Origin of the sequence: Pseudomonas arcuscaelestis (genome assembly GCF_016881005.1) — a bacterium.
Lineage (GTDB): Bacteria > Pseudomonadota > Gammaproteobacteria > Pseudomonadales > Pseudomonadaceae > Aquipseudomonas > Aquipseudomonas arcuscaelestis.
The window spans coordinates 115,343-173,013 of record NZ_JACOPV010000004.1 but is presented as its reverse complement, the minus strand read 5'-3'; the positions used below and the strand labels follow the sequence as shown (position 1 = coordinate 173,013).

General features: G+C 54.0%; 52 protein-coding genes, 2 pseudogenes and 1 riboswitch (1 of these 55 cut by a window edge). Of the genes and pseudogenes, 19 read left to right on the top strand and 35 right to left on the bottom strand.

Annotated features, from left to right (window positions below):
- From H8F21_RS07140 to H8F21_RS07115, 6 genes are all read left to right on the top strand, one after another.
- Positions 1-1,643 carry the 3' end of an NACHT domain-containing protein gene (locus H8F21_RS07140; protein ID WP_169918563.1) on the top strand. The gene continues 2,848 nt to the left of window position 1, outside the view, so only the last 1,643 of its 4,491 coding nucleotides appear in the window; the start codon falls outside the window, past its left edge; it ends in the stop codon at positions 1,641-1,643.
- A gap of 116 nt (positions 1,644-1,759) precedes the next feature.
- Complete coding sequence (locus tag H8F21_RS07135; RefSeq protein ID WP_105753681.1) at positions 1,760-3,316, top strand: DUF5677 domain-containing protein; 1,557 nt, start codon at positions 1,760-1,762, stop codon at positions 3,314-3,316.
- A gap of 399 nt (positions 3,317-3,715) precedes the next feature.
- Entirely contained in the window at positions 3,716-4,627 is a 912-nt protein-coding gene (locus H8F21_RS07130) for a site-specific integrase (protein WP_105753680.1), read from the top strand.
- 442 nt (positions 4,628-5,069) lie between these two features.
- A complete protein-coding gene (locus H8F21_RS07125) occupies positions 5,070-5,891 on the top strand; it encodes a hypothetical protein (protein ID WP_105753679.1) in 822 nt (273 codons plus the stop codon).
- Positions 5,892-6,073: 182 nt separating this feature from the next.
- Positions 6,074-7,846, top strand: a complete 1,773-nt coding sequence (locus H8F21_RS07120; protein ID WP_106117502.1) for an ATP-dependent nuclease — start codon at positions 6,074-6,076, stop codon at positions 7,844-7,846.
- A 357-nt stretch (positions 7,847-8,203) separates the two neighbouring features.
- Positions 8,204-8,956 carry an SIR2 family NAD-dependent protein deacylase gene (locus H8F21_RS07115; RefSeq protein WP_106117501.1) on the top strand — a complete coding sequence of 251 codons (753 nt, stop codon included), beginning with the start codon at positions 8,204-8,206 and terminating at the stop codon, positions 8,954-8,956.
- A 259-nt stretch (positions 8,957-9,215) separates the two neighbouring features.
- Here H8F21_RS07115 and H8F21_RS07110 read toward each other — a convergent pair whose 3' ends face one another.
- From H8F21_RS07110 to H8F21_RS07090, 5 genes are all read right to left on the bottom strand, one after another.
- Positions 9,216-9,989, bottom strand: a complete 774-nt coding sequence (locus tag H8F21_RS07110; RefSeq protein WP_169918566.1) for an HNH endonuclease — start codon at positions 9,987-9,989, stop codon at positions 9,216-9,218.
- Between the two features lie 60 nt (positions 9,990-10,049).
- A complete protein-coding gene (locus H8F21_RS07105; RefSeq protein WP_197898210.1) occupies positions 10,050-11,048 on the bottom strand; it encodes a DUF4238 domain-containing protein in 999 nt (332 codons plus the stop codon).
- Between the two features lie 67 nt (positions 11,049-11,115).
- On the bottom strand, positions 11,116-12,657 hold the full coding sequence (locus tag H8F21_RS07100) for an LA2681 family HEPN domain-containing protein (RefSeq protein ID WP_203584171.1): 1,542 nt from the start codon (positions 12,655-12,657) through the stop codon (positions 11,116-11,118).
- A gap of 46 nt (positions 12,658-12,703) precedes the next feature.
- Positions 12,704-13,876 carry a DUF3800 domain-containing protein gene (locus H8F21_RS07095; RefSeq protein ID WP_106115703.1) on the bottom strand — a complete coding sequence of 391 codons (1,173 nt, stop codon included), beginning with the start codon at positions 13,874-13,876 and terminating at the stop codon, positions 12,704-12,706.
- Between the two features lie 61 nt (positions 13,877-13,937).
- On the bottom strand, positions 13,938-14,306 hold the full coding sequence (locus H8F21_RS07090; RefSeq protein WP_096143194.1) for a hypothetical protein: 369 nt from the start codon (positions 14,304-14,306) through the stop codon (positions 13,938-13,940).
- A 284-nt stretch (positions 14,307-14,590) separates the two neighbouring features.
- Here H8F21_RS07090 and H8F21_RS07085 point away from each other — a divergent pair, with 284 nt between their 5' ends.
- Complete coding sequence (locus tag H8F21_RS07085) at positions 14,591-15,868, top strand: DUF2254 domain-containing protein (protein ID WP_096143193.1); 1,278 nt, start codon at positions 14,591-14,593, stop codon at positions 15,866-15,868.
- A 2-nt stretch (positions 15,869-15,870) separates the two neighbouring features.
- Here H8F21_RS07085 and H8F21_RS07080 read toward each other — a convergent pair whose 3' ends face one another.
- Both H8F21_RS07080 and H8F21_RS07075 read right to left on the bottom strand, forming a co-directional pair.
- A complete protein-coding gene (locus H8F21_RS07080) occupies positions 15,871-17,193 on the bottom strand; it encodes a chloride channel protein (protein ID WP_096143192.1) in 1,323 nt (440 codons plus the stop codon).
- 134 nt (positions 17,194-17,327) lie between these two features.
- Positions 17,328-18,782, bottom strand: a complete 1,455-nt coding sequence (locus H8F21_RS07075; protein ID WP_096143191.1) for a TrkH family potassium uptake protein — start codon at positions 18,780-18,782, stop codon at positions 17,328-17,330.
- Positions 18,783-19,121: 339 nt separating this feature from the next.
- Between H8F21_RS07075 and H8F21_RS07070 the strand changes: the two genes are divergently transcribed.
- Complete coding sequence (locus tag H8F21_RS07070; RefSeq protein ID WP_106115702.1) at positions 19,122-20,789, top strand: BCCT family transporter; 1,668 nt, start codon at positions 19,122-19,124, stop codon at positions 20,787-20,789.
- A gap of 115 nt (positions 20,790-20,904) precedes the next feature.
- Here H8F21_RS07070 and H8F21_RS07065 read toward each other — a convergent pair whose 3' ends face one another.
- Both H8F21_RS07065 and H8F21_RS07060 read right to left on the bottom strand, forming a co-directional pair.
- Positions 20,905-21,624: a 3'-5' exonuclease gene (locus H8F21_RS07065; protein WP_096143189.1), complete on the bottom strand. Its 720-nt coding sequence runs from the start codon at positions 21,622-21,624 to the stop codon at positions 20,905-20,907.
- Positions 21,621-23,501, bottom strand: coding sequence for a DUF294 nucleotidyltransferase-like domain-containing protein (locus H8F21_RS07060; RefSeq protein WP_096143188.1), 1,881 nt, complete (start codon positions 23,499-23,501; stop codon positions 21,621-21,623). Before H8F21_RS07060 ends, H8F21_RS07065 begins: the two co-directional genes overlap by 4 nt.
- A gap of 940 nt (positions 23,502-24,441) precedes the next feature.
- Here H8F21_RS07060 and H8F21_RS07055 point away from each other — a divergent pair.
- From H8F21_RS07055 to H8F21_RS07045, 3 genes are all read left to right on the top strand, one after another.
- Entirely contained in the window at positions 24,442-25,929 is a 1,488-nt protein-coding gene (locus tag H8F21_RS07055) for a SulP family inorganic anion transporter (protein WP_096143187.1), read from the top strand.
- An 11-nt stretch (positions 25,930-25,940) separates the two neighbouring features.
- Positions 25,941-26,792, top strand: a complete 852-nt coding sequence (locus tag H8F21_RS07050) for a universal stress protein (protein ID WP_106115701.1) — start codon at positions 25,941-25,943, stop codon at positions 26,790-26,792.
- A 92-nt stretch (positions 26,793-26,884) separates the two neighbouring features.
- Positions 26,885-27,418: an NUDIX hydrolase gene (locus H8F21_RS07045; RefSeq protein ID WP_106115700.1), complete on the top strand. Its 534-nt coding sequence runs from the start codon at positions 26,885-26,887 to the stop codon at positions 27,416-27,418.
- Positions 27,419-27,530: 112 nt separating this feature from the next.
- Here H8F21_RS07045 and nhaA read toward each other — a convergent pair whose 3' ends face one another.
- The 5 genes from nhaA to H8F21_RS07020 all read right to left on the bottom strand — a co-directional run bounded on the left by nhaA (position 27,531) and on the right by H8F21_RS07020 (position 30,995).
- Positions 27,531-28,733 carry a Na+/H+ antiporter NhaA gene (gene nhaA, locus H8F21_RS07040; protein WP_106115699.1) on the bottom strand — a complete coding sequence of 401 codons (1,203 nt, stop codon included), beginning with the start codon at positions 28,731-28,733 and terminating at the stop codon, positions 27,531-27,533.
- Between the two features lie 310 nt (positions 28,734-29,043).
- Positions 29,044-29,574, bottom strand: coding sequence for an inorganic diphosphatase (gene ppa / locus H8F21_RS07035; RefSeq protein ID WP_096143185.1), 531 nt, complete (start codon positions 29,572-29,574; stop codon positions 29,044-29,046).
- Between the two features lie 2 nt (positions 29,575-29,576).
- A complete protein-coding gene (locus H8F21_RS07030) occupies positions 29,577-29,930 on the bottom strand; it encodes a DUF190 domain-containing protein (protein WP_096143184.1) in 354 nt (117 codons plus the stop codon).
- Between the two features lie 10 nt (positions 29,931-29,940).
- Positions 29,941-30,324, bottom strand: coding sequence for a fluoride efflux transporter CrcB (gene crcB, locus H8F21_RS07025; protein ID WP_096143183.1), 384 nt, complete (start codon positions 30,322-30,324; stop codon positions 29,941-29,943).
- 138 nt (positions 30,325-30,462) lie between these two features.
- Positions 30,463-30,524, bottom strand: a riboswitch (Fluoride riboswitch).
- Positions 30,525-30,659: 135 nt separating this feature from the next.
- Positions 30,660-30,995 (bottom strand): hypothetical protein, encoded by a 336-nt coding sequence (locus H8F21_RS07020; RefSeq protein ID WP_096143182.1) that lies wholly within the window; start codon positions 30,993-30,995, stop codon positions 30,660-30,662.
- A 466-nt stretch (positions 30,996-31,461) separates the two neighbouring features.
- Here H8F21_RS07020 and H8F21_RS07015 point away from each other — a divergent pair, with 466 nt between their 5' ends.
- Positions 31,462-31,941 (top strand): 3'-5' exonuclease family protein, encoded by a 480-nt coding sequence (locus tag H8F21_RS07015; RefSeq protein ID WP_106115698.1) that lies wholly within the window; start codon positions 31,462-31,464, stop codon positions 31,939-31,941.
- A 1,133-nt stretch (positions 31,942-33,074) separates the two neighbouring features.
- Here the strand turns inward: H8F21_RS07015 and H8F21_RS07010 are convergent.
- Genes H8F21_RS07010 through H8F21_RS07000 form a run of 3 tightly spaced genes read right to left on the bottom strand, consistent with a single transcriptional unit; the run spans position 33,075 to position 34,375 of the window.
- Positions 33,075-33,464, bottom strand: a complete 390-nt coding sequence (locus H8F21_RS07010) for a hypothetical protein (protein ID WP_105753638.1) — start codon at positions 33,462-33,464, stop codon at positions 33,075-33,077.
- Between the two features lie 2 nt (positions 33,465-33,466).
- Positions 33,467-33,937, bottom strand: a complete 471-nt coding sequence (locus tag H8F21_RS07005; RefSeq protein ID WP_105753637.1) for a hypothetical protein — start codon at positions 33,935-33,937, stop codon at positions 33,467-33,469.
- Between the two features lie 42 nt (positions 33,938-33,979).
- Positions 33,980-34,375 (bottom strand): DUF6957 family protein, encoded by a 396-nt coding sequence (locus tag H8F21_RS07000; RefSeq protein ID WP_106115697.1) that lies wholly within the window; start codon positions 34,373-34,375, stop codon positions 33,980-33,982.
- Between the two features lie 159 nt (positions 34,376-34,534).
- Between H8F21_RS07000 and H8F21_RS06995 the strand changes: the two genes are divergently transcribed.
- Entirely contained in the window at positions 34,535-34,990 is a 456-nt protein-coding gene (locus tag H8F21_RS06995; RefSeq protein ID WP_106115712.1) for a helix-turn-helix transcriptional regulator, read from the top strand.
- A gap of 57 nt (positions 34,991-35,047) precedes the next feature.
- Here H8F21_RS06995 and H8F21_RS06990 read toward each other — a convergent pair whose 3' ends face one another.
- Both H8F21_RS06990 and H8F21_RS06985 read right to left on the bottom strand, forming a co-directional pair.
- A complete protein-coding gene (locus H8F21_RS06990) occupies positions 35,048-36,046 on the bottom strand; it encodes a DUF6602 domain-containing protein (protein WP_178110585.1) in 999 nt (332 codons plus the stop codon).
- Positions 35,976-36,767, bottom strand: coding sequence for a DUF4238 domain-containing protein (locus H8F21_RS06985; RefSeq protein WP_106115696.1), 792 nt, complete (start codon positions 36,765-36,767; stop codon positions 35,976-35,978). The genes H8F21_RS06990 and H8F21_RS06985 overlap by 71 nt, the downstream gene beginning before the upstream one ends.
- A gap of 317 nt (positions 36,768-37,084) precedes the next feature.
- Between H8F21_RS06985 and H8F21_RS06980 the strand changes: the two genes are divergently transcribed.
- Positions 37,085-37,711, top strand: coding sequence for a hypothetical protein (locus H8F21_RS06980; RefSeq protein WP_232251859.1), 627 nt, complete (start codon positions 37,085-37,087; stop codon positions 37,709-37,711).
- A gap of 84 nt (positions 37,712-37,795) precedes the next feature.
- Here the strand turns inward: H8F21_RS06980 and H8F21_RS06975 are convergent.
- Together H8F21_RS06975 and H8F21_RS06970 are read right to left on the bottom strand one after the other, a co-directional pair.
- Positions 37,796-37,930 (bottom strand): annotated as a pseudogene (locus tag H8F21_RS06975) (histidine phosphatase family protein); the annotation flags it as partial.
- Positions 37,931-38,011: 81 nt separating this feature from the next.
- Positions 38,012-38,479, bottom strand: a complete 468-nt coding sequence (locus H8F21_RS06970) for a helix-turn-helix domain-containing protein (RefSeq protein WP_106115695.1) — start codon at positions 38,477-38,479, stop codon at positions 38,012-38,014.
- A 330-nt stretch (positions 38,480-38,809) separates the two neighbouring features.
- Between H8F21_RS06970 and H8F21_RS06965 the strand changes: the two genes are divergently transcribed.
- From H8F21_RS06965 to H8F21_RS29525, 3 genes are all read left to right on the top strand, one after another.
- On the top strand, positions 38,810-39,418 hold the full coding sequence (locus tag H8F21_RS06965; protein ID WP_146118199.1) for a hypothetical protein: 609 nt from the start codon (positions 38,810-38,812) through the stop codon (positions 39,416-39,418).
- A gap of 246 nt (positions 39,419-39,664) precedes the next feature.
- Positions 39,665-40,072: a hypothetical protein gene (locus H8F21_RS06960; protein ID WP_106115694.1), complete on the top strand. Its 408-nt coding sequence runs from the start codon at positions 39,665-39,667 to the stop codon at positions 40,070-40,072.
- 13 nt (positions 40,073-40,085) lie between these two features.
- Complete coding sequence (locus tag H8F21_RS29525) at positions 40,086-40,292, top strand: hypothetical protein (protein ID WP_106115693.1); 207 nt, start codon at positions 40,086-40,088, stop codon at positions 40,290-40,292.
- Positions 40,293-40,307: 15 nt separating this feature from the next.
- On the opposite strand, the gene H8F21_RS06955 is transcribed toward H8F21_RS29525, so the two are convergent.
- The 10 genes and pseudogenes from H8F21_RS06955 to H8F21_RS06910 form a co-directional block, all read right to left on the bottom strand.
- On the bottom strand, positions 40,308-40,742 hold the full coding sequence (locus H8F21_RS06955) for a hypothetical protein (protein WP_106115692.1): 435 nt from the start codon (positions 40,740-40,742) through the stop codon (positions 40,308-40,310).
- Positions 40,742-41,338 (bottom strand): hypothetical protein, encoded by a 597-nt coding sequence (locus tag H8F21_RS06950; RefSeq protein WP_232251858.1) that lies wholly within the window; start codon positions 41,336-41,338, stop codon positions 40,742-40,744. The genes H8F21_RS06955 and H8F21_RS06950 overlap by 1 nt, the downstream gene beginning before the upstream one ends.
- Positions 41,339-41,543: 205 nt before the next feature.
- Positions 41,544-42,377, bottom strand: coding sequence for a thymidylate synthase (locus tag H8F21_RS06945; RefSeq protein WP_106115691.1), 834 nt, complete (start codon positions 42,375-42,377; stop codon positions 41,544-41,546).
- Positions 42,374-42,886 carry a hypothetical protein gene (locus H8F21_RS06940; RefSeq protein WP_105753629.1) on the bottom strand — a complete coding sequence of 171 codons (513 nt, stop codon included), beginning with the start codon at positions 42,884-42,886 and terminating at the stop codon, positions 42,374-42,376. Before H8F21_RS06940 ends, H8F21_RS06945 begins: the two co-directional genes overlap by 4 nt.
- Position 42,887: 1 nt before the next feature.
- On the bottom strand, positions 42,888-44,981 hold the full coding sequence (locus H8F21_RS06935; protein ID WP_169918538.1) for a tyrosine-type recombinase/integrase: 2,094 nt from the start codon (positions 44,979-44,981) through the stop codon (positions 42,888-42,890).
- Positions 44,981-47,356: a tyrosine-type recombinase/integrase gene (locus H8F21_RS06930; protein WP_105753627.1), complete on the bottom strand. Its 2,376-nt coding sequence runs from the start codon at positions 47,354-47,356 to the stop codon at positions 44,981-44,983. The genes H8F21_RS06935 and H8F21_RS06930 overlap by 1 nt, the downstream gene beginning before the upstream one ends.
- Complete coding sequence (locus H8F21_RS06925) at positions 47,353-48,585, bottom strand: tyrosine-type recombinase/integrase (RefSeq protein WP_279923731.1); 1,233 nt, start codon at positions 48,583-48,585, stop codon at positions 47,353-47,355. The genes H8F21_RS06930 and H8F21_RS06925 overlap by 4 nt, the downstream gene beginning before the upstream one ends.
- 132 nt (positions 48,586-48,717) lie before the next feature.
- Positions 48,718-49,377: pseudogene (gene thyA, locus H8F21_RS06920) on the bottom strand (thymidylate synthase); the annotation flags it as partial.
- Positions 49,378-49,424: 47 nt separating this feature from the next.
- Entirely contained in the window at positions 49,425-50,234 is an 810-nt protein-coding gene (gene lgt, locus H8F21_RS06915; RefSeq protein ID WP_203480992.1) for a prolipoprotein diacylglyceryl transferase, read from the bottom strand.
- A gap of 14 nt (positions 50,235-50,248) precedes the next feature.
- Positions 50,249-51,031, bottom strand: coding sequence for a sulfite exporter TauE/SafE family protein (locus H8F21_RS06910; protein WP_203480994.1), 783 nt, complete (start codon positions 51,029-51,031; stop codon positions 50,249-50,251).
- Between the two features lie 129 nt (positions 51,032-51,160).
- On the opposite strand from H8F21_RS06910, the gene H8F21_RS06905 reads away from it, so the two are divergent.
- Positions 51,161-51,907: an NRDE family protein gene (locus H8F21_RS06905; protein ID WP_203481003.1), complete on the top strand. Its 747-nt coding sequence runs from the start codon at positions 51,161-51,163 to the stop codon at positions 51,905-51,907.
- Between the two features lie 32 nt (positions 51,908-51,939).
- Here the strand turns inward: H8F21_RS06905 and ptsP are convergent, their stop codons facing one another.
- On the bottom strand, positions 51,940-54,219 hold the full coding sequence (ptsP, locus tag H8F21_RS06900; protein ID WP_203481005.1) for a phosphoenolpyruvate--protein phosphotransferase: 2,280 nt from the start codon (positions 54,217-54,219) through the stop codon (positions 51,940-51,942).
- A gap of 22 nt (positions 54,220-54,241) precedes the next feature.
- On the bottom strand, positions 54,242-54,721 hold the full coding sequence (locus tag H8F21_RS06895) for an RNA pyrophosphohydrolase (protein WP_010222140.1): 480 nt from the start codon (positions 54,719-54,721) through the stop codon (positions 54,242-54,244).
- A gap of 140 nt (positions 54,722-54,861) precedes the next feature.
- Here H8F21_RS06895 and H8F21_RS06890 point away from each other — a divergent pair, with 140 nt between their 5' ends.
- Positions 54,862-55,518: a histidinol-phosphatase gene (locus H8F21_RS06890; protein ID WP_203481007.1), complete on the top strand. Its 657-nt coding sequence runs from the start codon at positions 54,862-54,864 to the stop codon at positions 55,516-55,518.
- A gap of 87 nt (positions 55,519-55,605) precedes the next feature.
- Here H8F21_RS06890 and H8F21_RS06885 read toward each other — a convergent pair whose 3' ends face one another.
- Positions 55,606-56,034: a DUF2269 domain-containing protein gene (locus H8F21_RS06885; RefSeq protein WP_203481009.1), complete on the bottom strand. Its 429-nt coding sequence runs from the start codon at positions 56,032-56,034 to the stop codon at positions 55,606-55,608.
- 38 nt (positions 56,035-56,072) lie between these two features.
- The gene (gene ilvA, locus H8F21_RS06880) at positions 56,073-57,587 is read right to left on the bottom strand and encodes a threonine ammonia-lyase, biosynthetic (protein ID WP_203481011.1); all 1,515 of its coding nucleotides are present in this window, start codon (positions 57,585-57,587) and stop codon (positions 56,073-56,075) included.
- Positions 57,588-57,671: the final 84 nt, after the last annotated feature.

Here is a 57,671-nt window from a genome sequence, read left to right as displayed (position 1 = left end):
AGGCCCGTCCACCCTATAACTCGAGAAGCATTCGGCTTTCCGTTACAGAAGATGCGCTCGAGAAGGCTGCCAAGCATGCTGGCGACTCTCAGATACAGAGCTCATGCGCCCAGTGGGGTGGCGACTTTGGCTGCTATGAAATACGACCTCGCGTAACTTCGTTCCTGAATATCTCGCTGAGCACGCCTGAGCCCCTGACCCCCTCTGAAAGATCTGAAATTTTTGAGCAAGAAGTCATCGACCATTGCCCTGAACGCGTCGAACTCCTTGAGATGATGCATGCCTTCACGCCGACCCGTTTCCGCGATCTTCTTCAGCGCCGGCAGGGCACAACTGCACCTGATTACTCTGAAAGCTTTAAGGCGTGCGAGACACTCCTTCTAAGAATGCTGAGCACAGGTGAAAAGGCAAGGTATCGCAAGGAATATAAGCCGCGATTCAATGCCCCCGAGGAGCGGCCTGACCAGCTACCGCATATCGATGTGACTGCAGCCCAGCGCTGGGTCGCAAAGCGTGCCTATGGCCTCGGCTGGACGAAGGATTTGTTCCCCGAAGATCGGAGCAGGCGTCATGATTACAGTCGGGACAGACCGTTGGTTGAGCGTATTGGTAAGAAATACCAGTGGCTGGCTTTGGATGAGCTTCTCTGCAGCCTTGCGGATAACAAATGGATGTCCGAACGCGCCCTCCATGGATCGCGTCAGTATGCTGGGCCTCTCGATGTAGGTTTCCATAGAGACATAGATCCGACAATCCTACTAGCCTCCGAAGAGGCGCCTAGCCCGGAAGATTCCATTCCCAGATCCGAAATCACCATGCGACAGACCTCAGAACAGGAACTCGGGAAGTGGCCTTTCGAAGAGGATCCGGCTTTGGGTATGGCAAGCCTTGTCAGCAGGACGGATGCGAAGGGCCGGGCCTGGATAGTCCTACATGAGCATCGGTCGGTATCAGAGCGGTACAAAGATAAGTCCAGCCGCGAGCATGGGCTTAGAAAACAGGAGTGGCGCTTTTTACTGCCAGTAATCGTAAAGCGTGAGGATGAACAGAGACTCATAAAATACATCCGTATGGAAAAAGAGGTTCGAGTAGACAACTGGTCAACCCGAAATGCGACGGACGATGGCTATCTGCTGGAAGCCCCTTGGCGTTCGACGTGGGATCAAGAGCAGTGGTCAACCATGGACTTTCACAATATTGGTGAGGTTGAGATTGCCTACCCGTGTTTCCGTTACCACTGGGAGTCTCATCTAGATGCGTCTCTGAACGACGGCGCTCACGCTCTGATACCTGCACCATGGCTCGCAAAACGACTAGGGCTGACGCCGCATCAGTCCAACTCAAACATATACGCTGACAGCTCTGGCAGAACACTTTTCGTCAGCGGGCAGAGTCCTGACGACGGCTCTCATGCTTTTATAGATCAGGGTCTGTTTGACTCCTTTCTCGAGGAAGACGGTCTGTCCTGTGTATGGATTTTTGTCACAGAACGGGGCGCTTGGCCAGGCGGTGGAAACAGCCATGCCTCCTGGCGTCGATCTGAAGGGGTCGTTTGGTTTAGCAAGCGCGCTCCACAGCTGCAACATTGGAAAAGGGATGTGGACAAGGGAGAGCCAGGAGAGGCATCCGACCTGGATTCCTGAATTAGGGGCAGCCGGAGTGGTCACCAGGTCGAGGTTCAGCATTAGTTAGCTGGGCTAGCCTCGACTTGATGGCTGATGACGGTTCGAACAGTGCGTAGCCAAACAGGAAGTAGCTCATGTCTAACAGGAAGAAAAAGCCAAATCGCTCCGGGAAAGTTACGTCGTCACTGGCAGATCACAAAAGGGTTGGCAAAGCGCTCATACCCCCCATTATGCAGATCACAGGGATGAGCTTCTCGTCATGGGCGAACAATCGCCTACCGGAGATGCTTTGGGCCTGCCTGGTCATTACCGTAATTCCCCGTGAAGAGGCAATCGAGGTTTTTCGGGACATCGCTTCCATCGGCATTCGCTATCGACGTGATGATGACCGCGAACAGGAGCCAAAAGAAGCACTGGGCTGGACGCTTCGCCACTCTGATTTACCGAACCAGCCGAGAGAACTCTTCAACGCCCTCGTGAGCCGGGTGCTCCACTGCCATTCAGGCTTGCAAGCGTTGCGTCCGTTACTGCTCCTCGAAAACCTTCCAGGTCGAGACTGGTGGAAAGCAGCACTCGCTGCTGAAGCAACCGAGGACGACTGGCAGACCCTTGGCCAGGCGGTACTGAAAACCTTTGACCACCAGTCCCAAGAAGCAACGGATGTGCGCTGGTTAAGCGTACTGTTCAAGCTAGGGCTAGGGGAAATCTTCGTCATGGAGGAGATGAGGGAGCGGATTCAGGAAATTATCGAATATCCACACCGGGGAGATATGAGATCAGTCCGACCCTCCATTAGATCCATGGAAATGGCTGTAATCAGCCTTAAACCGGATCAAGAACCTAGCCTCTGGCCCGAATTATTTTGGGCTTACACACTGGAACATACCCACTGCCTCCCAGCTCCGTTGGAGGCCAGAGGTGAATCTGCCCATGACCCCAAAATCTTGGGCAAGACGATCAATGATGTCCGTGAAGGTTTACTGGCTCACTGGTTCACGAGCTTGAGCACCACTGGCCTGAATCAGAAACATGATGGCGTTTTCGGGTTCGGGTTCTTCGCTCTCGCCTGCTTAGCCGAAATAAGCATGGGGCCGTTGAGCTCAGCCATTACCGGAAGGCTACTGCTTCGATCTCTCACTGAGTGCAGGATCTCGCTGGCTTACCTAGTACGCTGTGGGAACGACGAGATGTGGAAAAAATTCCGTTCCTATGGCGCCGGCCAAGCCAAGCTGGCACTGCTCAAGCACGAGGAGATGGCCGGTCAGAAGGCTCGGTTTGTGACCCAACAGGCTTTGGAAACCTTGGCGAACGAAGACTACTTCCAAGAGTACGTGGAGATCGATCTGGGCCATTGGGCCGGTAAAGATCTTCGCAGGCTAGCAGAGGAGTCAGGCACGAAGGATGACTACGACAGGTACTACGGTTGGGCCTCGGGCTTCGTCCATGGACAATGGGGTGCAATAAGGGACAGTAACTTCACTCACTGTCTGAACCCTCTGCACCGGTTCCATCGCATCCCACTGCCATACCACCGGATGCTAGAACCTACCATTGCTGATGCGTTGCATTTAATAAATGCCATTCTTGCCGACGTGAACACTGCGTACCCTGGATTTGATACGCGCTTCGAGATCGAGGACGCACCGAGGGATGATGAGAACAATGCGGCGGCTCCTAAAGAGCCTGCATAGGCTGAGGTTTGGGGATAAACGGGATTCATCTGCTGGTTAATAATGATCCCGAATCGGGATATTAAGCCTCTAAAACTGGCTTAGTGTCCCTTTTCGGGCACATTACACGACCCTTCAATCTCGAGCCGTGTTTGGTCATTGTTTGAACAGCTTATCCAGTGTCACGAACGCAGCGCCTGTCTCTGCCGCTGCTCTTACTTGCCGCCCATAGCCCAATCTTTCGGAACCATCGTAGACGCTCCGCAGATTGCCATGCTAATTTCTATGCCCCTGATCTCCCTGGATCAAACGGTCGGCTCGTGAAGGCTCCAGTGCCACAGGTTGCAACACCACTTTTTCGCACGCATTTCGACGATAGTCAGCGGGCAGCCGACACCCTGACGCTACCGGAGAACTGCTATGCGCGTCCCAGTCTATCCAGACGACCTGATCCGAAATCGTGGCTTCAAAAGCCTGTCCAAGCAGTTGCAGCAGCACTGGTGTGGCCCAGCCCCAATCTCACTTGCAGATGCTCAAAAAGCGCTCGCGCAGGGACTAGGTTATCTGAGCTTCCACGATCTCAGCGAGACGTCAAAAGTCTGCCCGCCAGATGAGCCTGTGCCGCATGAAGCCGATGTCAGGAAGGCAATTGGTTCAGCCATCAAAGCTACCCTGCAGGCAGAAACATCGCCGCCTGTGGATCGACAGAAGCTGGAACGGCTCGTGAACGATCTCTCCCTGAAAAAACTCCTAGCCTTTAAACGTGTGCAGGTTTCTCCCGCTGCTGGTCATGGCCTACTACCAAAACTGGTTATCCAGACTCAGCAAGGGTTGATCAAAGAACATGTTCAGACCTTGGAAAAGATCCTTGCCGAATCGGGCGACTTGAGAGATCGGGCGCTGTTTGCATGCATGCTGGGTGGGCTGCGGGCAAACGAGTTCCTATCGGCGAGGATGCAACAGGGTGCTGCGGTGTATAGCGTGAAGAGCCGTGATACCAAGCATGTACTCGATGCGATTCCTGATAGGTACAGGTCGATACTTAAGGAGTACATCAAGGTCTCAAGGCTGTCAGACGGAGATTATCTTTTCCGTGCGGGTAATGCCTCTGGGCGTCCGCTGTCGGTTATAACTCTGAGAAAGATCTGTTTCTCCTGGACTCGCAAAGGGAATATTGATGCGAGCTTGCTCACACCTTATGGCATCCGCAAAACCACGGACAATTACGCCGACTTTTTGCGCGAAATGGGCGTGAGGATGGGCCACCACTCAGTGAATACGTCCTTGGCATATGGAGTCGGTTTGCCGAAAACCAGTAGCACTGTTCACTAGGCCTAACCTTGGGAATGGTTTCGCGACTAATTTGCGAGGCCATTGAGTATTCCTGTTTTGGGCGAGCCCCCTGTTGGGGTACGGCTGTCGTGAACCCAATCTTGGCTTCGCCAATGTTGGGCCCTCCGGGCGTCCATCCTCAGGACTTTGGCCCATCCTATGCCGGCGCGCTCCGCTTACGGTCACGACCGATACCTGAGCAACGCTCCAAGCCACTTCCTGCGAAACCAGCCCGACGATGCCCTTCCCGCTGGCTATTGCGAAGTGAATTTTCCTGACCTATGATCGGGTCAGGCGGTGATGGTCGCCTGGCGCCTGTTTCGCGAAGCAATAGCCCATCGTTTGACATCTTCCAGCATTACATCGGCATGTCCCTAACCAGACGCTGCCCGGTGAACAGGCAATCGGACACCTAAGCGTCGTAGATTTAGGAACCTTTGCCATGTCTGATTTTTCCCCGCTAAACATCTTCAAATCCCAAGCTAAAAAGCTTGCTCATGATCAGGGCCTGAAGCTTTCTGTCGCTCAAGAAACCCTTATTCAAAAAGCAGGCTTCGCTGATTACCATGAGTTTTCTGTAGTCGCCCAACGGAACCCCAAGGATGCGCGTCTGATGGTGGCTGTTTTTGGGATCAAAGACTTTCACCAAGCGATCCATGAAGACGACGTCTACGCCCATCTGGATCTAGAACTGGAGGATCAGCTCTCCGGCGCGATTGCGGACACCAATGCGAGTGGATTCACTATTGATACTCTTGAAATTGAAAACGCTGACTACAGCGACGCAACCGGGAAGCTTACTTTAGAAGTCTCCCTGACCTACCAGGGGCAGCAAGATCAGGAGAGGATGTATCACGGTGCAGCCTTCTATCTCAAAGCCACGGTCGAATTGCTACGCCGTGATGGTATATGGCTACTTGCTGACGAGGGCGTGGTCATCTCCAGCAGTGAGTCTGATGCTGATCGCGACCGTAGATCTGAATGGGAGCACTGGGCCCAAGTTGAAGAAGCTGAACGCGGCAACCGCAAAACCATGGCCCAGGCCCTGGCGAATGAGCTGGAGATTTCTATCGACGACGCAGAGCTTCTAGCCGATTCGGAGGTCACGGCCAACGAATCGGATGAGGGCCTCGTATACAGTTACTGGATCAATTTTGAACCCGTAGCCGAGGGTAAAGTGAGAGCAGACCTCCTAGCGCGATTCGGTTCTCTTGAGTACGAGCTTGGCCCGAACTTCTTCGACGATATTGAGCACGAATTCTGAGGTTGACCAGGTGATGGCCGGCGCAAACGCTGGCCATTCAAAACGCTCTCTGCTTTATCCAGCCAGTACAAAACAAGCTGCGCATGTCGACAAGAACCATGGTGCTCGTGGGGGACAGTGCGCATCGCCACTTTCCAGCTACGCTGAGGCTCCATGCCCACCGTAGATAGGGAATTCCGGCCATGCACTCCTTGAGCAAAATACACATCAAGAACTTCCGCTCGTGCAAGCAAGTGTTTTTGCCTCTGGGTGATTTCACCCCACTGGTCGGTCAGAACAACGCGGGGAAATCCACCATCCTCGACGCGATCAGATTGGTGTTAGCACCAAAGGCATTTGCGAAAACAGACGCTAATGACCCCAGCCAGCCAATCATCATCAGCGCCTGCGTGTCAGGGATTACAGAAGAGCTGATTGCACAAATCCCTGAAGCCAAACATCAAGCCGCGATTACCCCCTACTGCATCAACGGTGACCTTTGGATAAGGATTTCTGCGTCAGGCTCGACAAAACCGACCACGGAAGTTTGGGAAAATGCGGATCTAAATGATCAGGGACTACCTGCTTCCTGGCGCTCATACCCGACTGGCCTACCTCAAGCCATTTCTGCACTGTTGCCTGAAGCGTTGCATATCCGTGCCATGGACGACGTCCAGGAAGATTTAGGTAAAGGGAAGGCTGGAAGCACAATCCGAGGACTACTGGATGAGATCATGGCTCCCATCCTCACGGCTCACCAGGAGGTTCAGGATGCCCTGACAGCGGTGAGGAATATTCTAGGCTCTGACGGAGAAAACCGATCTCCTCTACTGGCTGAGTTCGATACCAGTGCCACCAATGCCCTCTCAAGCTTCTTCCCCGGCCTACTGTTAAATCTCGACGTACCCTCAATCGATGTGAAGGAATTTTTCAAGAGCGGTGATTTGAATGTGACCGATGAGATATCTGGTCAAACTAGACGATTCGACACCTTAGGCAGCGGTGCACAGCGTGCAATACAAATGGCCTTGATCCGACTTTTGGCCGACATCCGCAAAACCCGCGATCAAGACCTCTCTCGCCGCCTCCTCCTGATCGACGAGCCCGAGATTTTTCTTCACCCACAAGGTGTCAGAGGCCTTAGGGAAGCACTCCATGTGCTTTCGAAATCTGGCTACCAAGTCGTATTCACTACCCATTCGCCATTGATGGTGAGCAGAGATAACGCGCCTGAAACGGTGATCGTGCGCCGATCAAGGGAGAATGGATCCGAGGTTCGGATTCCGATGGGTACGGCGGTTACTCAAGCTATAGCAGAGGCTCAAGCCCAATCTCGAACGCTTTTTGAGCTCGGAAATATTGCGGAGATCTATTTCGCTGAAAAGGTAATTTTGTGCGAAGGCAAAACCGATCAGAGACTGCTACCCCTCATATACGAAAAGCTCTATGGCGTCAGCCCAGAGCTCGAACGGATATGTTTCGTTGCCCTCGGGAGCTGCACCGCTATCCCTAAAGGCTTTTCTGTACTGACGGCAATGGGCATCAAGTGTGGCGTGATCGCTGACTTAGATTTTGCATTCACCCACGCTAGGGGCCCCTGGCTCCCGAAGGAATGCGAAGAGATGGATAACGTCAAATCTGCACTTCAAGTAGTCAGCCGAACCGAAGGTTTCCAGCTTGGAGGGAATGGAATGCCTCAGAAATCCCAGAACGGAACCGCAGCGGACTGTTGGGCTGCCTTCGCAAGGCATACTGAAGGTCAACCGCTCGCAAACGCCGCTCATGAGGCTATGAAAGCAAGATTTTCAACTTGGGTCTGGCCAATGGGATGTATTGAGGATGCCTTGAACATTGTGGAAAAGGGGGAAGCCGCCATTATCGCCCAGGAAGATAATATTCGAAGCTGGCAGCCGGAGACGATAGATCAAGAATATCCCGTTTTCCGAAGCACCCTTGATTGGATGCGAGCTATCTGACCGCTTACCTCATCGTAATGCTTCCGCTCGGGAGCATTACTCCAGCTAGTGCGTCAAACCTGCTAGCTCGCTGCGACCGTCTGTAGCTGTCCTATCTCCGCAGTGAAGCTCTGGCTCATCAGGTATCGACGCTTCGACCAGACCAGCGCGGCAGGAACACTAGCTACCTTGAGAATTCCATTACGCGGACTTGATGCGCCAAATGAGCGAGAGGATGGGGCACCACTCAGCAAACATGTCGTTGGCATACGCAATCGGACTGCCGACAACCAGGATCCCTTAGCTTTTGACCAATGGATGAGAATCCAGCGACCATAACACCGGCACCCAAATGAGATCCTGCCCTAAGGAATGCTTATGATCACCAGTTCCCTCGCTGAGCGATTGCGTAAGACTCAGCATGTCGTTGTCTTCACTGGGGCGGGTGCTTCAGCAGAGAGCGGCATCCCGACGTTCAGAGATGCGCTGACGGGGCTCTGGGAGCGCTTTGATCCTGCACAACTTGCGACTCCTGAAGCCTTTCGTGCAGACCCGAGCCTGTGTTGGGGATGGTACGAGTGGCGTAGGAACAGGGTCATCCAGGCGCAGCCAAACGGGGCACATCGTGCCATCGCTGAGCTTTCCAAGCATGTGCCCAAGCTGACTGTGATCACCCAGAACGTTGATGATCTTCATGAGCGGGCCGGCAGTCAGGATGTGATTCATTTGCATGGCAGCCTGCACTCTCCTCGGTGCATCGATTGTGGGCTGGCGTTCACATTGCCTCTCACGTCTGACGTGCTGCCGGAGGATGGACGTCGGATTGAGCCGCCGCGATGCTGTGTCTGCAACGGGTATGTTCGACCTGGCGTTGTTTGGTTCGGGGAGATGCTGCCTGAGGACGCATGGAGCGTAGGTCTCGCAGCTGCAGAGGGTTGCGATGTTTTCCTTTCGATTGGTACGTCCGGGTTTGTTTACCCTGCAGCTGAGCTACCACTACGTGCTTTAGGCCACGGGGCGACTGTTGTTCACATCAACCCTGTGCGGTTCGATATCAGCAGTCAGGAGCATTTTCTTCAGGGCCCTGCTTCGGTGATGATGCAGAGCCTACTTCGCGAGGCATTCGGCTGATTTCCTACCTCGTAGTTTGATCGCGGTTCACATTGCTTCTGCATTGAACCTGGCCCTCCGGGCGTCCATCCTCAAGCTTCGGTTCGTCCTGAGTCGGCGCGCTCAGCTTGCGCTTCGGGCCCGGCTGTGGAACTCCGCTCAGCCCTTTAAGTCATGGTGGAGTTTTCGTCCAAATCTATCTTATGAGAGCAGGGTCACAACCTAGTACGTGCGCCAGTAACTCATATGATATGGCTGAATTAGCCATCTCTAAATAGATTCAGTATAACTCACATTCCCAAGGGATATAAATGAAGCCTCCAACTTGACTGCTGCTATTGCCCTTTTTCTTGTTGCAGGACTCGCATAAGGTCTGGAGGTTCGTAGGATCGGTGGTTCCACCTTTACTGATAGGTACAATATGGTCGATTTGAGGCTTAAGGGAAGTATCAAAGACACCTGTAAGGCTATTTGAGCACTCCGCGCATCGGCCATTCTCTCTATAAAACAAGGCATCTCTAAGCCATGCTGGCCAAGAGCTGGAGCGCTTAAGCCTGCCCTGCGCATGCACATATAGGGGATATTGAGAAGGATTTATATCAGCAATAGCATCAGAAATCCGCTCCCCAAAACAACGCATCAATTTTTTGTCGTTAAATAGTATGCAAAATACTTCATGCGTAATTCTTTTCAAGGGTTCCTGCAATAACTCAAAGAGGTAGTCCTTTTGCTTTGAGATGTCGGAGTATTCCTCATCTGAGAAAGGGATTTTAAAGTGCTGTAGCAGTCTCGAGGACTCCAGCACAAACTCTTCGTCAGCCTTCCTGCGAAGGTAATTCCACTCTTCCCATAAACAGTTCTGAGCGAATCGATGAAGCAAAGTCCATTTGTATGGCTTGAAAGCGATTCTAAAAAAATCCTCGTCAATCGCTAGTGCATCCTCGAATGAGAGAAGGTCATGTCCGTAGCGCTCTTCAAAGGTTCCTAGTATACGGTGCCGTATAGCGTCCGCTGAGTTCAATGCCTCTGCAGAGTGGGGTGGTGAATATGCCAATGCTCTTGCCTTATCAGAGGTCGCATTTGGTTTTTTTTACTATACGGATAGATCGCGATTTCAGGCTGATTCATCTTCGTGAGGTATCCACTTTGGCTTGGCTACTCGTGACCCGAAGACGAACCTACCTATTGAGACTGTCTGGGCGCCGAATTCCAGTGAGGAGTGGTCGAACACTGGCGACAGCGCACTATGCTCTTGAATCATTTCCTCCTGTCCTGGCTTTTGGGCAATGACAGCTCCATAGCCGAAGCGACAGGTTTGGGTGTTTACAGAATGTACCCATTCAACGTCTGGTATTTCACCATGCATAAGCCCCTCCGCGCAGTAGCGCTCTCGGTATTCTTTAGCCCCAAACAACATCATGTGGGGACTGATGGGAAACTGGATCGCTATCGGCCCATCAGGGGAAATGGCATAGGGATTCTGGCTTTCGATTGGGATTGATGGGTCGTACCAAGCAACTGGATTGTCACTTGTGAGAAACGGCACGTCTGATGTGTTATGGATAATGGCCAGGCCAACCGTATCGAAAAGCTCCCCGATCTTCTTGATAAGGCCAGGCATCGCATGAATGCTTTGATGAGGGTCGATGGATACCTCGACCTTGTCGAGGATGTCTTCAAAACCTAGGGGTGGCGGTGAGAGCTTTCCATTCCTCACCAGCGCTTTCATCGTGTCCTTAACGGTTGCCGCAAATGCGGCCTCAAACGCATCTCGCGCCGCAGGCACACGAGCTCGCTGAAGCGCAACAAATTGGATGAAGGGCTCAATGTCATCGTTTATGGACTCTTTCCGAGCCAGCCTTTCAACGAGAACTGGCCATGCGGACTCTACCTCACAGAAGATGTCCTCGAGGGCGTTATTGTCATGACCGCCTTCGGGTAGCGGTTGCGAATAGTAATAGCGCTCAAACTGCGTTGTATCTGGCCTGGCAGGGAGCGCCCGTCCAGGGTTGTCTTTACGGTAAACGAGAACTTGGCCACCCTGATTCGCGAACGCTTTGAGATACGCTTTGGGAACGAAGTGATGGCGTTTTTTTTGCTGAGTAGAGTTCACTGCTCACCTAGATATCAATAAAGAATACGACGCTGACTGAATGCTCCAACTGCTCCATAGCAAGGGATCAGGGTTCCTCATCTTCACCACGAATCCAATTGTGATCAGGAACGATCAGTGTGCCAATAAGGCCATCAGCTTGCTTTCTCAGGAATTCCTCATGCTGAGAAATTGCCAGTGCAAGCATCTGGATTGCAGACCTCGCGACTCGCAGGGCATCCAGAGCCTCGTCGACAAAATCTGAGTGGTTGAGATGCTCAATTTCCGGAGCCTGCCTCGCTAGTGCGGGATCACCAAGGTCATGGAGCACCAGGAATCGATGTGTACCCGAATTTCGCAGATTTTTCTGTGAGCGGAGAATTCCGTCTACGCCGTTATAGTCTTCTGCCAGCTCGGCCAATCCGTACATTGCGTATACGCCTGCCCGAATCAGCACCTCAACTTTCTCTACAAGCCGAGTACCTGTTTTCTTGTCTTCGGGATCCCGCCACAGCCTCCCGAAGCTCACTTTTTTTGGAGCTAACCCAAGCTCGAAATAGGAGTTCGCTGTTACGGCTACCTTGTCGAGCAGGTCAAGGGCTGTCCGGTGCGCCAGTATAAGTGCCGAGGTTTCAGGGCCGTATAGAGCATAGTCAAGAGTGTCTGCAAACTGTCCTGTCTTAGGCCAAACGCTTTCGTCTCTTGCACGCCATGCTAATTCTCGGGCGAGCAAAAAATCGCTCTTCAACATATTGAACATAGCAAACAGTGGCGGTGGGCTAACTCCCTTTTCTGGCTCACGCTCGAGAATACCTGGGAGCGTGAGCCAATCGAGCTTACCCAAAGATGGATCGACGAGTTCGACAGCTGGAGCAAGGGTGAGACGCTCCTCCTCCACCCATCTGATGAATGGATCGGTGTGCTCAGACCGAGATGGCGGATCGCTTAGCTCACTGGCGAGCGCTTCAACCTTGGCCACTACGTTCGCCCCGGCGTATTGGAGGATTCGCTCCTTATTTCGAAGCGCCTGCCTGGCTAGCATCACGGCTTCCATGTGGGTTAGCTCTGAGCAGCCTCCACGTTTAAAAAGCCACATTAGATCCAATGCCGCGCAAAAGGCGGCGACGCCGTTCGTTGGATCAACCTTCAATGCGGAAAGGCGTGCGTCATGAGCCTCAGAAAGCCGGTAGGTTTTTGCGAACAGATTAGCGATGTTAGTCCAAGCCTGGGTGCGTAACTCCAAATCGGCATTTACATCCTGTACCACCCTCCAGTAGTGCCTTCGAGCTTCGGCTCTGTATGCGCGAGTCTGCTCCTGATGATCTACCCACTCCGAATCAGCGCTGCCACAATTTGCTGCTTCCACGAGCCCATTTGCCAAGTTGTAGGTGATATCTACTGTTGGGTACAGGTCGTGAAGCTCGCGGTATAGCTCGACTCCTTCATCGATTGCATCCCGGCGCCCAAGCGAAGCGCCGGCATTAACCAGTGTGGCCGCACGCAAGGACATCCAATTAACGCGATCAGGCCTATCTAGATCGATTTCACGTGCGTGTTGCACTGCAAGTGCGGGATCAGCATCCACCAAGGAACAGAGGTTGGATGACAGCTTTGAGAGCTCGCTCAACATGTGGTGCCTCCTTTGAAGGTGAACAGATCAGCGATGGTGGCATGTCTTAATCATCCGCAAATGCTTCAAGGGCAGTGAGCAGCTTGGCCAGCTCAGTCAGGTTGCCTGCAGTGACGATGTCGTATTCCCCCCGACTACTCAGCCGATAAATCTCGCGTGCCTTCTTAACGCGCTCCAGTAGAGGGACGACGATGCCTGACGCTCGCTCAAGGAAGTCATTAATGTCCGCTCGTGTTTGGGGAATTTTGTAACCCTTGACCGCGCTAGAGATGATCACCCCTGCATCGCGAAGCTTGGCAACGCCACTTGAGCGAATTCTCTGGCCGCTGACCTCGCCGAGCCCGCTGTCTTTTAGCTGGGCCATGATTTCCGTAGTCAACACGTAGTCCTTGGTGACGAATTCGCTCTGAAATCTCAAGAAACGCAAGATGCTTAGCTGCAGGCGCTCATCTTCATCAGGGTGCTCACCAACCCGCTCGCTAAAACGGTCTGCTTGGCGGAGAGCTTCCTGGTGTACTTGGTAGTCTGCATATCCCGATTCATTCGTCGGCGGAGGCAGGAGAGACTGGTACTTGGATGGCCACTCGAGCATTCCGAGAGTCAGACTGCGCAGGATCTTCTTGTAGGCGAGAACTGCTTCTTCCGATGCTTTTTCTTCGTAGATCTGAGCCACTGAGCCGGCAAAAAAATCTGCAACCTGAACAAGGACATTGTCCTTACTGGACATCGTCAAGAAAGCATCCTCATCGCCAAACAGGTCGTCAACGAACCGTTCTACAACGTAGCTTCTGAGACTCTCCTGAAATTCCTGCCCACCATGCTCATCTACAACCATCCGGAGATCAGGGTAGGCGCTGAACAGGCGCTCATAAAGCAGTCCGTTCACGTACTTAATGAAGGAGGTTTTGATACGAAGGCCACCATCCTTGTGGATTCGTGACTTATCAACGACGGTGAAATAGAGCTTGAATGGAAGCTCGGCCAGCTCGTTCAAGATCCGGGCACGGCGATCTGAATCTTTGGGCTTCAGATTGCTGGATTTGATCTCGCCTGTTTGAAAATGACGCTCGCGGAGTGCTTCAGCTAGGGCATAAGCAGCTTCGAGGTCTTTCTCTGCCACCAGAATGGAACACACGATGAAGAAACTCGAGCTTCCTCCCTTTGACGTGTCAAGGTCGGAATTCCCGGACTCATCCACGAAGGCATATGTTCTGACCATGAGCTTGCTCCATCAACAACGTACTGAGCGCGGTGGGTCGCCCAATGGCAAGGTGGCGAACTTAGTTCGTCGCAGTGGTAGTGCCTGGAGCGGGGCCTTCACTGAACGTGTAATTGATTACCACGTCATTGCGGATCAAGACGTCGAGGGTTTTCTGAGTGCCCGTAGTCGTTACCTTCATGGTGACCACGTAGCTTTGGGCGTGGGCTGAGCCATTGGTGTAGGTGTAGATCCACTTCTCGTCAGTCTCGCTGACAGCACTCTTGGCGTAGGGCTCACCAAACAGGGACTTCAACTCAGTAGTCGTCGTTTTGCCTTTGGTGATGCTCGCAACACTGGCCGACGGAAAGTCTCGTCCTGCGGTGTAGTGGGACGTAGCGCAACCGCCAAGTGCGACACACATCCCCATTACTGCGATGAGCTTTTTCATACCCTTCCTTGATCGTAGAAAGCTCGTAATCTAGCTCGCAGCCAGGCTAAAAGCCATCACGAGCTGAGTCATCTGCTTTCGTGCTCTCAGGAATTAGAGCTGCCAGCTAGCCGCTGCCAACCGACCTTGATTACATCTCCCCTTGTGGTGTACCTAAAACTGCCTGAAACCTTGCTAAGGCCAGAAGATATAGTTGATAGCTGGGGCGCGAACTACCATCGACATTACGAATAAACTTCTGCGCCGCCCGGCGTTCAATTGACGTAGTAACTGAAGGATTGCACATGATTGCTCGTTGGCGCTGGATAACGAATCAACTCACCAAACGGCTGTGGTTCAGAGCCTCCCTATTCTCCCTTCTAGGGGTGGCCACGGCTCTGCTCGCTGTTGTATTCAAAGACTTCATTCCGGAGTCATTGCCAGCGCGCATCGGCGCAGATGCCGTAGACAAAATTCTGGGGATCATTGCCTCCAGCATGCTGGCCGTCACAACCTTCTCGTTGAGCACAATGGTCACCGCTTATGGGGCCGCGAGCAGCGGAGTGACACCGCGCGCCACCACCTTGGTAATGGAAGACACTACGACCCAAAATGCCCTTGCCACGTTTATAGGTTCATTCCTATTTAGCCTGGTAGGGATCATCGCGTTGAGCACGGGGGCTTATGGCACGCAAGGTCGGGTGTTGCTGTTCGCAGTGACGATAATTGTGGTGATCTTGATCGTTTACACCCTCTTGCGCTGGATCGATCACCTCTCAAAACTCGGACGGGTGGGAGAAACCATCGACCGCGTCGAGAAGGCTGCGATAACGGCAATCACTCAACGAGTTCAGTGGCCATACTTAGGCGGTTCAGCTTACCCGACCAATCTTTCGCTACCTCCTGGCGCAATCACGGTCAAAAGTGAGCTAACAGGCTATGTGCAACATATTGATGTGAGCGCACTTGGAGCCATCGCGCAGGACGATCAAATACAGATTTATCTGGAGGTGCTTCCGGGGACATTTGTGCACGAAGGAATGCCACTGCTCCACATTGTGAGCTTGGGCAACACGAGGGGCGGTGATACCGATACTACAAGAGAGAAGGTTCTAGCGACCCTAACCTTCGGCGTCCGTCGAACCTTTGAAAATGATCCACGCTTCGGACTTTGTGTGCTCTCGGAAATCGCTTCTCGCGCCTTATCGCCTGCGGTGAACGACCCAGGGACAGCCATTGATGTCATTGGCCGGGGAGTGAGAACTTTAACTTGCTGGAGCAAGCCTAACGTATCGAGCTCGCATACAGACCAAGGCTGTAAACAGATCTTTCTCCGAGGGTTGACGGTTGATGATCTGTTCGATGATTTCTTTGCTCCGATCAGTAGGGACGGCGCAGCTTTGCTGGAAGTTAACGTGCGTCTGTTGAAAGCCCTCATCAGTCTCGCTGAAATAAACCCAGCGATCTTTAAAGATGCCTGCTACAGGCACGTGGATCTTCTGATCACTCGTGCAGAGACCACCTTAGCGCTGCAGCATGAGAAGGATCAACTGAGCTCACTGGCTAGAACGATCACGCGGTAGGCTTATTGAGTTGGATTCTTCGGCTTAGTGGCCGCTTCTGCGTTTTCGAGAAAGCCTCGCGCCAATTGCTGATACAACTCAGGCCCCATTCTTGAGCTGACAGCCTTGGCGATCAAAGCTACCGCCATGAGACTGATCACCATACTGTGGCTATCAATCATCTCCATCACAATGATTGCGGAGGTGATTGGCGACTGAGTAACGGCAGCCAGAAAACCAACCATGCAGAGTGCAATAGTGGGCTGAGCGGCCAAGTGAAATAGCTCTGCGGTATTGGCACCGACTGCGGCTCCTACAGCGAGCGAGGGCGCGAAAATACCTCCTGGAATACCAGAGAAGTAGGTCACTACGGTCGCAAGGAAGCGGGTAACAGGGGCGTGCCATGGCAGGACTACATCAGATACGATGACCTGAGAGGTAATGCCGTACCCACTACCGAACGACATTCCACCACTCAGCCAACCCAATATAGCGACGACAAATCCACAAATGCCGGCAAACCACACTGGGTGCAGTCGCCGCCATTGCCAGATGATCAAGTGTGGATGCCGCTGCGGCCATAACAACATTCGGCTGAACAAACCACCCAATAGCCCACATCCAATCCCTATGACTAATGCCGGGACGACTATGTCGTGGTTGATGTCCTGAATGCCGAAGTGACCGAAATAGTTGTAGTTTCCCTGCAAGGCAATGGCAACCATCCCAGATAGGATGATGGTACTAAGAAGAACGCCGCTGGTACGGGTTTCCAGCTTGCGTCCCAGCTCTTCTACCGCGAATGCTATCCCTGCCAGGGGCGTATTGAATGCTGCCGCAATACCCGCTGCACCTCCCGCCAGAATAAGATCCTCGCTGCGTACGATTCGCGCATTGGGCAAGAAACGGTGAAAGAAGTGCATGATGGATGCCGCAACCTGAACTGAGGGCCCCTCACGCCCCGCCGAAAAACCGCCGGTCAGTGCTAGAGTTCCAAGGCTTATCTTGGCAAAAGCAATGCGCAGTGAAACCAGTCTGTTAATGGGCTTACCTTGACGTGCAAGTCGTGTTGCTGCGATTACCTGAGGAATTCCGCTGCCTTGGGCGCCCACGAAAAAGCGCGTTGTCAGCCAGACTACGAGCATGCCGATCAGTGGGGTGTAAATAAAAGGTAGCCACGCTCGCTCAGCGGTCTGTTGAGCAAACTGCGCCAGTGCCATGTCTGCCAGCCTTGCGAAAGCCACCACCAGTAGGCCGGCAATGGTTGCCGCAATCCATAACGTGACCCTGGTGCGCCAGCGCATTGACGCGAAGCCTCGGCGTAACAGCATTATCGGTTTGATCACCCGAAGGGCTTCCTTGAAGTCGCCATATTGACCGCAAGACTAACCAAATAAGCAGCTCGTTCCAAACAGCTTTGGCGGAGCCGCTCGACAGGCTTTTTTTACGCCCATGGGTATTCACCTATTCATTGATAGGACTAATACCTCCAAAAAACCGGTGTTACGAGTACCAGGACGGTGAGTATCTCCAGCCGCCCCAGCAGCATGCCAATGGTAAGCAACCATTTTGCAGCGTCAGGTAATGACGAGAAATTACCAGCAGGCCCGATGATTGTGCCTAAGCCTGGCCCCACGTTGCACACTGCAGTAGCAGCTCCGCTCAATGCTGTCGTCCAATCTAGCCCGATCAGAGAGAGTCCTAGGGCGATCACTGCAATCGTGATTGTGAAGAAAAATGAGAAAGTCAAAAGCGACCGTATGATTTCTTCGTCAACTGGATGGCCGTTGTACTTTTTTCGAATCACTGCACGAGGGTGGATCAACTGCTTCAGGCTACTCACTAATAGAGCACCAGCAACCTGGAAACGGAAAATTTTAAGGCCTCCAGCTGTTGAGCCTGAACACCCACCGACGAAGGTCAGATAGAAAAAAAGCAAGACCGCGAAGCTGCCCCACAAGGTGTAATCGCCTACAGCAACTCCTGTGGTTGTGACGACCGAGGTCACATTGACGGCCACGATACGAAAGGCATCCCACCATCCGTAGTCGCTGTGAAAACACAGCCATGTCCCCACCGCTAGCCAAGTAACAATCAGGAAACCAATAAACCCGCGTACCTGGTGATCCTTGAGCAGCGCACGTCGATTGCCGCGCAATGTCGCGACATAGAGGGTAAACGGCAGGCTGCCCAGAATCATGATGACCACGGCTATCCAGTGAATCGCTGGCTGCGTCCAATGCCCAAGCGAGGCGTCCGAAGTAGAGAATCCACCAGTAGAGATCAACGACATGGCGTGGTTGACCGCTTCAAACGCCGTCATCCCAGCGATCCAAAGTGCTAATGCCCCGGCGCCAGTCAGCCCCAAATAAAGAAAGAGAATGTACTTGGCTGCCACATGTGAACGCGGCGTTACTTTCTCCGACCAGTCTGAAGACTCTGTCTGGAAGAGGCGCATGCCACCCACTCGCAGCAGTGGAAGGATCGCCACTGCCATGCCGATGAAGCCGATACCACCTAGCCAGTGCAGCATCGAGCGCCAGATCAACAATCCAGGTGAAGCGGTATCCAAACCACTCAAGACAGTTGAGCCCGTGGTTGTAATGCCGGACATCGTTTCAAAAAAAGCGTCGGTGTAACTGATGTTGCTGATGAACACCATCGGCAGCGCCGCGAAGGTACACACCACAACCCAACTACCGGTCGTCAGCAGGTACATATCCCTAGGACGAAGCTGGGCATGATCTGGGGGGCCTCGCACTATCAACAGGAGGCCACTGATGAAGGTAATCAAGCTCGACCAGAGGAAGGCCGACAGGTCATCGCTACGCTCATAGGCAACCAGCGTGATCATGGGTATAGCCATGCTCACAGCCAGCGTGATTAAAAAGATACCTAAGATGAAGCCGACAAGCCTGAGTACAGCGGAGGACATGAGGTTAGCCTGCCAAAATCACCGCCGCGAAGTATCCGATGGCTAAGATTCAATGCGTGTAAATTTTGCGTAAAAAAATCGCGACCTCACTGAAAAGGGACGGCAGTATGCCGCCAGAATCACAAGGGCATATCGGCTTTTTATTAACATAACCGTATGCGCATCCTTTGATTGTCAGGGCAAAACGGAGCCCTGCTTTCGTGGCGCTGATTCAAGCGGCGTTCACCAGAAGTTTGGAAAGCTTGTTAGGATAGGATTCTTATATCTCGTTTTTACCATAGGAACAGCGGGGCTAACGGCCATTGCACGTTATAGCGTGCCACAACCAAGGAGGCTCTCATGGGCCGATCACCTGGCGATGATCTACCGGAAAAACCTCATCAAACCAGTGAGGATGGCATTCCTGCTCCTAGCGGAGCTGCCAATCTAATCGACACCGACTATGTCATCGGGCAAGACAATATCAAGGGCGAGTATTCGTTCTCCCTCGATATTCACGGCAAAGTCTTCATCATCTCATCCGCCACGATCTTGCTATTCGTGATTATGACGCTCGCACTTCAGAATGAGGTTGAGCCGCTGTTTAGCGCTATTCGAAATTGGTTAACTGGCAATCTCGCCTGGCTGTTCATGAGCATCGCGAACATATTTGTGGTGCTCTGCATCGCGCTAATTTTCTCCCCGCTGGGAAAGGTTCGCTTGGGAGGTAGAGATGCCAAACCAGACCATAGCTATGTGGGCTGGTTCTCCATGCTTTTCGCTGCGGGAATGGGCATCGGCTTGATGTTCTACGGCGTGGCCGAACCCATGTCGCATTATCAGGCATCCATGGGCGGTGTGACCCTCGATGCAAGTGGTGCGCGCACTGACTGGGCACCGTTAGGGGGAGCAGCGGGCGATGCTAAGGCATCCGCCGACTTGGCAATGGCTGCCACTATCTTCCACTGGGGGCTCCATCCTTGGGCGATATACGCAATTGTTGCTTTATCCCTAGCGCTGTTCTCTTACAACAAAGGCTTACCACTCTCTATACGGTCGATCTTCTATCCATTGCTAGGCGAGCGCGTCTGGGGATGGCCAGGACACATGATCGATATCTTGGCGGTGTTTGCCACCTTATTTGGACTGGCGACCTCCTTAGGGATAGGAGCAGAGCAGGCAGCAGCAGGGATTGAATACCTCTTCGGTATTAAGTCCACGAATCTAAGCAAGGTAGTGCTAATCGTTGGTATCACCTTAATCGCGCTCTGGTCGGTACTCGCTGGCTTGGACAAGGGCGTCAAGATGCTTTCTCAGATCAATATGGGCCTCGCATTGCTACTGCTGGTGTTCATCATTGTTGTTGGGCCCACCTTGGCGATCTTCACTGGGTTCTTTAAAAATCTGGTGACGTATGCTGAGTACCTTCCGGCACTTTCCAACCCTTTTGGACGCACTGACGCTGAATTCACTCAAGGCTGGACTGCATTTTACTGGGCATGGTGGATTAGCTGGTCTCCCTTTGTGGGGATGTTCATTGCCCGCGTCAGCCGTGGCCGAACGGTCAGAGAGTTCCTGATCTCGGTCTTGCTGGTTCCAACCGTGGTATCGGTATTGTGGATGACGACTTTTGGCGGGACTGCCATTGACCAGGCCACCGTACAAAACTTGGTTGGCGTCAAGGATGCTGTGTTGGAGCTGAAGCTGTTCGCGATGCTGGGAGAACTACCCCTCAAGGAAATTACTTCGTTCCTGGGCATTGTTCTCGTCATTGTGTTTTTTATCACCTCCTCGGACTCTGGTTCCCTGGTCATTGATACGATTACAGCAGGGGGCAAGGTCGATGCGCCTGTTCCGCAGCGTGTATTTTGGGCTGTCATAGAGGGAGTGATTGCCATTGCGCTACTGCTAGGCGGCGGTCTTGTGGCACTGCAGGCCATGGCGGTATCTACGGGCCTGCCTTTCGCACTCGTATTGGCGCTGGGTTGCGTATCCCTTGTTAAAGGACTGATGTCCGAGCCCCGCTAGCGGCTATACGGAAAGCGACTGCTGGAACCATGGAGATCTTCTGACAGATTGTTGAGGCTCCTGAGGAGCCTCCTATCCGAGGCATGTCGAGCGACCGCGCTCAGAGCGCAGAGCATCAGTCCCATAGCGCACCAATTGGTGTCTCAGGTGAATAGTGGGTAGCTATCTGCGCTTGTAGCAGCTCAGCGGTAGCGAGGGCATCGGTTAACGCATGATGCCCTTGATAGGCTGGAAGGTTATAGCGTGCGCGGCTGTCGGCCAAACGTATGGATGTTTGCGGGCGGCGCATGAGCCTAGCAATCCAACTTTGCTTTTGCCGATGCATCCTGGCCTCCAATTGCATAGTGTCCACAACTGGAAAACTCAGGCCTTCTCCGAGGTGCCTATGCAGTGCTGCATCAAGAAACTCACGCTCGATATTGCGGTAATGGACGACAATCACTTTGCCAGCCATCGCCTGCAGAAGTGGCTCCAGAACTTCAGGGAGCGAGGGAGCATTCAAAATCTCCGCGTGGGTAATGTGATGGAAGGTGACTGACTTTTCACTCAGTTCTGATGATGGGTTTAGCACCCAATACGCGGCGTTGCTGCAATAGATGCGCTTTAAGGTGAACGGCACCAAACCAATGCTGACAATACTGTCATCTTGGGCATTGAGCCCGGTTGTCTCCATATCCATCGCAAGAAATTGCACGCTTTCAATCAGGGTGTGTGGTGAGACGACGCCGGCCTGATAAAACGTACCCAAGCAAGAATTAGCCGCCTTCTGCTCCAATTCCCGAAACATGGCTGGCCAGTTCGGCGGGTAATCCGGTTCCACCTTAAACCCATTCATTTTGAGGTACGGCCCTTCGGCGGGTAGCGGAAGCGCAAAAAATTCTGGCCGTTACTCAAGACCTGGAAGGCCTCTTTGAGATTGTGTCGCTCGCTATTAGAGAAGCGTTCAGGCTCGACATAATTATTGGGCGTTTCTCCCTGCTCGAGCGCCTCTACCTGATGCCGGATCCGCACCATGGAGAGGAACTCCAGCGCATAGCGCAGGTGCTTAAGTGCTTCGGGCGGCATGATATTAGCGCTAGTGATTGCATCGATACGATCAAACGAGTTCTGCGCGGTACTGCCGCAAGCTAGCGAATGGATGCGAATGAGGTCAGTGAGCGGTGCGGTACCGCGACCTTTGAGATTGATGATTCTCTTCTGTTGCCCATCTGTCTCGACGACAAAGGTACGAAAGAATCCCAGGGGGGGTGTCCGGTTGAGCGCAATCCTTGCCATGGCGTTGAGAAATCCGGGATGTAGACTGGATTTTTGAGCACACAGGACTTTGAGTTCTTGCACCAGCGAGAGCTGACCAAATACTCCATCCAGATCGAAAAAGATGCAGCTGTTGAGTAAGGTTGTCGGGTTTGGCTTCTCGATCCACTGATCAAAATAGCTGCGCCAAACCTTCAAAGGCTGGCGCCATTGATCGTTCGTCGCCATGACGCCGCCCTTACAGTAGCTGTACCCACACGCGGCGAGGCCATCGCACACAAACGATGCAAGGCTACGGAAATATGCGTCATGCGAGGAGGGATCGAATCGATCATCAAGCACCAAGGCGTTATCTTGATCGCTTATCAGCAGTTGCTCATCGCGCGCCATGGAGCCCAGTACCATGAAGCAATAAGGTACTGGTGGAGGGCCAAGTTTTTTTTCCGCAAGCTCCAGCAGGCGTTGCGTGAAAGCCCTGCCGATTCCAGAGATAGCGCTGCCGATCATGTGCGCGGTCGCGCCATCTCGCACCATGCGGATGTACGTTCCTCGTAGGTCTCGTAAGAGCGACTTTAAGCCGTCAACTGACGTCTGGTTAGATATTCTGTTGACCAAGTACAAGCTACTATGGGACTCGTACCGAATAATATCTGACAGGTTAATTACGCCAATTGGGCGGCCCTGGTTGAGAACCGGCAGGTGATGGATATTGCGGCGTAGCATGACAAGCATGGCCTCAAAGCCTGAATCATCAGCATTTATGGTCACTGGTTCTGTAGTCATAACGGCGCTGATGGGCGTTTCGCCGGCATTCCTTCCGGCAGCGACGACCCGCGTGCGAAGATCTCTGTCGGTCACAATGCCCTGGGTGTCTCCTGCCTGCAGTCCCGCTGGCGACATGACCACGACACAAGCAACGCGTTGTTCTGTCATTAGCCTTGCAGCCTCGAGAACGGTGGTATCCGACGTAACCCACACTAACGAGCGTGACAGCAAGGCTCGGCATTTGAGCTGGATCAGTTCGCTCGACCGCCCTTGTGCCTCGACGGCAGACTTCAGCCTGGAGTGCCCTTCAGCTTCAACGAAATCCGCAAAGGCGTCATGCTGTGCGCATAGATCGGCAAAGACGTCGGCGGGGATGTAGTAAATCAGGCTGTCTTCAAGTGCTCTCGCAGGAAAGCGGACTTTGTTGCTGCGTAAAAGCCCTGCTTGGCCAAAGATATCGCCTTCGACAAGCCGGTTATAGAGTTCACCGTTGCGTCGATAAATCTCCACTGCTCCGCTGCGCACATAGTGCAAATCATGGATCACTGCACCCGCTTCCAGGATGTCGCTGCCAGCCTTGAAGTAACGCACATCAACTCGCCGTGCCATTGCATCTACCGTATCTCTTGGCAACTGATCAAACGGGGCGAATCGATAAAGATGGTCGCTGATCTCCTGCATCTCGGCTTGCATGGAACCTCGGTATGCTTGAAGGAAAAGATCGCCAAAAGGCGTACGTTGAAAGTTGCTAATCGCCCTAAAAGCCTATCAGATGCTTCCTATCGGATTATAAGATTTAGATATTCAAGTCGAGTGGGTGGTTAGCGATTGTTGCAAAACAAGCCTTTTAAAAGCTCTCGACGACGATGGGCTCACCCTCATCCAGCAGTAACATCACTTTGCTTTCTACCATATGGCACTTCGACCTCAGTGTTCTTGGTAGAGCGGACGCGAGCTTCAAAATAATGCCACAATGACATTAATAACGATGTTAAATCCGCACCACCTAATGGGCATGCCGATCTATGACTGACGCCGAGGAATGTCGTTTCCAATCCCATAAGCTGTTGCTGGAACTCGATGCAGCTACAACTATGTTAATGATGCTTGTCTCGGCGCGTCAGTCAGAAGGCTCAGAGTGGCTCCTCGCCGTCCGTCGCCATAAACTGGCTTACGAGGCGTGGGTAGAATTTCTTAGCGCGCCAGCGACTGATCCAATGTCGCTTTTGGATCGGAGGACGGCAGGAGGCCTGGGGACGTTGGCTGACAGCCAGTGCTGACACTCAAAAACGTGCTCTCTGACGAGCTTTGTCTTCAGACTCAACATATGAAAAGCGGAGAGGCGGGTCGCAATCGACACCAGTTCCCCTGTATGCTGTCTACGTTTCATACACCCTGAGCTACAGGAACATCCGCATGACTGTACTCCAAACGATCTACTGGCAGCCTACTCCGCCTTAGCGCTACGCCCCCTCGCAACACCCTGCTTCCGCTAGCCTCGCTCGCGGGTGCGCACTGCTGTACGCCTGGTTCTACACCTTAAGCACACAGCAAAAAATCCTCAAAATTTGAATTTGCATCGGTTCGCTCGCCATTCCTTTGGCGTGCGCGATGCTTTGCCTTGGATATTTATATGCTGCAAAAACTTAGACAAACGTGGTTTTCCAATGTCCGTGGCGACGTGCTTGCGGGGCTGGTGGTCGCACTCGCGCTGATCCCGGAAGCCATCGCCTTTTCCATCATCGCCGGCGTTGACCCAAAGGTCGGGCTTTACGCCTCCTTCTGTATCTGTACTGTTATCGCCTTTGTCGGTGGTCGTCCCGGCATGATCTCGGCTGCCACCGGCGCCATGGCACTGCTCATGGTCACTTTGGTTAAAGAGCACGGACTTCAGTATCTGCTTGCAGCCACATTGCTCTGTGGGGTACTCCAAATCCTCGCTGGCTACCTGAAGCTGGGATCACTGATGCGCTTTGTTTCACGCTCGGTAGTCACCGGTTTCGTAAACGCATTGGCGATCCTGATTTTCATGGCGCAGTTGCCGGAACTTACGAATGTCACCTGGCACGTCTATGCCATGACGGCAGTGGGCCTTGGGATCATCTACCTGTTCCCATACGTACCGAAGATCGGCAAGCTGATTCCGTCACCGTTGGTGTGCATCCTCACACTGACTGCCATCGCCATTTACCTCGGCTTGGATATCCGCACTGTAGGCGACATGGGCCAACTGCCTGACACGCTCCCGATCTTCCTCTGGCCTGAAGTTCCGCTGAATTTTGAAACCCTGCGGATCATTTTCCCGTACTCGGCTGCCTTGGCCGTAGTGGGTCTACTCGAGTCAATGATGACCGCGACCATCGTCGACGATCTGACCGATACCACCAGCAATAAAAACCGCGAGTGCAAAGGCCAGGGTGTGGCCAACATCGCTGCCGGCATGCTTGGCGGCATGGCAGGTTGCGCCATGATCGGCCAGTCGATCATCAACGTGAAATCTGGTGGCCGCACCCGTCTCTCGACATTGTGTGCCGGCGTTTTCCTGCTGCTGATGGTGGTATTTCTTGGCGAATGGCTCTCCAAAATCCCTATGGCGGCACTCGTGGCTGTGATGATCATGGTGTCCATCGGCACCTTTAGCTGGGATTCTTTGCGTAATCTGAAAGAGCATCCGCTGTCGACCAACCTCGTGATGGTGGCGACCGTCGTGGTCGTCGTAGCCACTCACAACCTAGCCTATGGCGTACTGGTAGGTGTGTTGCTGGCTTCGCTGTTCTTTGCCAATAAAGTTGGGCACTACCTAGATATCAAGAGCACTCTGGAAGAGACGGAATCGCATCGGACTTACCACGTCGTGGGCCAAGTGTTCTTTAGCTCTGCGGACAAGTTCACTGAAGTTTTTGACTTCAAGGAAGCTCTCAACAAAGTCACCATCGATCTCACACAGGCGCATTTCTGGGATATCACCGCCGTCGCAGCACTGGATAAGGTCGTGATCAAGTTCCGCCGTGAAGGCGCGGAGGTTGAAGTGCTCGGTCTCAATGAAGCCAGCGCAACAATCGTTGACCGCTTCGGCGTGCATGACAAACCCGGTGCCATCGACAAGCTCATGAGCCACTAAGGAGAACGACAATGACCCACGTAATGGCATGCATTGATAACTCACAATCCTCATTGGCGGTCTGCGATTACGCAGCATGGGCCTCGCAGCGACTCAGCGCCCCCCTGACCTTGCTTCATGTGCTGGATAAGGAGAAATATCCTGCATCCGCTGACCTCAGCGGCAATATCGGTCTCGGTAGCAGAGAACATCTACTGGAAGAGTTGGCCACGCTGGATGCGCAGCGTGCGAAACTGGCCTTGGAGCATGGTCAGCACATGCTTGAAAAAGCTCGCGAGCGAACAATCATCTCTGGCGCCATGTCACCTGATCTGAAGCAGCGCCATGGACATCTAGTCGAGAGCCTGAGCGATCTCCAAAACGATATTCGATTACTGGTGATCGGAAGAGTCGGAGAGGACAGCACGCGCAGTGCCCAAAGTCTTGGCAGCCAGATTGAAGCGGTAGTCCGAACTATCCACCGCCCCATCCTGATTACAACCAGCCATTTCAGGAAACCTGAAACGATCATGGTGGCATTCGACGGTAGCGCTACAGGCCACAAGACCGTGCAGATGCTTGCTTCAAGCCCGCTGTGCGAAGGCCTGCCGATTCATATCGTCATGGTTGGTACGGACTCTGAAGAAAACCAGAATGAGTTGGAGAAAGCACGAATCACACTTTCCTCTTCTGGCCTGCTAGTGCATGTCGAGATCCGCCCAGGCGAAGTGGAGTCGGCACTTCATGCATATCAGGCAGAGCACGGCATTGACCTCCTGGTTATGGGGGCGTACGGGCACTCACGCATCAGGCAGTTTCTGGTGGGCAGCACGACCACGACGATGCTGCGAACATCCACTTTACCCGTATTGCTGCTTCGCTGAGCCGGTTCCACTGGCCACAGTATTTCCAGAGCTGCGGAAATACCGTGGCCACCCAGGACGATGACTAACTGATCTTGCCGTAACGAGACCACATGCAACTCATAACTGAAATTGTTCACCCCGATCTGAAATCCAAACAGGGCAGAGTATTCCGTCGACATGCAGCACGCGGCATCGTGATGCGGAATGAACAGATCCTGTTGCTGTTCACCGAGCGCTATAACGACTTCAGCTTTCCTGGAGGCGGCCTTGATGGTGACGAGGACATTGTCACAGGCTTGAAGCGTGAGCTTGAGGAAGAGACTGGTGCCCGTGAAATACAGGTGCTCCAGCACTACGGTTACATCGAGGAGTACCGGCCCTACTGGAAGCCGCAGTACGATCTGATGCACATGACCTCGCATTTTTATCAATGCGAAGTAGCGCCCCAGCTAGAGCCCGTAAGAATGGAAAACCACGAAATCGCTAATGGAATGCGGCCCGTCTGGATCAACCTGTATGAGGCAATATCGCACAACGAAGCCGTGATGCAGCGTCAGGAGTTATCGATGGGGCAGTCAATTCAGCGCGAAACGTTCATGCTGAAAAAAGTCGCGTCCGAGTTGATGCCGCCAATCAGCCTTTGAGGGGATATTTCAGCAACTTGTGGCGTAAAGCACGATGACCTCGCTTCGCGAGACGATGTTCCGGCCACAGGATTTCTGTCAGGGAGAAACTCCGTGGCCGGCTCGCTTACGCTTATTTAGAAACCGTGGCGGCGACAATGGCGGGCGCAGCGCTGCGTCGCAAAATCAGGACTCCACCGATTGCAGCCAGGGTCGAACCAATCAACACGCCGACTTTTACCTCATCGATCAGGTGAGCTGATCCAGCAAACGCCAGGTTTCCGATGAACAGGCTCATGGTGAAGCCGATGCCACACAAGAGCGCAACGCCGTAAAGCTGTGCCCAATTGCTGCCTTCCGGCAGTTTGGCCAAGCCCATACGAATGGCCAGAGCAGCCAATAGGAAGATGCCAATCTGCTTGCCCACCAACAAGCCGAGCGCAACACCCAGCGGAACCGGATCGACTAGGTTTTCCATCGAAATACCGGCCAATGAAACACCCGCATTGGCGAAGCCAAAAATCGGCACCACAGCGAACGCTACCCACATATGCAGCTTTTCTTCTAGGAACAGCAGTGGAGACCGGGCTTCCTCTTCAGGCTTACCCATTGGAACGCACAGCGCTACAGCGACACCCGCAAGGGTGGCGTGCACTCCCGATTGCAGCACGAAGAACCACAGCACACCACCTACCAGCAGATACGGGAACAATCGTCTGACGCCCAATCGATTCATTGCGATCAGAATGGCCAAGGTTGCAAGCGATGCCAGCAACATCGGCATGGAAAGACCAGAGGTGTAGAAAAAGGCAATGATGACTACAGCACCCAGGTCGTCAATGATCGCCAAGGCGGCGAGGAAGACCTTCAGCGACGTAGGGACTCGCCTCCCCAGCAACGACAAGACGCCCAAGGCGAATGCGATGTCGGTAGCGGCTGGGATAGCCCACCCCTTCAAAGTCTCAGAATTACCCCAGTTGATTGCGATGTAGATCAGCGCAGGCACAACCATGCCACCTAAAGCACCAAACCCCGGCAGGGCGCGCTGGCCCCAAGTAGAAAGCCCACCTGCCAGAACCTCTCTTTTGATCTCTAGGCCGACCATCAGGAAGAAGATGGCCATGAGGCCATCATTGACCCAATGCTCCACAGACATGCCCAACCAGACACTGTGCAAGGCGGCAAAATAACCTTGCGAGAGAGGCGAGTTCGCCACGATTAGGGCCGCGAGTGCTGCGCCCATCAGTACAAGACCGCCAGCGGATTCCGACGATAGGAAGCGAGCCAGAATCGCGGCTGCTCTAGGGGTTTCTGCGGGAGCTCTACTATGAGTCATCAGTGTCCTTGCGCTTTGATCCAAAGCGATTATTTTAACATCCGAGGTTTACCAGCGCGGCAGGGCACATAGCCTGTAACGATTTACACCGAGCCTTAATCAGCCTTCAGTGTGTTCCCAGGCACGGGCTCGCTCATGAAACGTAGGAGCGCGCTCCAAGCACATAGCCTCACTAGGCGAGCGAGCATCGATCCTTCTTTACAGGCGTGTGGCTCCTCGGATATTTGATGATTGGAGCAACTTAGGCCCAGCATAAATGCACGCACCTCAGCGCGATCCTATGACAGTGGCATTTGAATCTGGAGTAAGCCTATTTGGGGATATACGCAGCTACCGACTTGCGAATCTCTTCCCGCGCTTCATCGGCGCTGCCCCAGCGGCCCATCTTCACCCACTTACCCGGTTCCAATGCTTTGTAGTTTTCGAAGAAGTGCTGGATCTGGGCGAGGAGTAACGCAGGGAGGTCTGAGCACTCCTTTACGTCGATGTACATGGAGCTGAGTTTTTCATGAGGCACTGCGATCACCTTGGCATCGGCTCCGGCTTCGTCAGTCATGTACATCACACCAACCGGGCGACTGCGGATGACAACTCCAGGTGAGACGGGATATGGACAAACCACCAGGACGTCCAGCGGATCGCCATCGTCGCTCAGCGTGTTCGGGATAAACCCGTAGTTGGCCGGATAGAACATCGGTGTACTGAGGAAGCGGTCAACGAAAATTTGTCCGCTCGACTTGTCCACCTCGTACTTGATCGGCGAGTGGTTTGCAGGAATCTCGATAACGGTGAAAAAGTCATCGGGGATGGCGTTGCCAGCTGGGATGTCCGCGTAGCTCATGTTCATAGCTCCGAAGTTGTGGAGGGTGTTGAGCTGGAGGGCGTTTTTCCAAGGGTGCCCATCTCGACTGGCGTCTTCGTGAAAAATACCGATATTTCCTCAGAGTCCAATCGTTTGAACAATCGTTCTGCCTCATCTTCCGTGATGGCCAAGCGAATCTCCGTGGGTTGATCCGCCAGCTCAAAAAAGTGCGATGAATGCAGTTTTCCTGTGTGCCCAAACCCTTCGATTCCGGTGCAGAGCGTGGCGCCTCGCAACCCCATTTCTTTAGCCACGTCGACGATCCATTCGCCTAGCATCTTTCCCTGATAACGACGGTTTTGTTGGGTGAAGAAAACGACCATATAGCCTTTCATTTCTATCTCCTCAGCGAGTACCAATCATTTGGTAGGACAGAAGCCCGGCAGCGGTCATCGCTAACGAGCCTAAGACATGCAACGAAATTGAGCCGAGCGCCCAAACCAGTCTACCCTCCTGAATCAAGGCAACCGTTTCGGCTGAAAATGTAGAGAAGGTGGTAAGCCCACCACAGAAACCCGTGATGATAAGGAGACGCCACTCTGGACTGAGGGTGGGAGAAGCGGCCAAGAAGGCGATGGCCAGGCCGATGATGTAGCCCCCAACCATGTTCGCGACCACAGTACCTGGCGGGATCGTCGGGAAAAGAGCATTCAGCTTCATGCCCAACAGCCAGCGCAACCAGGCTCCAAGTGAAGCGCCAACGGCAATGACGAATAATGACTTCAGCACGCAGAGTCCTCCTCATCAGATCTGAGTGGACTAACTGGCAAGCAGCTCGCGCTGAAGGAAAAGGGAAACTCGAAGAATAAGATCATAGCCTGTCCTTAATTGGAGGACAGGGAGACACACCTACGCACCCTGTCCAGGGTTCACGTAGGCATCATCAGCTCTAAGGCGGTTAAAGGAGGAATGCCATCTCCTGTTCTGATCCTATAGCATCAGCGCCAATGGCATCAAGAGCAGCTACACGCGAGCGATCTGAAGGCCCCTTCGGCCAGGCAAGCTGGTTGATCAATGATCCAGGCAGGGGTCGCCCCTTCGCCCAACCAGATTAGTTGGCGCGTCTACATCGATTTAACCGATACCACTTCCACATACTTGTACTTTTTCCTAGCAGCCTTCACAGCCTCCTGCTCAGCAAGCAACGAGCTCAACGTGTCGGCCTCGTGGATAAACTCATGCATCTTCCCCTCGAATTCGTTTCCAACCCGAAGCGTGACCTTCAGCCTAGGCGTAAATGCTTTTGCCACTTTCTTCTTCGCTGCTGGAGCGACCAGCGGTTTGGCGAGCACAACTTCTTCCACGGGCTCCGGCACTAGCGGCGTAGAAACTTGCTCCTCTGGCTGAGGTGTGCCGAAAAGGGCATGACGCATTTCTTCTTCAGTTAAATCAGAGCTCATAGAACATCTCAAAAGGACGCATTTCGCTGGGCAAGTTTTAATAGGATTGTTGCTGACTGGTATTCGTGGAGCCTGTGCGGACGTCAAATCCCCAGTTCGATTTCAAGACAAGAGCCTCTCAAGGCTTGCGAAAGCTTCACCTTTGGCAGCAGTGTAATGAGCCCATCAACTAAGTTGCTAGCGTGACGAGCGTACAGCGTGACTGTGCCTGCATCAGGCGTTCGACCTGGCACGATGGCACCTACCCGCTGCTGGGCAATTTTCAGTATGCTCAAGACTTCCTGACTCACCTCATTGGTGGACAGGTGTTCAACCAATGGTCTGGGTGGAGGGGCGGCGCGGCTCCACATTTCTATGACCGCTTGGAGGAGTCCGTCTGAGCCAAGATGCTCGAGGGCCATTTCCCATAGCTGCCCCTCCTGCGCCATATCCAAGCGAGCCCTAGTCATTACGGAGTTCTAACAAGGTGAGGGTCTTTCTTGATTGTGAGTTTACCAAGCTCTCAGCGGCTGCGAAGCTGATATCACTCGCACTGGTGGCTGAGGATGGGCGCGAATTCTACGTGGAATTGCTCGATGCTTGGAAAGAAGAAGACTGCAGTGATTTCGTAAAGGAAATCGTGCTTCCGCAGCTGTGGGGTGGGAGCTACGCATTGCCCATTGTTGAAGCCAGGATGTCGCTGCTCAGGTTTCTGACGTCGTTCAAAAAGGAGGTCGAGATCGTCACTGATGCCCCTCAGTACGATTGGGAGCTTTTTTGCGACCTGGTATATGAGGGCGGACGATGGCCCAGAATCGTTCGTAATTTCCCTACTGACGCAACGACCCTTTCTCCGACTAGCGAGGGTGAAGAGCTGCCTCACCACGCGTTGCTCGACGCTAGGATTATCGCCGGCATGTTTGCATCCGTGAGCCGAGGGAATCCCGATGGAGCTTGGGCGGGTTAGACGGAGCTATGCCTCTTGCTGATTCGCTGGACTTTTTTGATCTCTGATCACAACAGATCTCGTACAGACCACAAAAAAGTAAGCTTAAAAACTCGGCTTTGTTGGCAAAAACGAGCCGGGGCCTGCGGCCCCAAATTGACGAGCAGGTTACAAGGTGCGGAGGGGCACCCCTAAGCGATGGTATCTGCTTGGGAGTGAGCTAAAAAAGCTATCAGATCGAAAGGATCAAATGAAAAAAGCGACCAGCAAACCAGCCTGATTTCCAAAGTGAAAAACAGGTAGGCACAGGCAACGCTGCTTTTCTTTTGAGTTCAAAATATACATCTCCGATTTTGAAAAACGGATTCAAGGGCGAGCATTTTATATGGTCGCAAAACCGACACAAATGTCGCCTGAATATAAATATTCCACATACTCAACCGGTGCAGCCGACCAGCCAGAGCAATCAGTGCGCGGAGCTCCCGACTTGGGCTGGAGTGTCTGCCCTCCCTGGAGCGTGGCATCCAGTTAAGGCACTTATATATGATTGGGACGCAAGCCAGTCAGCCTGCAGTCTTCGAGCCACCGCTGCCGTCATGAGTCGCGCACAGTGTGCTTACCCATGCACCGCCGAGCTGCTTTCCAGGCGCTCCGCAGTATGAGCAGGTTTTCGTCGAAAGTTGGATCGCTACGTCTACTGCGCCCCTGCAGTAGGCATCGCCCCCGTCATAGAAAAAATGCAGCTCTCCAAATTTGGATTTGATCTGCGCGACGGTTAAAGGGGTGACCTCTGGATGTCGCCTCAGGTAGACCTGAAGAATATCGCAGAGAGCAATTAGGAGGTTCCTCCACCCATGATCGCAATAAATCTCGTCAACTGCTGGGTCTACATATGCGAGTAGCGCTCTCGAAACTCCTCAATGTCGATCTCAGGCAGGGACTCGGTGTGCTGATCCATAGTGTCCGGACTCATCAGTGGTTGAAAGCCGCCGGATGAGCTTAGCAATGAAGATCGCAAGCCGAGCGCGCCAGCTTTAGATGGGCGAGAGGCCTGAGGGTGAAAGCCCGCCAGGGCCAAAATCCGGCTCGTCCAGGGCTTGGTTCACGACACCCTTCCCCGAAGGCGGGGCAAGCCCAAAACAAGGATCAAGATGCTACTGGAGGCGATCAGGCGTTGGCATATATCTGTCGCCCGCAATACGCATGAACTCTCGCAGGCTACGCCGTCCAACATCACGCCTGAACGTCGCAATGACGTACTTGGAGTTGACAGTGGTGAGTACCCAGAACCTACCTTCCTTCTTCACAGATTGAATATCCGACGTCCGGATCAGACGGCCATCCGCAAGTCGCTGATGTGGCCCAGGGCAAAGGTGACCAAAGACGACGCCGACTGCACTGCACGAGTGGATATGTACGTTCACGAGATAAGCGGTGATCAGGCCTTCGTAGTCTTGGTTCACAGCCCTAGCAATGCGAAGAAGGTCAAAGTCTGAGTAGCGCTTCACGTGCAAATCGACCGCGACGGTGTTGATCTCTGACATGGTTACACAGTCCCAAATACGGAAGGTTCTTGGGTGGTTGCAACACTGCGGCGATACAGCTCCTTCAACCCAACGAGGGAGTCAATATCGAGGTCACGCTGGTGAGTATTGACGTACACATCACCACTCTCGACCTGCAGAACGCAGATCGGCACTTCCACCTGATTGAACCCCATGGACAAGGAGGTCAGCTTTTCCATTTTCCAGCTCGAACCTTTGTTCATCCAGGCTGGGGTGACGACCTGGACTTCCTTAATGACCATGCTTTCGTCTTGGGAGATCAGTAGCTCCACGAGGCGAGGCTCATCGCTGACCATCTCCTCATAAGCCATGAATCTTTCATCGTGCCGGCGCTTGAGACTGACGTGATACCAATGCGTTGCGAGAGATCGTGACACGGCGTGAAAATGAGCGAGACCGTCCCCAAACATTCCCACCGGGCCAGCCTGGTCTTGCATGCTAATCCTGAACATCATGTATCTCGTTTGAAGCAGGCCCGCTCAGCGCACCTGCAATTAACATAAGCCGAATATTGTCTTCAGCGAGGCCTTCATCTCGCGTCCCTGACCCACCAGCACATAGATCGTGTTTCGCGTCTCGAACAGGCAAACACCATCGAATGATTTGCATAGGGTCGAGCGCACCCACCCTCCAGGTGGGAACCGTCCGTGCCCGTCGTAGATGACGCAATGCGAGTACATGAACATCGGCTCAAGGCCTGTTGCACGAACTCGGGCAAGCGACTCAGCAGGTTCGTCCACGTGGAGGATGAGCCAATCTTCGACTGTGCAGTACGCCTTGCGGGGAAAGCGCTCAGCCACTAATGCCTCTATCTCGGCAGGCGACAGCGACGTGCCAGCTGAGGAAGCCTGGCCATCCTGCAGCAGTTCGTGCTCAGGATAATTTCCCATAAATTGATGATCCTCATGGCGATGAGAAGAATTCAGAGCGAGTCACGGGGGGTAGCCCCCCCATGGCAAATCGAGAATTCCCACGACAATGACTATATACATTTGAGTGGGAACGATCAAACCCGGCATACCGTCTTCTTTTTGAAGAGGACTGCCTGGATGTCTTTGCGCAAGGCATACGCAGCAACGTTGCAGTGGCTAAGAATTAGGCGGGGCTTATCGCAAGCAGACCTCCAAACCCAAACCGATCAGGGTCACATCAGCCGCTTGGAGGCATCGACGGTGTCAGCCAGCGTCGACCTTAGCGCCGATCTAGCTCAGGCACTGGGTGTAACACCACTGTCGTTTCTCACGCTTGTGGCTGCCGCCCATGATGGCAAGACTGCACGCGCGGCCTTGAAGGACACGCTCGCAGAATTGGAAAAGCTGGGGGTTTTAGACGAGGTGCTTCCTGACGAACCTCAAAAGCTCACTCCACCCAGAAAGATTACTGCGGAAGAAAAGCTCAAGGCGATTCGCGAGCTGAGAGCGGCGGGGCTTACCCAAATGGAGGTTTCCCGGAAGCTGGGGTTGCCGACAAGCACCGTTGGGCGACTGTGGCACGTAGATGGTTAGCCACAAGATTAGCGCCTGCTACGTGGCTTAGGCTGAGGGTATTTACGCTCGGCTTGGTCACATCGGAAACAGGTCGATGGCTGAGATACTGGTCAAAGCCCGGTGAGGATGATACTGCTCTCTCGGCGTCAGCTTCTTCGATGTGTGCGCTTGAAGATGGGCTTCAACGACACCGTTGACCGACAGGAAAAATAGCTCTAGAGCGCTGATCGCAGTTCCTTGCTGATCCAGGTAGAAATACGACATGTACCCTGCGCCGTCCCTATCGTGAATGACGTATTCCTTCCTCAGTTGGTACGAGGAGTCAAGACCGATGATTTCATCCGGCAACACCTGATAAGTGTCATGGTCGAATTCTTTGTGATGTCCTGGATGCGGATAGGAATGGAACCATGCGTTGATCCTACCCAATGTAGGCGCGTTGAACATGAAAAGGTAGGTGCGAAACTTCCAGCTGAAAGCCTCGAATGATTGGAAATATCTGATCACATCGTTAAACCCTTTCTTGTTGATTGAGGTTTTCACCTCGATCACCGCAAGCACGGCCTCAGTGGGGACGACGACCAACTGGCCCGCTCGGTAAAAAGGCGCGAATCGGTGCGAATCGTAAATGATGATGTCGCACTGCTTTGACAGCCAACCATCGGGGCTGATGATGAAGCCCTCCTCAACACTTACCCCGCGAGGTAGGTGCTCCTGGAGGAATTCTCGCAGCACCGCTTCAGCCAAGGCGCCGGTCGTGGGGTTGTGTTTGGTGATGTAGACCTTTGCTTGCTGAATCTTGCTGTGGAGCTGCTGGGTCAAATGATCGAAGTATTTGCTCAAAACGGAAAACATCCTGTGGTCGCGCTGGAAGCGTCTGGAATACCAATCATGAAACGACACTCCGGCGCGGCTCAGTACGTCCTGAAACTCGCTCAGGGGGCAATCCGAAGCAGGAATATCGATGTGCCTTGCGTCTGTATGCGATCCCGCCGTGGCTAACCTATCCGAATGCAGCACCAACAGGGCACCGGGAAAGATCACGAGCAAAGAAATAGTCTGTACTGGCTTCAATAGCAGCTTCGTTGATCCACGCCACCTCCCCAATGGACAGCAGCTCAACGGCGGCAACAGGCTTAGTAGGCCCGTACCACAGGCATGCCGTAGGACTGAGGGGCAACATTGACATACGCTTAGCATTGTCCGGCACGATGAACTCCCCCTCCATGGCACGCAGGATATTCCAGTTTGAGTCTCCCATAGCCTTCGCTGCTTGGGCTACATGCAGCCTGATACTCGGACTAGCCAAGAATCTGCCGGCTATCTTGAAGTCGCCTTGGATGGTGCTGATGCCTTCTTTTTCCAGCTGCTCTTGCTCATCCTTGGTGTACACACGTGACAGTCCGAGAAAATTCTCCATGTAAATGGACTGATCCTCAACCCTGTCCTGCTTGTGAATTGCGCGAATATTCCACAGACAATAGAACTCATTGATGACTGTTAAGTCGGCCTCTTTGAACGACACTAGGTCATCATCAAGAATCCGACCAGCAAGAGCCTGAAAGTCGTCTTCGACCTTTTTCATGAAACCCGATTCCGCCTGCTGATCCCAAGCCCTTTCAGCACAGAAAATCTCATTAGACGGCTTCGCCTGGATGACCCTGTCTAGGGATTTGAGGAACAGCTCAACGTTGCCTTTCTGCCCAGCGAAACGGGCAATGCTTGTTTTGGGGAATGTGTGCTGCTTGACAGTAAGGCGATGGGGATTGCCCTTCTGAGTAGGTTCGTAGGTCACGACGTCATCCTCATGTCTTTATGCAGGCTTTAGCCGCGAGCACTCATGGCGGGGCATTATGACAACGGTATGAAGTAAACTCCCAGATAAAACCCGACCAGCGGCATCTCCAATCACTTGGATTCAGCTGCCTCCCAGACTACACCGGTTTCGACGACAGTTAGGTCGTGAGCAGGACGAAGCCGCGATTGGACGCTCGAGCGGGCCCTCGGCAGGATTGCTGCGTATCGGTAGGCAAAAGCAATTTATTGGTTGCCGGTAGCCAACGCGGATTCGTAAAGTTCTAAACCATGGACTGGCCAACGTGAGGAGATGATATGGATGACGAATCGCTACCGATGCTCGACCCGCAGCTAGAGGACATCCAGTGGCCGGCAGACTTCTCCGGCCAGAAGCTGTTTATCCAGGGTGAGGATTGGCAGTACAACGCGATGCTGAACTGGTCTCACTTTCGCGCCGACCTCTATGCTTTTGCATACAAAGATGCCGCTGACGGTCTCGTAGAGGCTATGGCAAATCGTCAGGTGCCTTTGGATAGCGGCATTTACCCTTTGCTCTTTCTATACCGCCACTCCCTGGAGCTGCAGTTCAAGCTGATGCTAAAGAGTGCTCGCGCTCTGACAGGCAAAGAGCCCAAGAACTACGACAAGCATCCGTTGATGCCTCTGTGGTCGGAATTGCGTCATCTGCTCAAGGACTTGGGTCTAGAGCGCTCAGACGCCAACGCTACTGCTGTTCACGAGTTCATTCGTCAGTTGGACGACGTTGACCCAGACTCGATGGCATTTCGGTACGCGACGACCAACAGTGGTAAAGACCACCTCCCGGATGTTACCCACATCAATATCCGCCACTTGCGTGAGGTACTCAACAGTGTGTTCGTTTGGCTAAACGGTACGTACAGCTGGATTGGAGAGATGGAGCAAGGTCAACCTGGCGACTAATCACGCGAGGCGTGATGCCCGGACGGATAAGCTCTGCCTGCTACGCGTCGATTTACCTCCACTTGAGGTTCCTCAGGGACTGACGTAGGTGAAGGAACGTGCCACAAGGTGCGCTTGTTCATCTCCCTTCGGCGTTAGAGGAGTGGTCGCGTGATCCAGACTAGCTTCACCAGCGTTTGCGGCACTTTCTGCGTGACGGATCAGCCTGACGTGCTTCATCAACTAGATGCCTGCCCAGTGTCTACCCTCGCCTAAGAATACACCGCAGCCTCGAGAAGGGATCGCTGATGTTCTGCAGACTTATGTATTCCAATATTTTTGGACTGTGCTTCTGGCAATGCCTAGCTTTTCAGCGATTGTTTTCCTGTCGAAACCTTGCGCTTTCAAGGCTCGAATGTAATCCGCATTAAGCGGCTGCTTAGGCTTACCCTGGGAGCGCTTGATGAGCTTTCCATCACTGAATTGCTCCTCTACCAACTGCCACCCTCCGGACATCTCGAATTCCCTGATTTGCAAGGCAGTACGTTGCAAAACCTCCGAAGGGAGTTCCTCACCTTGGGCCGCTATGGCTAGGGTGACCATGGTCAGCAGATCGAGACCGAGGTGGTCAGCGATTTCATCGAGCTTCTCCAGCGTCGGATTCGCTCGTGCCTGCTCTAGCATACCGACATACGTCCTATGGGTTGCCCCTGCCAGTTCGTCGTAGTTCAGCCCCTGGTGGGCTCGAGCTCCGCGCAATGCCCCTGCCAGCGCTTCTTTCAGATGCATGAGTCGGATCCTCAAAAGCGAGGATAGAGCCATGCGATGTGCATTCCGATAAACAGAGCATACTGATATTATCGTGGCGCACAACCAAATTGCATGTCTCTGCTCGGGCACTGCTAGGTCGGGTTTGCCTGATGGGGGTGGAGCACAGGAGGGCTTTAGTGTTTGTGGGCGCGGAGACAGAACGACGCCTCTGTTCACATCGAAGACTAAGGAGCGGAAGCGATAGGCGAGTTGGATGAACTAAGACTCGGAGCTGTGTTTCCTGAGTGTTTCAGCACCGACAGCAAAAGCCCGATGTGATTTAGGCGACTCTGAGTGCCCTGCGCATTCATGTTGCCTGCAGTAATGCACGGAGTAATTTTTCTAATAGGAGATTTAGAAAATATGTTTGTAGATTGTCTAAAAATGTCTGGGAACCTTGAAGATATTCGTGTCTTCAAGCAAAACAGTGACGATATTGAAGTTATTATGAAGATTGACGGCGTCGTAATTCCTAACATAATCGTCCCTATTTCCCTTTTCGAGGAGATTGAGAAAGGACGGCACTGGGAGTTTTATGGCATCTTCAAAAAGTCAAAGGATAAAGTGAAGAACAAAGGGATAATTTACGCGATTAAGCCAGCTGGCGGCAGTATCAAGTCCGTAACAAAACTCCGCTTCACTGTGCCGGGAATGATGGCCTTCGGTGCAATCCTCGCTTATGCACTTACTTATATTCTCACCTGGGCTGTAGCCATCATGCCGATGGCCGCTAAAGCCGATAATATTCCCGAAGCATTCGGACATATACACGACTTGGCTTTGCTCGTTGCGATGCTTCCTGTCCTGTTCTTCTTGAGTTGCGCCGTGAATTTCATACGTAAAACTGGGAATCTCGAAGCGTGGCCTGCTACTGCGCCAAGTGTCGTCATTGAGCGATTCAGTAAACTCCATAAATAATGCAGCATGTGGCGCATAGGTGCCCCTTGTATGTGCTTCAAGGACGCGTTGGTTTGCCCTCCACCCCATCTGCAGCGCCAGTAGTGGGTGCGAGCGGAGCGCGCAAGCCGGCACGGCTGAAGGCGTGAGGATGAAAGCCCGTAGGGCCGAAACGTGGCTTGCCACGGTTCGGTTCACGACAGCCCTCCGCCAGCGGCGGCACGCCACTACCGCAGCCCAGCTTCAACCGACCTGAAAGAGACTGAAATGACCCACGATGAACTCCGAAAGCTTGAGCGCACTAGGCGGAGAGCGCTATGGGAGATTGCCAGATTCCTTCCAGGTGACCCCGAGGCAGCTGACGCCTTAGCCATCCTTGATGACCTCGACGACCAGCAGCGAAGCGGCACGCCTACAATGGGTGAGTCACTCGAACTCAATGAAGTTCGTGCCTCTGTCCCGGTGCAGCATCACAACTGCGGCATCGATATCGTCTTGGAAATAACCATTCCTCAGCCATGGAGGGAGCGTTTCCAGCAGGCGAGCATCGGTTCGACACGGGTGGTCGAAGGGCCTTACGCCACGGACTGGGATAAATTCCTGGCTAGGTGGGAAGCAGAGATGCGGCACCTGGAGCAGCATAGAGCCGTGAGAAACAAACCTGTAATAGATTGAGGGGGCTACAGGCATGGCACAAGACGACGATGACACTGTGTATTGCGACATTCAGATGCCGGTGGCCCAGGGACGGGAGCTGCTGGAGCTAGTGAGCGCATTGCGAAAGTCTAAAGCGCATCCAAGTCTCGATAGAGTCTTCGAACACATGCAGTACGAGCTCAGCACCTCAATCGATATCGTCGAAAACCCACCTACGTGGGGGCCTTATTGCCAGTGAGCCGAACTACGCCGCTTACAACCCCAGATCAGCCTCAACCTTTATACCGCGAAGCTTTCTAGGAAGTGCATTCGGGGGGCACCATTCAAGTGCTTTTGAGATGCACAGATGCCAGATCTCAACCTGGACATAAAGGACATCATCAGCCGTGTCCAGAGGCATCAACCCACGTGGCTTCAGCACCTGCTTAAGAACGTTGATGACGCCCCGAGGGTAACGACCGCGCCCTTGAGCATCTGAAACTGCCGCGTACCGGAAGCGACCGGCATCACGATAGCCGTCAGCGACGATTTTCAGCCGTTTTCGTAGTTCCTTTTTGCTCAGCCTAGGCGCGACTGTCCACCAGATGAGTTCCACCTCTTCTAGATCCATTCCCTCTGGCGGGATGTCACCGTAATCTTCGTACTGCTCAAGCGGAACCGGACGAGCCTTTCTGTTTTGTAGGGACATCAAAGCGCTGCGTCCCAGGCATCCATCGCCTCACCCACAGTCGCGTACCAGTGGAACTCTGTGTTCTGGAAGGCGCTAGCGACTTGCCTGTTTATATTGCCGTCAACCCAAGGCGGAAGACTTTCAGTCCCCCCAGAGAACAGGCTAGTTGCCGCGACAACGAATCGACTTGTGCTCACGCACTTCAGGCACGTGTAGCGTACAGCTGCACCGCTGGGTAACCGACGCCAGGCAACCACCTCAATACAGTCCAGGACGCCCTGTCGAGGCTCTACAAACGGATCCGACTCCTGTGCCACCTCGAAGTCGGTGATTACCTTCAACGGCGCGTTAGGAGCTCCTGGCTTGTGAACCAGATGTTTCAGCTCTTCGCGTGCTGTGATTATCTGTTCGCGAAACTCTTGAGGGTCGATGGACATGCCGCCTTCGGGCGTCACCTTGAGGGTTTTGAGGCTGTTCGCAGCAGCGATGAAGTCACGCTCTCGCGTTTTCTCCGACTCCGAACGGCGGTCGGGATTGATAAGGTTCCAGAGTCCTGTGAGGAGCTTCAAGGCATTATCCTCGGGAGAGGTTGCGGCTGTAGTTACTGCGATCATACGGCAACCTCCGAATGGACTTCACTCGCCACCACAAAAGTCAGGCTTTACAGCCAGCCATATTGAGGAACCGTAGGTCGGCGAGGCTCTCCATCAGAGTTGATCCGGGATCAGCCTCCAGGCATCGAGCACCGGGGATATCTCATCGAGCGGGCGTAAAAAAACCGGCCATGAGGCCGGTCATTTCACTGGGTGTCGCTGAAGATCAGACTGATACAGGTGCAGAGATATGCGGGTGCGGATCGTAGCCCACCACCTCGAAGTCTTCGAACTTGTAGTCGTAGATGGATGCTGGCTTACGAAGCAACTTCAGCTCAGGCAACTGACGTGGCGCACGTGCGATCTGAGTCTTCACTTGCTCCATGTGGTTGGAATAGATATGGACATCGCTGAGCGAAATTACGATCTCACCAACGTCGAGGTCGCACTGTTGGGCGAGCATGTGCGTCAGGCACGCCAGGGATGCCGTGTTGTATGGGAGCCCCAAGAAGCTATCTGACGACCGAATGAACAGGTGCGCTGACAGCTTATTATCCACGACATAGAATTGATAAAGCAGGTGGCACGGAGGCAGCGCCATCTTGCCTTGACGGGCATTTTCCTGAGGGCTCACCTTCTCGTCCGGCAGGTATTCCACGTTCCAACCATGGAACAGGATTCGCCGACTATTCGGGTTGGTCTTCAGGGCATTAACGACGTAGTCGATCTGATTGATCGTCCCGCCATCCTTGGTTGGCCAAGCAGTCCACTGCTTGCCGTAGACTGGCCCGAGGCCACCTTCTTCGGTGGCCCACTCGTTCCAAATCTTAACGCCATTCTCATTGAGCCATTTAACGTTAGTATCGCCGCCAAGAAACCAAATAAGCTCATTAACAATACTTTTAAAGTGCAACTTCTTCGTTGTAAGCAAAGGAAAGCCTTTCGACAGGTCGTGTCGATACTGCCTCCCAAAGACACTAATAGTACCGGTGCCGGTTCGGTCACCTTTGACCGCACCATTCTCAAGAACATCAGTCAGTAAGTCCAGATAGCTTTTCATGCAATTTTCTCCGCCTGGGCTGCTTCCAGGATACTGATCACTTGCTTGAGTTTATCAATTTCTTTTTGAGAGTCCAAGAGCCGCTTGTTGGCATCAGCCAAAAGGCTTTTATAGGTATCTCTTGAACCAATCATATCTTGATACTTCTGCTCATTAGTCTGAGCAGCATCGTCAGCTATTTTAGCCTCCGTAAACCAGTGAAGAACCTCGACCCTAGCAGCTTCCAACTTATCAGTAAGCACTACAAGAGGATCAACTGGCTTCTTGTTTGAGACCTTCTTGCGCAAAAATTCGATTCGGCGATTCTCCTTGATAATTTCAAGGCGCTCCAAAGGCCAAACACGCATGCGGATAGTATTGCGATGCATACCAGTCATACGGCTAAGCTCAGCAACAGTCGCCTTCATAGAGTCGTCCGCTGCGATATTAAGAAGCGCTTCGGCCAACAACTCTGTGTACTGATCAAAATCTTCTTTATTCTTCTGATCGAATGCCCGTGGATCAGACATCTCAGAGCTCCTCTTCCAGCAACTGAAGGACGCCATAAGCTTCCTCCATCGCGGCTTTGTTCTGCGCATGTGTGTGTGCATACGCTGGATTGCCGAGCATCGCCTTGTTCTGGTAATAAACGTCTCGCCAAGCCGGCGCGTTGGCCTTGCTGACGATGGCATTCTGGCAACGGTTAGGGTTACAACGAAGCCCGCCAATGCAAGGTAGGGAACTGTCGAACTCATCCGCGCCGCCACCATAACAGAAGCCAGAGCCCACGTTGATAACCGCAATGTGCTGGTCGAGCATAGCCTCAAAAATATCGTCCTTGGTGTGCCCAGAGGCCATGTAACCTCGGAAAACCTTCCTGAGGCTTTCCCTATGGGCCTCAGCATTCACGCCTGCGTAGCTGCCGTCAGGGTCGAAGCGCTGTTGAATGCTTTCAATTTCCGCATCCTGACGAAGCGACCTACCTTTCGTCTTCCGGGCACCACCACCCTTGGATATTCGGTCGGCAATCTCGCCATAGAGCAGGGTGGTCTTACTAAACCCGCGATCTGAATGCCCCACACCTACGATCTCACCGAAGTGCTTAAGCTGGTGAGAGATAAACGGCAGACCCAAGTCGGCACGATAAAGCTGATAAGCCAAGGTATGGCGCATCATGTAGGCGTTGAAGTCAAGCTCCTCAAAAGTCTCCGGCGGCAAGATACGCTCGAAAAATTTTTCCAGTGTGAGCTTGGTTGCGCCGGCAGAAAATGGCTTCCCTTGCTCCCCAAAAGCGACCGTATCCACATTCGAAAAGATATAGTCGTTGTTCTTGTATTTACTGATTAACTGACACACCCGAACAGCATCACGAACAATGGGGATGGCGAGCCAAAAATCATCAAACAACTCAACAAGATTGTCCTGGTGCTTGCTCACATTGCTTGCCAACACCCAGTAGCGGCCATCAGGGCGAAGGCTAGAACTAGCGAGCAGCTCTGCATATTCAGACGGACGCATCCCTGTGTACTGGCCAATAATGTAGAGGCACGAATAGTTGACGAAATTCATATACAACCTGAATTCATCATTAAATGGCGAGCCGGTGATTTTTGCATATTGCCTAACCGCATAGTTAGCATTCATCGAGAACAGGTTGCTTGAACCCATGACATCACTGTCCAATAACCTAGAGGCTTCCTCCTTCGAGAAGCCCTTATTCACCAGCCGATTATAGACATACAGGTTAAATTTCAGCGGGTTCAACCCATTCATTTGCGCAGGAAAATAATCTTTTGCGTTGCGGCGTTTGAGGCTGGCAGTATCAATTACGTTCTCACCCATAGCATCCAAAAAGTCGACAATGGATAGCGAGGCCATTTGAGATGAAATTTCGAAGACGGTGTTTGGTAATACTTGGGACTTTTTTTCAGCATCCTTTGCAGGGCGATGTTTACCACCAAGGACTTTCCACTTTAACTTGGTAAAGTCCACGAGTGGTAGGTTTGCACCGAACACGTTCGCTTGCAGATAGCCTGACTTTAGTAGCTTGAAAAGCTTTTCAGTGTTCCCATCGTATACATAATCAAAATCCTCCGCAGCTGCTGCATAAAAATGCGCAGATAAACATTGAATTGAGATCAGCTCACGATCAACGTGCTCTTTTCCAAGTTCAATAGCAGCGACGGAATAAACCTTATCCAAAAACCGAAGCCCGCACTCATAGTCAGTGATCAACGAATTGGGCTTTGGCGGTTTCTTGTTTGCACTGACGGATTGACCCTCCGCTGGAACTCCACTCAGCGCCTTGAGAATGATCATGAACGCAGCTTTAAGCTCAAGGATCGCCAACTCTGGAATGTTGGGGTACTTCGTAAAATCAATCCGAAGCTTGGATCCACGAATATAACGGGATGCATTTGGGTAATCCGCATTGAAGTCCCAGACCCCGTCCAGGAATTCAGAGAGTTCAGATACCTGCAAGGCATTGAGATAGGCCAGAAAAGCCAAGGCTTCCTGCTGCTCGCTCTCTTCTTCAGAAGCAATAGCCGCTCCCTGTAGCAAAAACAAGCTAAAGCGAAACTTCGAAAACGTTAACAGGGTGGAGAAATTCGTTTGTTCCATCATCACATCCCCACCCCATCAACCAGCACAGTTGTATCTACAAACTCGGAAAGACGACGGCCTTCGGCCAATTCCTTAGGAGTAAAATCAGAGTTTGAGTTGAGGATGCCATCCAACAGAGCCAAGTTTTCGCGCACTACGCGGCCATAGGGTGTGTCCATGATCCGAGATACCTCCATAAGCTTAAGGTAGTCCCGCTCCATCGCGAACAGCTCCGGCAAACTAGACGCAGTGAGCAAAACGTTCTCACATCCTAGGCACATGTTGTACAGCGCACATGGGCTACCAGGTACATAGGTACTCAGTTTTTTGATGAACTCTGGCGGGTTGAAAATATTACGACAGCTCGCCAGCGGCGTTTTGAAAACTACCTGAGGCCCATCGAGATTCACGACGTCGATCAGGTTGGCCTCAGCATCCTTGTTCGGGCCCTGATCAAACGCCTCGGCTGCCGACTCATGGAGTTCCCTGAGCGCCACATCCAGTTTGGAGCGTGCGATGTGGTTGAAGTCCATACGATCCAGGTAGGCTAGGGTAGTCTCGATATGTTTGTGGCCCAAAATCAGCTGGATCTCGCGGACGGGTACGTCCCGCTCCACCAGTTCGCTGATGAAGCTAGGGCGCAGCCGGGAAGGCGAAAGGCTCAACGGCTGACCAGAGCTGTCCAGTAGGGCTTTACGCTTAGAATATGCTGCGAAGACTACCCCCAAGGCCCCGTCCTTCGCAGTTGCAAAAGATTTGATCTCAAGAAAGCTGATCCGCGCACTGGACTGCCAGATGAATAGCTTGTCGCGCACGGCCTCGGGAGCAGACTCGCGCAGCGAAGCTGTCAGTGCTTTAACGTCTTCAAACACTTTGGCAACAGCCCTGGATTGAGCAGTGGTAAGCCAGGTGATATCAGCCTCAAAAATATCAAGGTGCATCACCTTTCCACCCTCGGAGCGCTCTTTCCAGTACCTCAGGCAGGGGCGACCGGTAAGCGGGTGCCTAGGCTCATAATCATCCACATCAAGAAGCTTGATTGAGTCAGCGTTCAACCCGGTGACTTGGGCGAGCTTAATGGCATACGGAGCAATAACGGTCGAATCGATTCGGTAGTGAGCACCCCAACCTTCCACCACCTCCCGCAGGCTGACGCCAGAACGCTTAACGAGTCGAAGAAAACCTAAAACATAAGGATCGTCACTATCCTTCTGATCGTAGCCAGCATGAGAACAGCTCAGCTTGTTCTCAAAAATCCAACGAGCACTGTCGAGGGTGTTGAGGCCTGGCTTCAAGCGCCCATCCTTGCAGAGAGGATCCTCACCAATGCCGCTCTTCTGATACGGCTGAGAAAGGGTGTTGTAGTGCAGGATATCCTCTTCAACGCTCTCAGAAATACGAACACGCTCGGCGCTCGAATAGGGACGGTACTGATCAGTGACGCGGTCAGCATCGAATCCTTGGCAGTTGATGAAATCTGATCCCGTGTAACCTTTGATGTTTTTAATGGTCGTCAAGGTGATCCGGGCGGCGCTAATCAAGGTATTGGCGGAGACTGGAGAAAGGTCACCCGCAACAATCTGCCGCTCAAGGTACGAGCGAAACAGAGGGAGGATAAATGGATCAAGAAACTCAGTCAGCGGCTCCATTCCCCTGAAGCCACGCCCAACAAGGAGCTTGGTGAACCATCTAAACCCCTCATGGTAATTGCTAGCTCCTGAGTCGCTGGTAGTCCCCAGAGAAGCGGTCGCAAACGCATGTTTCAGATCGTTGAATGGCCTATCTTCAGAAGATTTCTCGAGGTCGTCCAAGGTAGCGAAATCAAGCATTTTGAGGCGTTTGAAATCCACAAGAGCACTCTCCTGCGGCACAAACTCTTCCTTGGACTCAATTCGTTCCTTAACGGTCATGTAATCCGTTGAGGCCACGCCCAGGAATTGAAGATCCAGATTGATTTCATCGTACGCAAGACGGACGCCTTCATACTGACTGAAGCCATGCTTGATCGACTCAAGCCCCACAATCGGCTCAACAGCCTTTGTGAGACTAAGTTTGTTGCCGTAAATGGGCAACTCGAGCTTTTCTTCTTGGGAAAGAGACTTGTACCAGCCCAACAACTTCAAACGCCAGTTGCAGCCAGCAGCGGTTTCTCCCTGGTGAATAACACCATCAATGAGCATGTTAAGGATGAGTTTCTGCTCTGCAAGCTCGAACATCTCGATTGATGGATCGAGATCCTTACTAGCAATATAGGACTCACTCAGCATGAGTGGAGCGTACTTCCCACTGGAATCGTCGGCGAGCTCGACTTGGTAGTAATTGAGCGGATTTTCTTCCAGCTCTCTAAGCCACCTGATGATCTTGCCACTTTCAACTGCACGTACTGAAATATTCATTTCTTATCTCCCAACCTGATCTTCAATGTCGTCTGCGCAGCAAGATCCGCCATGCTTTTTGCCTTGGTCGAAACTTCTCCCGTGTTCGGGCAAACCAGATGAAAAATATCCTGTGGCAACCTGGTATAAATCCCTGTCGTGGATGCGTCTTCGTGGCCGAGGGATTTCTGCGCCATTAGAAGTTTGTCGAGGTAGTTATCGCCAAAGTCTGGGCTAATCAAAATCGCATACGCATGGCCATGACGAAGCTTATGTGGCGAGACCATACGCTCAAGTCGCTTGCTCTTAACGGCACGCTTAGAAAGTCGCTCAAGCAGTTTGCTAATAGCGTCAGGATTGAAAGGTCGTCCCTCTGAATTGAAGAAGCAGGGAGTTACATCCGCACTTTCGTAACGGCGAGCGTGCTTCTTGAATAAAGGAGAAGCGTGGTAACGCTTAATACGCTCGAGCACAGCTCGACTCACGATTGAGTATCGCGGTTTGAACTCCTTACCACGCCCCTTGCTTCCATCAATATACAGCGGGCAATAATCAGGATGCACCCAATCAAGTGCGTCATCTGGAACAAAGTTAGCTTGAGCGAACCCCAAAGCCTTATTCACGGCCCCTAGGGTGACCCTACCAACTTCACTTCGACGCAAGCCCACATCAAAGATAGTTTGGATTAGGCAACGCTCCCTCTCGCTACTGGCATACTCAATAAGCGCTTTGAGCTCCCGCATGGAACAGGGATATACCAAATCTTTCTTCGGAGGCGGCGAAAGAAATCCACCGGCATAAGGATTGTCCTCCCGCACAGCAGATCGTTGTTTACCTGCAACACACAAGAAATCGTTGAACAGGGCCATATAACAAGCATCCCTGTTACGGATAGTAGTTGAGGTCAAACTATCAACTTCGCGCAAGTGGGAATAGTAGCGCTGAATGTTGTGCTTACTTACGGCAAGAAGTATTTCGTCATAGGACGAGCTTTTGAAAGTAGGCGTGCCTTTCATGTGCTCGAGAAGGTAACCAATGTTACGCCCGTACGTCTCGGCGGACAGGGCCGCTAGGTTGGCACTGCGTACTGCGTAGGTCAGGTACTCGCTTACAAGCGGGACTAACCTCTCTTCTGAATCGAACAGCCCCACCGCAGTCACAGACACCTGGTCTGCCACTGTAGGCCCATCCTCGTTGAGCATCGACCCACCCAGGTCGAGCAACTGCTTCTCTTTGACTACAACCTTCACCGACTACCCCTTTTTGAAGGCCGCCCATCCTATGCAGAATGTGCAGCTTGTCAAGGTCAAGATGAAGTCGCATGAAAGACAAATTTTTTAGGCTAGGAACACGTACTGTGCGCTTTTTCCTACGTCCGATAAAAGGCCCAGGTCGTTGGAACGAATGTAGAGGGTCAGGGAAATTTCCTTGGTCTCCACGTTCGGGTGGAACTGGTACAGCAAGTGGCACGGTGGCAAGGCCATTTCATCCAGCTGGGCGCAGTTCCAGCCATGGAACAGAATGCGGCGGCTGCCTGGATCCTTATGGATGGTGTCGATGCACTGGCGAATCTGGTCGATGGCCTTGTACAGCACCACAAAGGCTTCGCCGTCTTCTTCAGATTCGGCGATTTTCTGGAAGCCCTGGCTCTGCGCCAGTTCGATGGCTGCAGGGTTGCTCAGCGGGATACGTTTGTAGGCCGGCCATTGGCGCCATTGCACACCGTAGATCTCGCCGAGGTCGTCATGCCCCTGGCGGAACGGGTTGGCCAGCCATTGAGCGTTTTCGTTGGCGTTCTGATCCCAGACCTTGCAGCCCAGTTCACGGAACTCACCGGCATTCTTCACGCCACGCAGGAAGCCGACCATTTCACCGACCGCCGACTTGAACGCCAGCTTGCGGGTGGTAATGGCCGGAAAGCCTTTCTGCAGGTCGAAGCGCAGCATGGCGCCGGGTAGGCTGATAGTGCGGATACCGGTACGGTTACCCTGCAGGGTGCCGTTTTCGATGACGTCACGGACCAGATCTAGATACTGTTTCATGGCTTACCTGTAGCAAAGACGGCAGGGGATTGCCCTGCCGTGGAAAATCAAACGGCGGCCTTGGCCGTGGGTTTACGGTTGTAGGCCCACCAGATCAGGAAGATGCCACCGACAATCATCGGCACGCAGAGCAACTGACCCATGGTCAACCAGCCGAAGGCAATGTAGCCAAGCTGGGCATCGGGTACCCGCACGAATTCCACGATGAAGCGGAAGATCCCGTAGAACAGCGCGAACATGCCGGATACGGCCATGGTCGGGCGCGGCTTGCGCGAGTACAGCCAAAGGATCAGGAATAATGCCACACCTTCCAGGGCGAACTGGTAGAGCTGCGACGGGTGACGCGGCAACTGCGCCGGATCACTGAATGGCGGAAAGACCATGGCCCACGGCACATCGGTCGCCTTGCCCCACAGTTCGGCATTGATGAAGTTGCCGATACGCCCTGCTCCAAGGCCAATCGGCACCAGCGGCGCGACGAAGTCCATGAGTTCGAAGAATGATTTGTTGTTGCGCTTGCCGAACCACAAGGCGGCAAGCATCACGCCGATAAAGCCACCGTGGAACGACATGCCGCCCTTCCACACTTCGAAGATCAAGGCCGGGTTGGCGAGGTAGGCGTTCAGGTCGTAGAACAGCACGTAGCCCAGGCGCCCACCGACGATCACGCCCATGGACAGCCAGAACACCAGGTCCGAAAGCTTTTCGCGGTTCCAGGTCGGATCGAAACGGTTCAACCGACGCGAGGCCAGCAGCCAGGCGCCGCCGATGCCGATCAGGTACATCAACCCATACCAATGGATTTTCAGCGGTCCCAGGGCAACGGCCACGGGATCAATCTGCGGGTAAGGCAGCATGGTGACTCCTCTCGTTAAAGCAAAAAGCTTAGGCCGACGCAGAACAGCAGCGCGGCGAACAGCCGCTTGAGCAAGCGTGGCGACAGTTTGTGCGCCAGACGCGCGCCGAAGCGGGCAAAAAACATACTGGTCAGGGCGATCCCGAGCAGTGCGGGCAGGTAGACAAAGCCCAGGCTATGCGCGGGCAGGTGCGGGTCGTGCCAGCCCAACCAGATAAAACTCAGGGCGCTGGCCACTGCAATCGGAAAACCACAGGCCGACGAGGTTGCCACAGCTTGCTGCATGGGCAGGCTTCGCCAGGTAAGAAACGGCACGGTCAATGAACCACCGCCAATACCGAAAATCGCCGACGCCCAGCCAACCACGCTACCGGCAGCGGTGAGTCCGGCCTTGCCGGGAACACCGCGACTGGCCTTGGGCTTGAGGTCCAGGGCCATTTGCACGGCGATCACCAAGGCGAACACACCAATGATCTTCTGCAGCATCGGCCCCTGGATCAGCGAAGCTGTCTTGGCCCCAATACCGGCGCCGACCAGGATTCCCAGTGTCATCCAGACGAAAATCGGCCACTGCACCGCACCCTTGCGATGATGCTCGCGTATGGCATTGATCGAGGTGAAGACAATGGTTGCCAGCGAAGTACCCACGGCCAGGTGAGTCAGCACCGAGGCATCGAAACCCTGAAGCGTGAAACTGAACACCAGCACCGGTACGATGATGATGCCGCCGCCCACCCCAAACAGCCCGGCCAACACGCCCGCACAGGCTCCCAGCAGTAAATAGAGTACGAATTCCATTGTCGCCCCCGTCAATTCAGTCCGGCATGGTAACGGAAGGGAGGCCTGTGGCTCTAGTGAAGACACATTTGGACGATGGATCAGCGCAGGCGCTATCGGTAGAGTGAACAAAAACACAGAGGACAACCTATGTGCTTGATCGTCTTCGCCTGGCGACCTGGGCATGACCAGCCGCTGATCGTCGCGGCCAACCGCGATGAGTTCTACGCCCGCCCCAGCCGCATGCTGGCCGCCTGGGACGATGCGCCGGGAGTGTATGCCGGACGCGATCTGGAAGCCGGCGGCACCTGGCTGGGCGTCGGTCCAACTGGGCGTTTTGCCGCGTTGACCAATATTCGCGACCCACAGGCAGCCCTGGGCACACGCTCCAGGGGAGAGCTGGTAGCAGCCTTCCTGCGCGCAGAGCTGGGCGTTGAGGCCTACCTGGATCAGGTTGCCAGCCGCAGCCAGCAGTACTCGGGGTTCAATCTGCTGGTCGGCGATAGCACCACGTTGGGCTACCTCAACGCTCGTGAGGCGCAGGTACAACTGCTGGACGGCGGCGTCTACGGTTTGTCCAACGCCGGGCTGGACACGGCCTGGCCGAAGCTGATCAAGGCGCGTGCTGGCTTGCAGCAGCACCTTGCTGATCCACAACCCGAGCAACTGCTGGCATTGCTTGGCGACAGCGCGCAAGCAGCGGACAGTGATCTGCCGGAAACCGGTGTAGGGCTCGGCACCGAGCGTTTACTGTCGAGCGTGTTCATTGCCAGCCAGAACTACGGGACGCGGGCCAGCACGGTGTTGATTGTCGGGGCGGACGGTCGGCGGCGCCTGGTCGAACGCAGTTTCGGGCCGTTTGGAGGGCATCTGGGAGAGGTGGATCTGCAGATTTGATGCTATCGCGGGGCTCGCCCCGCGATTAAATCTCAAAGACTCTTCGCGGATCCCGGATTGATCATCCGAGCCAGCCCCAGATTTTTCAGGGCCAGTTGCAACGAACTGTGGATAACTTGCGGGTTGTCGATACCCATGGCCTGGGCCAGCAATTCCTTGGATTTACTCATGCTGACCTGGCGCAGCATCCACTTGACCTTCGGCAGGTTGGTGGCGTTCATCGACAAGCTGTCAAAGCCCATCGCCATGAGCAGCACTGCAGCCGCCGGATCACCGGCCATTTCGCCACAGATACTCACAGGCTTGCCTTCGGCATGAGCATCGCGCACCACAGACTGCAAGGCTTGCAGCACCGCAGGGTGCAGATAGTCGTAAAGGTCGGCAACGCGCGGGTTGTTACGGTCTACCGCCAGCAGGTACTGAGTCAGGTCGTTGGAGCCGACGGAGAGAAAGTCCACCTGGCGGGCCAGCTCACGGGTCTGATACACCGCAGCCGGAATCTCGATCATTACCCCTACAGGCGGCATGGGCACGTCAGTGCCTTCATCACGCACTTCACCCCAGGCGCGGTGGATTAGGTGCAGGGCTTCTTCGAGCTCATGAATGCCGGAAATCATCGGCAGCAGAATGCGCAGGTTGTTCAAGCCTTCACTGGCCTTGAGCATGGCGCGGGTCTGCACCAGGAAGATTTCCGGGTGATCCAGGGTTACCCGGATACCCCGCCAGCCAAGGAAGGGGTTGTCTTCCTTGATCGGGAAATAGGAAAGTGCCTTGTCGCCACCGATGTCCAGGCTACGCATGGTCACCGGCAAAGGATGGAAGGCGGCGAGTTGCTCGCGGTAAATCGCCAGCTGCTCTTTTTCACTGGGGAAGCGCTGGTTGATCATGAACGGCACTTCGGTACGGTACAGGCCGACCCCCTCGGCGCCACGCTGCTGGGCGCGGGCCACATCGGCGAGCAGGCCGGTATTCACCCAGAGCGGCATGCGGTGCCCGTCGAGGGTAATGCACGGCAGTTCGCGCAAGGCATCGAGGCCCTGGGCAAGCTGGCGTTCTTCTTCGACGACTTCGGCATACTGCTTGCGCAGCACGTCGCTGGGGTTGGTGTAGACATCGCCCTTGTAGCCATCGACGATCATGTCGATGCCGTCGACCTTCGAATACGGCAGGTCGACCAGGCCCATTACCGTTGGGATACCCATGGCCCGGGCCAGGATCGCCACATGGGAGTTACCCGAACCCAGTACCGAGACCAGGCCCACCAGCTTGCCTTCTGGCACTTCGCCAAGCATCGCCGGGGTCAGTTCTTCACTGATAAGAATGGTGTTGTCGGGATAGACCAGCGTCTGCTGCCTTGCTTCCTGGAGGTAGGCCAGCAGACGCCGGCCCAGATCCTTCACATCGGAAGCCCTCTCGCGCAGGTAGGCGTCGTCCATCAATTCAAAGCGGTTGACGTGCTCGCCCACCACTTGGCGCAAAGCGCCCTGGGCCCATTGGCCGGTCTTGATCACCTGCACCACTTCGCCGCCCAGGGCCGCGTCTTCGAGCATCATCAGGTAGACGTCGAACAACGCACGCTCTTCCGGGCGCAATTGTGTGGCAAGTTTGGCGGAGAGGTTGCGCATATCGGCGCGTACCCCTTCCAGGGCGTTATTGAAGAGCTTGAGTTCGGCGTCGATATCTTCGACGGTCTTGTCCGGCACTACGTCCAGATCGGCCGGCGGCAGCATGACCACCGCCTTGCCCACGGCGGCGCCGGGCGAACCGGGCACACCAACAAACTTTGCTTCCTGAATACCCTTGCCCTGACGACCCAGGCCGCGGATAGAGCCGGTGGCTTCGGCATGGGCAATAACCCCAGCCAACTGCGCGCTCATGGTTACCAGGAAGGCTTCTTCACCCTCATCGAACTGACGCCGCTCTTTTTGCTGAATGACCAGAACCCCAACCACACGCCGGTGGTGGATGATCGGTGCACCGAGGAACGAGGCAAACCGCTCTTCACCGGTTTCGGCGAAGTAGCGATAACGCGGGTGGTCGGCGGCGTTCTCCAGGTTGAGCGGCTCTTCACGCGTGCCGACCAGACCGACCAGGCCCTCGTTGGGGGCCATGCTGACTTTGCCGATAGAGCGCTTGTTCAAGCCCTCGGTAGCCATCAACACGAAACGATTGGTTTCGGGGTCGAGCAGGTACACCGAACAGACCTGACTGCCCATGGCTTCTTTGACGCGCAACACAATGATCCCCAACGCCGTCTTGAGATCCTTGGCGGAGTTAACTTCCTGGACGATCTTGCGCAGCGTATTGAGCATGGCTCGGGGTCGAACTCCGTCGTCAGTCGCGCGCCAACAGGCGCGGGGCAAGCTCTTTGAGAGCGCGGCGGTAAACCTCGCGCTTGAATGTCACCACCTGGCCAAGCGGATACCAATAGCTGACCCAGCGCCAGCCATCGAACTCCGGCTTCCCGGTCAGGTCCATCCGCACCCGCTGCTCATTGGAGACCAGGCGCAGGAGAAACCATTTCTGCTTCTGGCCGATACACAGCGGTTGGCTGTGCGTGCGGACCAGGCGTTGGGGTAAACGATAACGCAACCAGCCGCGGGTGCAGGCAAGAATTTCAACATCATCTCGCTCAAGCCCTACTTCTTCGTTCAGCTCGCGGTACAAGGCATCTTCCGGCGTCTCTTCAGGGTTGATTCCACCCTGGGGAAACTGCCAGGCATCCTGGTTGATCCGCCGAGCCCATAGCACCTGCCCAAGATCATTCGTCAGAATGATCCCGACATTGGGGCGAAAACCATCGGGGTCGATCACGGCAGCAACCTCGTAAACGCATGTCACCGCATTGTTCCACAAAGGTCACAAGGCCAGCAACGCGCCTGTTTACCTTATGTGCACCGATGTGAAAAGTCCGTATTCTGTGGGACTTTTCAGATGTTATGCGAGTGACTTAAATGCGCCTGGCTTTATTCGATCTGGACAACACCCTACTTGGCGGCGACAGCGACCACGCCTGGGGCGACTATCTGTGCGAGCGCGGCATTCTCGACCCGGTGGCCTACAAGAACCGTAACGACGAGTTCTACCAGGACTACCTGGCCGGCAAGCTGGACCTCAATGCCTACCTGGAATTTACCCTGGAGATTCTGGCCAATACCGAAATGGCCCAACTCGACGAATGGCATCGCGACTTCATGCGCGACTGCGTCGAGCCGATCGTCCAGCCCAAAGCCCTGGCCCTGCTGAAAAAGCATCGCGATGCAGGCGACAAACTGGTCATCATCACTGCCACCAACCGTTTTATTACCGGGCCGATTGCCAAACGCCTGGACGTGGAAACCCTGCTGGCTACCGAATGCGAGATGGCTGATGGTCGCTACACCGGCCGCAGCACCGACGTGCCGTGCTTCCGTGAAGGCAAGGTTACCCGGCTCAATCGCTGGCTCGAGGAAAATGACCTGAACCTTGAGGGCAGTTACTTCTACAGCGACTCGATGAACGATCTGCCGCTACTGGAGCAGGTCGCCAACCCAGTCGCCGTCGATCCAGACCCTAATCTGCGCGCAGAAGCCGAAAAACGCGGATGGCCAGTGATCAGCCTGCGCGATTGATCGCATTGCAGGAACGGGCTTGCCCCGCGACTTTCAGGCCACAAAGGCCTCTTCGCAGTGCAAGCCCGCTCCCACAGGGTTACTTGATCAGACCGGCTTGGCGCCCATCAGGCCGGCGATGGCGATGAAGCAAACACAGCTGAACACTGCCAACGCCAGGGTAAATTTCGGGTTACCCGCAGTCGGCGCGGTGCGCAGGCGATTGACCCTGGCCAGCAGCCAGAACCAGCTGAAGGCACCGAAGGTATAGATCACGCTGGAGCCCAGTACCCAGGTCTGGCCCAATGGCCAACCGATCAGGTGTATCAGCCACCAGCCAGTGAACGGCAAGCTCACCAGGCAGATGCCCATCAACAGCCAGACAAACACCAGCGGACGCTGCATCAGCCGGCTCGCGGCTGCCGCGTCGCCTTTGCGGCGCGCAAGCCACGTCCATATCGCCAAGCCAAGGGCACTGCCCAGCAGCAGCACGGTGGCCGCGACGTGCAGGGCCTTGAGAGTCGTCAGGTATTCCATGTCATTGCTTCCTTGTGGGCTGTTCTGAGCGTAGCCGCTCAGCCCAGGAACAGCCGGTATGCAGGGTTATCAGTTTCGTCCCAATACGGGTAACCGATCTTGGCCAGGGCGGCTGGGACCAGGTGGCGCTCATCATCCGGAACTTGCAGGCCGGCGACCACGCGACCATCGGCCGCGCCATGGTTGCGGTAATGGAACATGGAAATATTCCAGCGCCCGCCCAGCTTGTTAAGGAAGTTGAACAAGGCACCTGGGCGCTCGGGGAACTCGAAACGCAGTACCAGTTCATCACTGACCCGCGCCGCATGGCCACCGACCATATGTCGGATATGCAGCTTGGCCAGTTCGTTGTCGGTCAGGTCGAGTACCGGGAAGCCTTGCTCGGTCAGACTCTGGATCAGGGCGCTGCGCGGGTCGGTGTCTGGATGGGTCTGCACGCCGACAAAGATGTGCGCCTCGCCATCGGCATGGTAGCGATAGTTGAATTCGGTGATCTGACGCTTGCCGATGGCCTCGCAGAACGCCTTGAAACTGCCCGGCTGCTCGGGGATGGTCACCGCAATAATTGCTTCGCGCCCTTCTCCCAACTCGGCACGCTCGGCAACATGGCGCAAGCGATCGAAGTTGACGTTGGCGCCGGAGTCGATTGCCACCAGGGTCTGGCCACTGCTGCCGTTTAGTTCGACGTATTTCTTGATCCCGGCCACACCCAAAGCCCCGGCAGGCTCGGTGATCGAGCGGGTATCGTCGTAGATATCCTTGATGGCCGCACAGATTTCGTCTGTGCTGACAGTCACCACCTCATCGACATAGGATTTGCAGATGTCGAAGGTGTGCTGACCGATCTGGGCCACCGCCACGCCGTCGGCGAACAGCCCGACCTGCGGCAGAATTACGCGCTCGCCCGCTGCCATGGCGGCTTGCAGGCAGTTGGAGTCGTCTGGCTCGACACCGATGACTTTGATTTCAGGACGCAGGTATTTCACGTAGGCAGCGATACCGGCAATCAAGCCACCACCACCGACCGGAACGAAGATCGCATCCAATTGGCCTGGGTGCTGGCGCAGGATCTCCATGGCCACCGTACCCTGGCCGGCAATGGTGTGCGGGTCGTCGTAGGGATGGATATAGACAAAGCCCTTCTCATCCACCAGCTTGAGCGAGTAGGCCAGCGCCTCAGGGAACGAGTCGCCATGCAGCACTACCTTGCCTCCACGCGAACGGACGCCTTCGATCTTGATTTCAGGAGTAGTCTTGGGCATGACGATGGTCGCCTTGATCCCCAGCTCCCGTGCCGCCAGGGCTACACCCTGGGCGTGATTGCCAGCCGAGGCGGTGACCACACCACGGGCCAGCTCTTCAGGAGAAAGCTGCGCCAGCTTGTTGTAGGCACCCCGAATCTTGAACGAGAACACTGGCTGCAAGTCTTCGCGTTTGAGCAATATGTTGTTGCCCAGACGCTTGCTCAGTTGGCCGGCGGTCTGCAATGGGGTTTCGACGGCTACGTCGTAAACGCGCGAGGTGAGGATCTTCTTGACGTACTGTTCGAGCATCGGGAAAGCATCACTGGGCGGTTGGGCGGGGTTTGCGAGTCTACCCCAGCGCCCTGTCGGGCGACCACAGCAAGTCTGGGGTTT

What these genes read in the sequence shown, in the direction of transcription:
- H8F21_RS06910 (WP_203480994.1), bottom strand. Translation starts at nt 51,031, where the DNA reads ATGGAATTCGTACTCTATTTACTGCTGGGAGCCTGTGCGGGCGTGTTG.
- H8F21_RS06930 (WP_105753627.1), bottom strand. Translation starts at nt 47,356, where the DNA reads ATGAATATTTCAGTACGTGCAGTTGAAAGTGGCAAGATCATCAGGTGG.
- H8F21_RS07050 (WP_106115701.1), top strand. Translation starts at nt 25,941, where the DNA reads ATGACCCACGTAATGGCATGCATTGATAACTCACAATCCTCATTGGCG.
- H8F21_RS06960 (WP_106115694.1), top strand. Translation starts at nt 39,665, where the DNA reads ATGACCCACGATGAACTCCGAAAGCTTGAGCGCACTAGGCGGAGAGCG.
- H8F21_RS07060 (WP_096143188.1), bottom strand. Translation starts at nt 23,501, where the DNA reads ATGCAAGCCGAGATGCAGGAGATCAGCGACCATCTTTATCGATTCGCC.
- H8F21_RS06945 (WP_106115691.1), bottom strand. Translation starts at nt 42,377, where the DNA reads ATGAAAAGCTATCTGGACTTACTGACTGATGTTCTTGAGAATGGTGCG.
- nhaA (WP_106115699.1), bottom strand. Translation starts at nt 28,733, where the DNA reads ATGACTCATAGTAGAGCTCCCGCAGAAACCCCTAGAGCAGCCGCGATT.
- H8F21_RS07115 (WP_106117501.1), top strand. Translation starts at nt 8,204, where the DNA reads ATGATCACCAGTTCCCTCGCTGAGCGATTGCGTAAGACTCAGCATGTC.
- H8F21_RS07085 (WP_096143193.1), top strand. Translation starts at nt 14,591, where the DNA reads ATGATTGCTCGTTGGCGCTGGATAACGAATCAACTCACCAAACGGCTG.
- H8F21_RS07090 (WP_096143194.1), bottom strand. Translation starts at nt 14,306, where the DNA reads ATGAAAAAGCTCATCGCAGTAATGGGGATGTGTGTCGCACTTGGCGGT.
- H8F21_RS07065 (WP_096143189.1), bottom strand. Translation starts at nt 21,624, where the DNA reads ATGAATGGGTTTAAGGTGGAACCGGATTACCCGCCGAACTGGCCAGCC.
- H8F21_RS07135 (WP_105753681.1), top strand. Translation starts at nt 1,760, where the DNA reads ATGTCTAACAGGAAGAAAAAGCCAAATCGCTCCGGGAAAGTTACGTCG.
- H8F21_RS06980 (WP_232251859.1), top strand. Translation starts at nt 37,085, where the DNA reads ATGGATGACGAATCGCTACCGATGCTCGACCCGCAGCTAGAGGACATC.
- H8F21_RS06950 (WP_232251858.1), bottom strand. Translation starts at nt 41,338, where the DNA reads ATGATCGCAGTAACTACAGCCGCAACCTCTCCCGAGGATAATGCCTTG.
- H8F21_RS07005 (WP_105753637.1), bottom strand. Translation starts at nt 33,937, where the DNA reads ATGTTCAGGATTAGCATGCAAGACCAGGCTGGCCCGGTGGGAATGTTT.
- H8F21_RS07125 (WP_105753679.1), top strand. Translation starts at nt 5,070, where the DNA reads ATGTCTGATTTTTCCCCGCTAAACATCTTCAAATCCCAAGCTAAAAAG.
- H8F21_RS06935 (WP_169918538.1), bottom strand. Translation starts at nt 44,981, where the DNA reads ATGATGGAACAAACGAATTTCTCCACCCTGTTAACGTTTTCGAAGTTT.
- ilvA (WP_203481011.1), bottom strand. Translation starts at nt 57,587, where the DNA reads ATGCTCGAACAGTACGTCAAGAAGATCCTCACCTCGCGCGTTTACGAC.
- H8F21_RS07055 (WP_096143187.1), top strand. Translation starts at nt 24,442, where the DNA reads ATGCTGCAAAAACTTAGACAAACGTGGTTTTCCAATGTCCGTGGCGAC.
- H8F21_RS07030 (WP_096143184.1), bottom strand. Translation starts at nt 29,930, where the DNA reads ATGAAAGGCTATATGGTCGTTTTCTTCACCCAACAAAACCGTCGTTAT.
- H8F21_RS06955 (WP_106115692.1), bottom strand. Translation starts at nt 40,742, where the DNA reads ATGTCCCTACAAAACAGAAAGGCTCGTCCGGTTCCGCTTGAGCAGTAC.
- ppa (WP_096143185.1), bottom strand. Translation starts at nt 29,574, where the DNA reads ATGAGCTACGCGGACATCCCAGCTGGCAACGCCATCCCCGATGACTTT.
- H8F21_RS06890 (WP_203481007.1), top strand. Translation starts at nt 54,862, where the DNA reads ATGCGCCTGGCTTTATTCGATCTGGACAACACCCTACTTGGCGGCGAC.
- H8F21_RS06995 (WP_106115712.1), top strand. Translation starts at nt 34,535, where the DNA reads ATGTCTTTGCGCAAGGCATACGCAGCAACGTTGCAGTGGCTAAGAATT.
- lgt (WP_203480992.1), bottom strand. Translation starts at nt 50,234, where the DNA reads ATGCTGCCTTACCCGCAGATTGATCCCGTGGCCGTTGCCCTGGGACCG.
- H8F21_RS07100 (WP_203584171.1), bottom strand. Translation starts at nt 12,657, where the DNA reads ATGTTGAGCGAGCTCTCAAAGCTGTCATCCAACCTCTGTTCCTTGGTG.
- H8F21_RS06970 (WP_106115695.1), bottom strand. Translation starts at nt 38,479, where the DNA reads ATGCATCTGAAAGAAGCGCTGGCAGGGGCATTGCGCGGAGCTCGAGCC.
- H8F21_RS07075 (WP_096143191.1), bottom strand. Translation starts at nt 18,782, where the DNA reads ATGTCCTCCGCTGTACTCAGGCTTGTCGGCTTCATCTTAGGTATCTTT.
- H8F21_RS29525 (WP_106115693.1), top strand. Translation starts at nt 40,086, where the DNA reads ATGGCACAAGACGACGATGACACTGTGTATTGCGACATTCAGATGCCG.
- H8F21_RS06885 (WP_203481009.1), bottom strand. Translation starts at nt 56,034, where the DNA reads ATGGAATACCTGACGACTCTCAAGGCCCTGCACGTCGCGGCCACCGTG.
- H8F21_RS07120 (WP_106117502.1), top strand. Translation starts at nt 6,074, where the DNA reads ATGCACTCCTTGAGCAAAATACACATCAAGAACTTCCGCTCGTGCAAG.
- H8F21_RS06905 (WP_203481003.1), top strand. Translation starts at nt 51,161, where the DNA reads ATGTGCTTGATCGTCTTCGCCTGGCGACCTGGGCATGACCAGCCGCTG.
- H8F21_RS07010 (WP_105753638.1), bottom strand. Translation starts at nt 33,464, where the DNA reads ATGTCAGAGATCAACACCGTCGCGGTCGATTTGCACGTGAAGCGCTAC.
- H8F21_RS07045 (WP_106115700.1), top strand. Translation starts at nt 26,885, where the DNA reads ATGCAACTCATAACTGAAATTGTTCACCCCGATCTGAAATCCAAACAG.
- H8F21_RS07070 (WP_106115702.1), top strand. Translation starts at nt 19,122, where the DNA reads ATGGGCCGATCACCTGGCGATGATCTACCGGAAAAACCTCATCAAACC.
- H8F21_RS07020 (WP_096143182.1), bottom strand. Translation starts at nt 30,995, where the DNA reads ATGAGCTCTGATTTAACTGAAGAAGAAATGCGTCATGCCCTTTTCGGC.
- ptsP (WP_203481005.1), bottom strand. Translation starts at nt 54,219, where the DNA reads ATGCTCAATACGCTGCGCAAGATCGTCCAGGAAGTTAACTCCGCCAAG.
- H8F21_RS07130 (WP_105753680.1), top strand. Translation starts at nt 3,716, where the DNA reads ATGCGCGTCCCAGTCTATCCAGACGACCTGATCCGAAATCGTGGCTTC.
- H8F21_RS06940 (WP_105753629.1), bottom strand. Translation starts at nt 42,886, where the DNA reads ATGTCTGATCCACGGGCATTCGATCAGAAGAATAAAGAAGATTTTGAT.
- H8F21_RS06965 (WP_146118199.1), top strand. Translation starts at nt 38,810, where the DNA reads ATGTTGCCTGCAGTAATGCACGGAGTAATTTTTCTAATAGGAGATTTA.
- H8F21_RS07000 (WP_106115697.1), bottom strand. Translation starts at nt 34,375, where the DNA reads ATGGGAAATTATCCTGAGCACGAACTGCTGCAGGATGGCCAGGCTTCC.
- H8F21_RS07095 (WP_106115703.1), bottom strand. Translation starts at nt 13,876, where the DNA reads ATGGTCAGAACATATGCCTTCGTGGATGAGTCCGGGAATTCCGACCTT.